Source organism: Acidobacteriota bacterium (genome assembly GCA_030697165.1).
Lineage (GTDB): Bacteria > Acidobacteriota > Vicinamibacteria > Vicinamibacterales > UBA2999 > 12-FULL-67-14b.
Window position 1 is genome coordinate 173,015 of sequence record JAUYQQ010000001.1, and the last position, 57,144, is coordinate 230,158.

The window sequence follows — 57,144 nt, forward strand, 5'->3', positions numbered from 1 at the left end:
ATGGCGCCGCCATCGATCGAAATCGGCTGGTGGCCACCGGCCACATCGATGATGCTGAGGCGCGCGGCGCCGAGCGCCGCCGGACCATCGGTGTACAGGCCGTGATCATCCGGCCCGCGATGGCGCAGCGTCCCCACCATCGCGGCCAGGCGGGCCTGCTCGGCCGGCTTACCGGTTAGCGAGACGAAACCAGCGATTCCACACATGGGGTTGCAGGCACCGGCAGTCCAGTGACTTCTCTGAGCGCCTCGGACACAAAATTGGCGACCCGCTCCGCGGCTCGGCCGTCCAGGAACTGGCATTGATCCAACACGACCTGCCGGCGGCCGTCGCGATCAAGCGACGGGTTGTCGAGATAGTCGCCGATGTGCGCCACCATGGCGGCGGGCGTGCGCGCATCGCGAACCGCTCCGCGCTTCAGGATGTTCACGAAGTGCGTGAACTCGGTATACCGACGGGCCGATTTCACGAACGGCGACGGCGTCTCGCCATCGAACGAAATATTGACGACGGGCGTGTCGAAGATCGACGCCTCGATTGCAATCGTCGATGCCACCTGCGCGACGACGTCGCTGTGCGCCATGGTGTTGGCGAGGTGACGCTGGCTGTCGGCCGTGACGTCCACGGCCATGCCGTCTCCCGCGCGCACGGTCTGCCGGAACGGCTTCTCGATGATCACGCCGGGCGCGGTCTCGAACGCGGCGTAGCGCGACCGATCGTCGCGTGGATGCACGCGGACCAGGATCTGCGTGGGCTGCTGCCACCGGTTGGCGGCTTGCGCGGCCATCAGCGTGCTGATCACATGATCGCAGTGCGGATAGAGCTCGAATGGGCTCGTGGTCAGCGTGACCAGTTTCTTCGCAGGGTCGGCGCCCACCTGCCTCATGAACGCCTCGCGCGGGATCACGACGCTGGGATTGAAATACAGGTCCCACTGGGGTGTGCCGGCCAGGCGAATCTCGTCCGGCTGGTATCCGTGCAGCGCCACGGCCTGCGCTTTCATCAGGTCGTTCCACACGATCAGGCGATTGACGCGCCGCACGGGAATCAGCTTGTTCGTGAAATTGTCCCAGCTCGGATCGACTGCCACCGAACGAATCTTGCGCTTGGCGGCCACGCGCAGCAGCGGCACTTCTGAGAGGATGAGGCCGGGGTTCGACACCACCAGCATCGATGGCTGGTAGCGGTCGAACAGGTCTGCGGCCCACGGATGCGACACCAGGCGGTCGCTCAGGTCATACCGCGTCGGCGGCCTCACCAGCGAGGGCGACACGACCGACGCAATCAGCTTCTTGGCCTTGACCCAGCGGACCGATCCCTTTTCCAGCGCCTCGGCGCGGCGAATCTTCACCGATTCGGTCACCCCCGAATCCAGGTAGGCGGCCTGCACCAGGGCCAGCAGCCTGGCCTCAAGACCCGTCGGCTGGTGAGCCGGCAGGTCCTCGAGGACGATGCGCGGGTGCGTGAACTCTTTTGCGAAGCCCGCATCCTTCACCAGCGGCGATACCAGCACGACGCGCACGGTGGGATACGACTGGAGCACGCGCGACACGACGCCGGTGCGCAGGATGTTGCCGGCGGCGCCGCCATGCGGCACCGACACGATCACGGTTGGCCCCGCGCCGCTCACGCCTTTGGGGCCTCCCCGTGCGAGAACGAGAACGGCAGCGACACCAGGCCGTCTTCTTCATCCGCCAGGTTCTCGACGCCGCCGCCCGAGCCGGTCACGGCGAAGCGCGGCCCGGCCGTGACCACGTCATACGAGCCCAATTGATGCTGGTCGCTAATCGAGAGCCGCAGCACATACTGCCGCGGCCGCAGGGGCAGGTGGTCGAACCGGCACTGAATCTGCCCGTCGCCCTCGACCGTGGGCGGCACGTCGCCGGCCTTCGAGGTCGCCGTGGTGATCACCAATCCGCTATCGACGTCGACGATCGCGACCTGGAACACGGGTCGCGCCACCCGCTGGTGCGCGCGGTAGGACGCGCGCACGATCAGGGTCTCGCCGGCCGACAGCAACCCCGTCTGCGCGCCGGTGTCGGTATGCAGGTCGACGGCGACATAACGCACCTCGCCGGTGCCGCTGCGATGGCTTTGCAGCGCGGTGGCCTGGTTGGCGAGGGCCTCGACGTTGACCTCGTTCATGTACTTCTCGGCGATCTCACCGGCCGGGCCGTACGCCCGCACGCCACCGTTTTCCATCCACAGGATGTCGCTGCACAGGCGGCGCACGTTCCACATGTCGTGCGAGATGAACAGCACGGTCTTGCCGTCGGTGATCAACTGCCGCAACGCCTCGAGCGCGCGCCGGCGGAACGCGGCATCACCGACCGACAGCACCTCATCGACGAGGACGATGTCGGGACGGCTGTGGATGGCGACGCTGAACCCAAGTCGCGCATACAGACCGGACGAGTAGCGCTTCATCGGGGTGTCGATCAGCCGTTCGACATCGGCGAAATGGACAATGGCGTCGAAGTGCCGGTCGATTTCTTTCCTGGTCAGCCCGAACAGGCCGCCGCCCAGGTAGACGTTTTCGCGTCCGGTCAGTTCGGGGTGAAACCCGGCCCCCAACTCGATCAGCGACACGGCATGACCCGCGACGCGCACCCGCCCGCTGGTCGGCCAAGTTACCCTCGAGATCAGCTTCAGCAGCGTCGTCTTGCCGGCGCCATTGCGTCCGATCACGCCCAGGCCAGCGCCCTTGGGCACCTCGAAGCTGACATCGCGCAGGGCCAGGATGGTGCCGTCGATTTTGCCGCGCGAGGTGCTGTGCACCTCGGTGGCCTTGCCCCGCAAGCCGTCCATGCCGGACGCGATCAGATCCACCAGCGTGCGCGAGCGCCCGGTCCGGTAGCGCTTGGTGACCCCGTCGAGACGAATGGCCAGGTTAGATGACATCCGCGAAGTACTTATCCATGCGCTTGAACATCACGCTGGCGACAACTAGCAGGGTGATGATCAGCGCACCTGAGGTGGCGACCAGCGTCCAGTCGGGTGCGCGCCCAAACAGAAGAATCGACCGCAGGCCTTCAACAATGGCGGTCAGCGGGTTCAACATGAAGAACGGGTGATACCGTTCATTGACCGCCGACAGCGGATAGGCCACCGGCGTCAGGTACAGCCACAACTGCAGGCCGATCTGCACCACCGGGTTGACGTCGCGGTAAAACACGTTGACCGACGAAGTGACCAGCGTGATGCCGACGGCGAACGCCACCAGCATGACGATGAACAAGGGCAACAGCAGCGCCCACGGCCCCGGGGCGACGCCGTAATAGACCATCAGCAACGCGAACAGGCCGGCCGAAGCGGTCAAGTCCACCAGCCGCGAGCCGACCTGCGCCAGCGGCACGATTTCCCTCGGGAAGTAGGTCTTGGTGACGATGTTCCGGTAGGTGATCAGGCTGAGGGTGCCGGAGTTCACCGAGTTGGAGAAGAAGAACCAGGGCACCAGCGCGGCGTAAGCAAAGAGCGGATAGGGCGCCCCGCCCGACGGGATGGCCGCCAATCGAGAAAACACCAACGTGAACACCGCCATCGTCGCCAGCGGCTGCGCGATGGCCCAGCCAATGCCGAAGAGCGACTGGGTGTAGCGGCCCTTGACCTCGCGACGCGTGAGGTTCATGAGCAGCTCCCAATACGCGGCCCACGAAATGCGTTCGGGCCGATCGGACAGCTCAGTCAAGCGCAAACTCTGATTTCCAGGATTCGTCTACGGGCATGGGGCCCTGCGCGGAACGCTCGATGATGAAGTTCTCCAACACGAGCACGTCCATGTGCGTGCGCTGGAAGCAGCGGTAGGCATCCTCCGGCGTGCACACGATGGGTTCGCCTCGCACGTTGAACGAGGTGTTGACGATCACCGGGCAGCCGGTCCGCCGGTTGAACGCCTCGACGATCTCGTAATACAAGCCGTTCACGCCCGGCCGCACGGTCTGGATGCGGGCGGAGAAATCGACGTGCGTGATCGAGGGCACGGTCGAGCGCAGCACGCTCAGCTTCTCGATGCCCCAGAGCGAGCCGGCCTCGGCAGGCACCGGCAGGCGGCGCGACTGCTGGACGTCGGCCACCATCAGCATGTAAGGGCTGTCGCCGTCGAGCTCGAACCAGTCGGCGACGCGATCGCGCAGCACCGTTGGCGCGAACGGCCGGAACGACTCGCGGAACTTGATCTTGAGGTTCAGGATCGACTGCATCTTCGTCGAGCGCGCGTCGGCGATGATCGACCGGCCACCAAGGGCGCGCGGACCAAACTCCATGCGACCCTGCAGCAGGCCGATGACGTTCTCGGAAGCGAGCAACGCCGCCACTTCGTCGGCGACCGCCGGGGGTTCGAATCGCCGGGCGACAATGCCCCGACTGTCGATGAACGCTTGAATTTCTGCCTCGCTGAATTGAGGTCCCAAGAACGATCCACTCATGCCGTCGGAATACTTAGGGGGGCTGGGAGAGCTGGGGGGCTGGGGCTTGCCCGCCGTAGCCTTGGCGAAGGCGGGGCGCACCCAAGTCCCGGCGGCCTCCGGACTTACCCTCGGCTGGTTCAGGTGGCGATGCCAGATGCTCATGGCCACGCCGAGTGCGCCGCCGGCGTCACCGGCGGCCGGCTGCACGAACACCTGGTCGAACGGGCCTTCCCGCAAGATGCGGCCGTTGCCGACGCAGTTCAACGCCACGCCACCCGCGAGACACAGATCGCGCATGCCGGTTTCGCGGTGCGCGAAGGCGGTCATCTTCAGCATGACCTCCTCGGTGATTTCCTGGATCGAGCGCGCCAGGTCCATCTCGCGTTGCGTGAGCGGACTCTCGGGCGCGCGCGCCGGGCCGCCCAGCACGTGCTCCATCTTTGTCCCGGTCATCGTCAGACCGGCCGCGTAGGTGAAGTACTCCTGGTTCAACCACAGGCTGCCATCGTCTCGAATCTCGATCAGCTGGTCCTTGATGGTCTTGACGAATGACGGCTCGCCGTATGGGGCGAGGCCCATGACCTTGTACTCGCCGGAGTTCACCTTGAAGCCGGCGAAGTAGGTAAACGCCGAGTAGAGCAGTCCGAGCGAGTGCGGGAAGCGTTGCTCGCGCAGGATCTCGAGGTCGTGACCCTTACCGACGCCGATGGAAGAGGTCGCCCACTCGCCCACGCCGTCAATCGTCACCACCGCCGCCTGCTCGAACGGCGACGGGTAGAAGGCGGAGGCGGCATGCGACTCGTGATGTTCGCCGAACAACACGTCGGCCTGGCAGCCCTCGAGATGGTCGCGGATGTCGTCGGCCATCCACAGCTTTTCGCTGAGCCACAGCGGCATGGCCATCAAGTAGGATTTGAGGCCCGCCGGCGCCGATGCCACGTAGGTTTCGAGCAGGCGCTCGAACTTGACCAGCGGCTTCTCGTAGAACCCGACGTGATCGAGCTGGCTGGCCGAGATGCCGGCTTCCGCCAGGCAATAGGCCACCGCGCGCGACGGGAACGCCGGGTCGTGCTTCTTGCGCGTGAAGCGCTCCTCCTGCGCCGCGGCCACGATGCGGCCGTCTTCCACGAGGCACGCGGCCGAGTCGTGGTAGTAGGCGGAGATGCCGAGAATGCGCGTGGGCACGAACTAGAACCGAACTAGAACAAGGTGTAGATGAACGGGGCAACGGCGCTCGTCTGCGAGAAGACGATCAGCATGCCGAACAGCACGAAGACGATCACGATCGGCAGCAGCCAGTATTTCTTCTCGGCCATCAGGAACTGCCAGAACTCTTTGAGTACGCGGCTTTTTGCCATGGTTAATACATCCTCAAGTAGTGATTCCGATCGCGGTAGCGAGGCGGGTACGCCTGCCACCCCTGCCAACTCGAACGGCGACGGCCGAGCGGGTCGCGGCCGATCAACCGCCACGTCAAACTGAGTGGCACGAAGACGAGGGTGAATGCGACGGTCAGAATGACCCGCGCGTTGATGTGGCCAAGCGCGATGGCCATGCGCCACCACGCCTTGCTCGGCCAGTACAGCAACGCCGGCCGCAGGTAGCCAAGTACCACCAGAACGGCGCCAACGGCGCTCAGAATCTGGGCGGCGAGCATGCGCTGGCGCCACAACGCGAACGCTGCGATCAGCATCAGGACCGTGCCGACCGAGAGCCCGAAAGCACGTTCTGGATTCGCCGGGCCTTTAGCCTTCATTGCCGGGCCTGCCCCGCCTCAGCCACGACCTCGGCCACTGTACCGGCCAGCGCCGCCGCCACCATGCGATTGCCGTCGACCGTCAAGTGCATCTCGTCAAACGAGTGATCGTTGTTGGCCAGGTCAACGGTCGTCCCCATCGCCACGTATTTCACGCGGCGCTCATCAGCGAACTTGCGTTGCAGCATTTTTTCGAGCTCGGCCTGCTGGTGCAGGTGACGCGCGCTGCGCTTGTTGTTGGGCGGAAAGAACGGTTGCCCGACTGCCACCACGTGCTTGCCCCGTGACAGCGCAAACTCGATCGCCACCAATTGCGAACGGCAGTAGGGCGCCCACGGATGCTCACAGCCGGTTTCGGCATCGTCGGGGACAGACCGCGGCGGCGAATCCGACAAGCCTTGCAGCTGCTGTTCGAGGGCCTGACCCGCGCCGGCAGCGGCGTTCAACAAGCCCGCCGCTCCCCTGGCGGTCACGCCGGGCCGGAACACCGTTTTCTTGTCGTAGGCGTAGGCCTCACTCGGCGCACCGTTGTTCAGGAGCGCCGCCGCCTTCTCTCGAAACACCATGGGAAAGATCGGCAGGTAGCCGGTCAGCCGGTAGATTGGCGATTCGTGCCGGAACACCTGCGTGTTGGCGTCGGGTGGATTAAAGGGCACGTCGTTGTATCCCTCGTAGAGGAGCACCACGTCGTAGTTGAGCCAGAGGTAGTCTTCGAGCGTGTAGCGGAACGAGTAAGCGCCCTCGTTGTTGTACGCAAGGTTGGCAACGGTCACCGGCGGCAGGCCGGGACGCTTGCGCAATTCGCTTTCGAGCACGGCAGGGATCGCCTGTTCCCAGGTGACACCGTAGCCAAACGCTGTGCTGCCGCCAAGCATCGCAAGCCGCACTTCGCCGGGGCGCTTCGCCGGTAAGCCAGGACCGCGATAGCCCCACAGGTTGTAGCCGGCCGATTTCTCGAACCGGCTGTGCATGACGACATCCACGGCCAGCAGGGCGCCGCCCGTCAGTAGCGACGCGATCGCGATCGCCACGACCGCAAACAGTACACGTTTGCGGCGGGTCACAGGGCTTCCGGCGTCCTTTGGCGCCGCCACGCGCGCCCCATCCATACCGCCGCGATCACCGCGGCGGCCGCGGCCGGTGGCGCCAGCGTGATCGACATGCGGCCGGGATAGTTGTGCGTGTGCACGAAGAGGCCGCTCGCCATGGTGCCGGCAATCAGCAGCACGATCACCACCGGCAGGCCCTTCAGCACCGGTGCCTGCAACACCGCCAGCACGGCGGCGGCGACGCCCGTGACGACAAAAGCGGCGCGAATGTCGGGTTGCGGTGGCTCGTTGACCCAGACCAGCGACGCCAGACTGTGCGCGATGCGCGCCCAGACGTCCTCCGACACCACGGTCTGCAGGCGCAAGCCGGTGTCGTTGTTCTTCAGGCTGGTGCCATAGAAGAGGCTGAAGACGCCGGTGTACCACCACGTCCGCAACATGAACAGCGCGACACCTGCGGCCACCAGGCTGCCGTAGGCCAGGGCCAGCCGCACACGGGCGCGCGCGAGCGCGGCCATCACGGCCGAGGGGATCGACGACACGCGCAGCGGCAGCAGCAGGACGACCAGCGACGCCGCGAAGATCAGGTGATTGAGCCGGGTGTAGAACATCAACACCGCCATGGCGGCCCCGGCCAATAACGACGACCAACGGCCGAGGCGCGCCCGCAGCAGGAAGAACGCTGCGAGGAACGAGAAGCCGGCCGCGACGATCTCCGAGAGCCCCCGTCCAGGGAAGTACCAGATGGTGCCGATGGTAAAAGTCGCCAGGGTCGCGACCGCGGCGGCAAGGCCTGCACGGTAGCCGGCGCGAGCCTTCGCGAGGTGGAACGCCAGGAGGCCGCCCGAGAGCAAACAGGCGGCGTCGAGGTAGGTCTCGCCCACGCTCGAGTCGCCGAAGATCAAGTGCAGGCTGCCGGTGACCCAGCGATAGAGCGGCTGGTAATCAAACGCCAGGCTGCCGCCCTCGAGCCAGTAGCCGTGCATGAAAATGCGATAGCCGGCCACCTGGTATGCCAGCCAGTCATCGCCAGAGTAGGCAGTGAAGCGGCCGATGTCGGCGAAGCTGTGCGCGGCGAAAAAGGCCAGCCACGGCACCCCGACCAGGAGGAAGGCGCCGCGCAGGTTCCTCCAGCGCAGGCTCACCGGCACCGCGAGGGCCGCCACCAGCGCCGCGCCGGCAAACCGCTCGATCCGCGGTTCGGTGCCGAGCCACGCGAACACCACGACGGATGCCATTACCCACAGGAGCAACAGTCGCTCGGACTGCAACCAGCGAAGCGCGAACGCGATCCACCCGATCACCAGGCCGATCACCAGCACGCTGGTCAGTGCGCCAATGAGACCGGCGGCACGATCGAGCGCTCCCGGCGTCCCGGTCGTGAACGTCGCCGACGACCACGCATCGGCGCCGTTCCAGAGCGGCATCAGCGACCACTGGTCGCCCGTCAGCGTTGCCTGCAGCGCCACGCCATGGACGCCGGCCGCCAGCGGCACCGAGAGCGTTTCGCCCGGAGCGGCCGTCACCGGCTGCTGGCCCACGGCGCCGGTGATCGTCATGCCATCTGCGGCGGCCAGGGAGAACGTTCCCGGCTCGTTGACGCGAACCTGGCCGCTCAGCTCGAGCGCGAGGTCAGGCCGCCCTGGATGGATGAAGTCCATCAAGTTAACCCACCACGCGGGAAACTCCGCCGCCGCGCGATACGAGCGATCGACGATGGCGGTGCAGGCCGGGGAGTCGTCGCGCCAGTCGGCGCGCACGTCCCAACTGCGCAGGATGCCCAGCGGTTCGTTGATGCCGATGGTGGCAATCTCGCCGGTGAACGGCGCCGCGGTCGAGAACCGCGCGCACAAGCCCTGGGGCGTCAGCATCAATCCGGAGACTTTCAACACCAGCAGCGCGACGATGGCCGCCCGCGCCGGCCAGGTCTCGAGAAACCGCCGGTCGAACCACCACAGCGCCGGCACCAGCAGGCCGATCACGATCGCTTCCGCGGCGCCCGACAACGGCGCGCCATCGAAGATTCCCAGCACGCGGCCGGGCCATAGCAAGGCGACTGCGGCCAGCAGTGACCAGGCGGCGGTCAGCACGCGGTCCACGCTCGCGCGGTGACGGGATGGTAGAGTGAACCACCGACCGCATGCGCATTCTTCGCGTGATCACACGCCTCAACATCGGCGGCCCGTCGATCCAGGCACTGGCCCTGACGTCGCGACTGGCCGCGCGTGGCGCCACCACCACCCTGCTCCACGGCCGGCTGGGCGAGGGCGAAGGCGACATGCGATACCTGGCGGCACCGGATGCCAACCTGCAATTCGTGGCCACGCTGCAGCGCGCCATCGCGCCCCTCGACGACTTGCGGACCCTGCGCACGCTCTATGCGACCATGCGCACGTTCAGGCCGACGCTGGTCCACACGCACATGGCCAAGGCCGGACTGCTCGGCCGCCTGGCGGCGTTCGCCTATAACCTGACGCGCGGCGAGGCGCCGAAGACCTGCGTCGTGCACACGTATCACGGGCATGTGCTCGAGGGCTATTTCAGCCGCGTGGTCACCGGCGTGTTCATTGGCCTGGAGCGGCTGATGGCCAGGTTCACCGACGCCATCGTTGCCATCTCGCCGGCGATTCGCGCCGACCTGCTGGACACGTATCGCATCGGACGACCCGGGCAATACCACGTCGTCCCGCTTGGCTTCGAACTGGCGGCCTTTGCGGCCGTGGACACCGCGGCGCGTCAGCGCGCACGCGCCGAACTGCAGATTGCCGTTGATGCGCCGGTGCTGGCCACGGTCGGCCGGCTGACCGCCATCAAGAACTACGGCCTGCTGCTCGATGCCGCTCACCTGGTCGCGAGTGGCCACCCCAACCTCGTGGTGTTGCTGGCCGGCGACGGCGAACTGCGCGCGGATCTGGAAGCGCAAGCGGCCAGGCTGGGCATCACCGCTAACGTGCGCTTCCTGGGCTGGCGCCGCGACCTGCCCACCATCTACGCAGCGACCGACGTCTTTGCGCTGACCTCGCGCAACGAAGGCACGCCGGTGGCGCTGATCGAAGCCATGGCGACCGGCGTCCCGGGGGTCTCGACGGATGTCGGCGGCGTCGGCGACGTGATCGCCAGTTCCTCGATGGGCATCAAGGTCCCCCTCGACGATCCGCACGCGCTCGCCGCAGCAGTTGAGCGCCTTTTTGCAGATCCCGAACAGCGACGCCGCATGGGCGATGCCGCCCGGGCCCATGTCCTGGCGCGCTACGACATCACGCGCCTCACCAACGACATCGATACGCTTTACCAACAACTCCACGCGGGCCGGGCCTGAGTGCCCTCGATTAGAATGTCGTCGAGCGTGAAACGCCCTGCCCTGCTCGCGATTTGCGCGATTGCCCTCATCCACGCGGCCCTGTACATCGTCTACCAGGCGCCCGATCGACAAGCGATGGTCAATTGGAGCGACCAGCGCGGTTACCAGCGGCTTGGCGAAGGCCTCGCCACCACCGGTCAGTTCACGCGCTACGCGGGGACCGAGACCTTCACGCCGGAGGTCATCCGGACGCCGGGCTACCCCGCTTTTGTCGCCGTGATCTACAAGGTGTTCGGCGTCGGCAACAACACCGCGGTAGCCGTGGCCCAGGCTTTTGTGTTCGCGGCGATTTGCCTGCTGGTGTTTGCGTTGGTGAAGCGCGTGTGGAATCCGGAGGCCGCGGTGCTGGCCGCGATGCTGACGGCGCTCTACTCGCCCATGCCTTATTTCGGCGCCCTCGTGGTCACCGAACTCTGGACCGCCTTGGTCGCCACGACGGCCATGATGATCCTCATCCGCGCGGCCCAAGGTGGCGCGCTCCGCGACTTCGCGCTCGCTGGCATGCTGCTCAGTGCGACCACGATCATCCGGCCGGCCTTCGTGTTGATGCCGTTCTTCTTCGCGCTGGCCGTTCCGGTTCTCGTTCGCACCCAACGGACGGCGCCGCGGCTCAAGGGATGGGCTGTGCTCACGCTGACCGCAGGCCTGACGCTGCTGCCCTGGTTCACGTACAACTATGTCAATCTCGGGCGGTTCACCCTGTCGCCGGCCGGCGGCGTTGGCCGGGGACTCTGGGAAGGCTCGTGGCAAGGCCATTGGCCCGGCCGCACCCAGGCGGAGCTGACCACGCTGGCCGAAACGACCGCCGACCGCCAGGAACTGAACCGCCTGGTCGAGGCGAAGGCCGCCGACACCGGCCTGCCGCCCGGCCCCATGCTGCAGTACGTCAACGAGTGGCGCGACGTTCGCCTGATCTGGGACACCCCGACGGACCCGATGGAGCGCGTCCGCGCGCGCGTCGCGGCCGACAGCGAGTACCTTCGCTACGCGCTGATCCACATGCGCGCCGACCCCATCGGCCACGTCCAGCGCCGCATCACTCGGGGCCTCTTCATTCTGTGGGCGGCCGAGATCCCCATTCGCCATGACGACATCAATGCCATGCCGTGGCTGGTGATTCGAGGGATCTGGCTGATTCAAGTGGTGCTGCTGCTGGTTGCGGCCTGGGGCGCCGTCGTACTGGCCCGAGGTGGGCGATGGCTCGAAGCGGTGATGCTGACGCTGCCGATCGTCTATGTGACGGGGGTTCATCTGCCGCTATTGTGCGAAGCCCGGCAATCGCTGCCGGTGAAACCCGTCGTGTTGGCGCTGGCGGCGATCGGGTTAACCACGAAGCACACGAAGACCACGAAGACTAGCCTTTGAAATACCTGCCTTCGTGACCTGCGGTTCTTCGTGGTTGCCTTTCACTTGCCCTGGAACCGGAGATTCATGAACGCCAGCATCTCCGTCTTCCAGGCGCGGCTGTCGGCGCCTTCGGGACGGTTGATGTGGTCGGCGATCTGCATGCCCAGCAGCACGTTGTCATCCATGCTGTTGTTGAGGAACAGTCCGTGGCGGCCGAGCGTCAACAGGTTCGACACCTCGTGCACGCCGTCGAGCACGGGGATCAGGTGGTCCTCGAAATTCAGCTCGTAGACCGGGTACGCCGTCGGGATGTCGGTGACGTGGTATTCGAGCACTTCTTCCGGCGTCACGCCGTAGCCCATCTTCATCAGGTCGCGCAGCGCGAGCTCGAAAATCTCGGCGTCGCTCGCCTGCCATAACGGCTCGTCTTTCCAGAGCGACAACTCGATGCAGAGCACCGTCGAGTCGGGCGGGACCATCTCGGCGCTGACGTTCTTCTGCTCCGAGAGCCGGTTGACCCGGAACTGCTCGTCCAGCAGGTAGACCCAGTGATAGTCGGTCATCCGCGCGCGCTTGAGGACGATGTAGATCAGCTTCAGGCTGCGGTACTTCAGCTTGGCGGCGTGCGACGCGACCGCGGGCGGCAGCGCCGGCGACATCATCGAGACCAGCGCCGGCAGCGGCAGCGTCGACAGCAGGATGTCGCAGTCGATGGTCTTGTCCTGGCCGCCCTCGGTGTAGGCAACGCGCGTCACACGATCCCCGGATCGCTCGAGGCGGACGGCCGGGGCCTGCAGCTTGATCACACTACCGGCGGCGCGCACTTCGGCGGCCATGCCGTCATACAACAGGCTGATGCCCTTGCGCGGGTACATGTACTTCGTGAAGTAGGTCGCCGGATCCGCCTTGATGCCGAGCGTCCGCAGGATGATGTTCTTGAGGTTCAGCTTGGCAACGCGCTGCGCCTGCTTCGACGAAATCTGCGAGGTCGGTAGGCCCCACACGCGCGCGGAGTAGATGCCGAAGCACAAGTCATAGAGCGTCCGGCCGAGGTTGCGGACGCCCCACTCCTCGAACGAGTCTTCCTTCTTGGCCGGCGCGAACGCCGACTTCAGCGTCGCCACCAGGTAGTCGAAGATGATCCGCGCCGACAGGAACGGCGACACGCCGGTCAACACCTGCAGCATTTCGAGCGGGTAGACGTATTCCTTGCCCCGCAACAGCACGCGGGTGCCGCGCGTGAGGATTAGCGGGTCGTCGCCGAAGAAGTGCTTGATTGCGGCCAGCACCTGGCGGCTTTCGTCGGTCTCGCGAATATGGAAGGTGTGCGGCCCGAAATCGACGGCGTACTTGCCGACGTTGATGGTTCGCGCCATGCCGCCGACGGCATCGTCACGCTCGAGCACCGTCACCGGGTAGCCCAGTTGCGCCAGGCGCCAGGCCGCCGTAATGCCGGCCGGGCCCGCTCCCAAGATCACCACTCGCTGCTTTCCGCTCATCCTCGCCTCACGTCTACTGCCGGGCCACCCGCAAGAAAGGCTTGGAGGCGCTGCAATCCGCTTTCAAATGACACCCGAGGCACAAAGCCGAAGGTGTCGCGCATGGTGGTGTCCGCCGACCGAAACACGATGTATTCCGCGACCGCGCCTTCGTGCCGGATCGACACCTCGACGCCCGCGACCCGGGCCATCATGCGAACGACCTCGTTGACGCTGACGGGAGTGCCGGACGCGAAGTCGACAGTGGCTCGCGTGCCGGCGGCCTTGACCAGCGACAGGAAGCCCTCAACCGCATCGTCGACATACATGAAGTCGATCAGGTTCTGGCCGTTACCGCGCACCACGCATTCGCGCTGGCCGTCGCGAATCGCCGACAGCCACTTGGTCGTGATCTTCCGGGGCGCCTCGTAGGGGCCATACGCGCCGAAGAACCGCACGTTGACGTAGCTCGAGACCGACTGGCGGCGCTCGGCGAAGAACCGCAGGTACTGCTCGGACGCCAGCTTCGAGATGGCGTAGGGCAGCATGGGCGACACCGGCGTCGCCGGGGTCACGGCGCCGCTCAGCCCGTCGTAGACCGCACCCGACGAAACGTAGACGACGTGACCTGACGGGCAGTGTTCGAGTGTGGTCACAAACGCCGCAGTGTTGGAGTCCAGGTCCCAGCGCGGCCGCTCGGCCGATGCCGCCGGGTCGCCGTTGGCCGCCAGATACAACATCGCGTCGGGCCGGCCGATGCGACTCGCCAGCGCCTTGACGTCGTCGGCATCCAGCAGATCACAGCGCTCAACCTGCACATTGGCCAGGCCTTTCGCCGCCACGAACTGCTCCAAGCCGGACGTGCGGTGATAGACCGCCACGATTTCCCACTCGCGCGGCGCGCGCAGGAGCACGTTATGGCCAATGAAGCCCGACGCGCCGGTGAGAAGGAGTTTCAATTATTTCTTGCCGCTGACCGCGTCGTAGTTCTCGCGGTACCAGGCAATGGCCTGGGCCACGCCGGCTTCGAGCGAGACCGTCGGCTTGAAGCCGAGCAGCGACATGGCTTTCTCGATCGACGGCACGCGGAGGTCGACTTCGGGACCCGGATGCGGCTTGAACACGATCTCCGACTTCGAGTTGGTCAGACGAATGATCAGGTTAGCGAGCTCGAAGTTGGTCGCGGTGCCTTGCGGGTTGCCAATGTTGAAGGCTTGACCGATCGCGGCGGGGTTCTCGGTGCAACGCAGGACGCCATCGACAAAGTCGGACACGAAGCACCACGAGCGAATCTGGGTGCCGTCGTTGAAGAGCGTGATCGGCAGGTTGCGCAGCGCCTGCAGCGTGATGCCGCGGATCGCGCCGTCACCAACCTGGCGCGGACCGTAGACGTTGAACGGGCGGATGATCGACAGCGGCAGGCCGTCTTCGCGATAGTGCGCGTACGACAGGTGCTCGGACGCCAGCTTGCTGGCGGCATACACCCAGCGGCTCTCGCCAATCGGCCCGATCGGCGTGAAGTCGTCTTCCTTGCCCTTGTGGATGAACGCGCCGTAGACCTCGCTGGTCGAGAACTCGACGAAGCGCTCCACGCCGGTGGCGAGCGCCGCCTTCACCACCTGGTGGGTGCCGAGCAGGTTGACCTCCATCGTCCGCACGGCGCTGCGATCCACGGTGTAGACGCCGGCGATGGCCGCGCAGTGAATGACGATCTGGCAGCCATCAATAGCCTGGCGCGTGGCCTCGTAGTCGAGCACGTCACCCTGGATGAAGTGCAGGTGCTTGTGTTCGGAGAGGTGCGCGAACTGCAGCGCGTTGCGGTGCAGGTTGTCGTAGACAACGATCTCGTTGTCGTCCACCAGCAACGACACCAGGTGGGAGCCGATGAAGCCGGCGCCGCCGGTGATGCAGATTCGCTTGTTCTTCAATGCCATGACAGAGGTCCTCTGAGCTAGTGCTTGCCGTTGGTGGCACGCGCACGGACGGAGACGGGCCTGCGCTTCGCCGGTGGGGGCACCGGCTCCTGGCGCAGCGGAAACAGCTTTTCGCGAGCCACCCCAACGTCGAGCAACCCCTGGAGCTGGCGGCCAGAGCGATCGAGCGTCGCAACGATGATCAAGTCGAACTCGACCGTGCCGTGTTCGGTAATGGGCAGCACCGGCATGCCCAGGAACTCGTGCTGGCCCTCGTGGTCGAACACGGCGACCGGCTCGAGCCCGGATTCCTTCAACGACAGGTAGGCCAGTTCGGCGGCCTCGCCACTGCCGCAGATCGCCACGCGCTTGCCGGCTTCAGCGCAGTCCTGCAGCGCAGTGCGCAGGTGCTGGCGCACCTCGCCGTAGAGGTGCAGCGAGTAGTCCATGAACTCGTAGGTCAGCCGCGCCTTCTCGGCAATGCCGCGCGGCGTTACCAGGTAGGTGATCCGGTTGGGCTGCACGTTCACGACCTTGATGAAGCCCTTGTGAACCATGCGCTTGAGATACACGTTGGCCAGGCCGAGGGCGATGCCCAGCTTGCTGGCCAGCCCGCGCTGCGTGACGCGCCCGTCCTCATGGACTGCTTCGAGCAGCCGTAGGTCGCGGTGGGTTTCGACGTCCATTGTTCAGGGATCAGGGATCAGGGATCAGGGATCAGGGATCAGGGATCAGGGATCAGCGCGCGTTCGGCGGCGGCCCAGTCGTCCATGTCATCAATGCTGATCGACCGCTCGGCCGGCATGCGGTAAGCGACGACGCGGTCGCCGTACAGGCTGGGGTCGGCGCCGAGCAACACGCCGGTGCGGACGAGGTAGATCGCGCCGTTCATGACCCAGGCTTCCGGCAGATCCTGGCGGCGATTGATGCGCTTTCGCACCGGTTCGCCGGTCGCAAACAGCACCGCCTCACCGTTGGCCGCGAGCCGCAACGTTCGCGAGGGATGGCTGTGTCCAGGGACCTCGCTAACGCTCAGCACCGAATCGGCGCCAGACGACGCAAGTAGCGCGATCGCCGCCGCGATGTCGGCGCTGGTCCGCAGGGGCGAGGTCGGCTGCAGCACCATCACCGCGTCAGGCGTGTAGCCCGCATGATCACGCATCCAGGTCGCCGCATGCTGAACCACGGGCAAATGCGGGGTATCGTCGCGCGACAGCTCCGCCGGACGGATGAACGGCACTTCGCAACCGAGCGACCTGGCCATGTCCGCGATGGCGGCGTCCTCGGTGGACAGGATCACCCGGTCGAGCGCGGCGCACGCCCGCCCCGCCTCGACGGTGTAAGCAAGCAGCGGTTTGCCGGCCAACAATTTCAGGTTCTTCCCGGGAACGCCCTTGGACCCGCCGCGCGCCGTGATGATGCCGAGAACCTTCACGCGCCGTCGAAGAAACGTTTCTGGGTGTAGAGCTTGGCCGAGGCGAGGATATCAACCACGGTGTCGCTGGTGTTGGAACGGTAGTACAGGTTGGAGGACGGATACGGGCCGTGCGCGAGCTGCGCCGCCACGGCAGCGGCGATCTCGGTGGCGTCGTAGGCGACGTGCGTCACGTGTTCGCCCGCCAGGCGCCCGTGCTGACGGCCGCCAATGTTGACCACCGGCGTGCCGAGGTACGAACACTCCTTAATGCCCGCCGAGGAGTTGCCGACCAGGCAGGCGGCGTTGGCGAGCAGGGCCACGAACCGATCGGCCGGCACGTTGGTGATGAAGTGCATCCTGGCGGTGAGCTCGGCGTGGCGCTCGCGCATGTGGCGCAGGCTGTCGGCCATCTCGCCGGTGCCCGCGTCCGCATTGGGCCAGAACCAGATGGCGGGAAGGTCCAGCGCCGCCACCGCCCGCAACGTTGTTTCCAGGTGCAGCCGGTTGTCGGCCTCGGTGGTGACCGGGTGCTGCACCACCATCAGGAACGGTTGCTCGACATCAATCGGGTAGCCGACGCCGAAGCGGTTGACCTCGTCACTGGTAATCGCGGTGTCCACCGCCGCCGCCAGTTCGACGTCGAGCGAACCGGTATTGAAGACGTACTGGGGATCCTCGCCCATCGCCAGCACCCGGCGCTCGGCGTCGGCGTTGGTGACGAAGTGCAGGTGGGCCAGTTTGGTGATGGCGTGACGAACGCTCTCGTCGATGCTGCCGGTGACGTCGCCGCCCTCGATGTGCGCGATGGTGATGTTCAGGTACGCCGCGGCCATGGCTATGGCCAGCTGCTCGAAACGATCGCCGCAAATGACGACCAGATCAGGGTTCGCGGTGTACAGCTCGTTGGTGAACTCCAGCGCGGTCAGGCAGGCGGTCTTGGCCATGGCCACGTGGTTGCCGCCCTCGATCACGTTGAACAAAGACGAGGCAATGTCAAAGCCACCCGCGGCGATGTCGTCGGCAATGTGCCGGCTGTACTTGTCGAGCAGGATCGATCCGCCCAGCATCAGCTTGAGGTCGATGCCGGGGTGTGCCTGCAGCTTGCGCAGCAGCATCTGGCTGCGGCCGTAGTAGGCGCGGTTGGTGATCGGAAAGCAGACCTTGCGCTTCATCACCACCGCTCCCCGGCCATCTGCCGGACAAACACAGCCACAGATTCGACACCGATTAGACGCCGATTGAGAACCAGGCGCGCTCCGCCTTCGACAACGGGCCCGCGAGGCGGCCAAAGGCCGCCGCCACGAGGCAGCGGAGCCGGATTCGAGAGCAGGCCGCGGGATATCAGTGCCGCTCTCGAATCCGGTTCCGCTGCCTCGTGGCCGGACGCCCTGGTTTGAGCGGCGTCCGCGGGCCCTCGGCTAATCTGCGTGAATCGGTGCAAATCGGTGGCTGTACGTTTGATGCGCGCGCGAGGTGACCGCATGGGGGGCTTTGCGAGATTCACAATCGTCCCGGGTCGTGATTGATCACGACGGTCTTCAACTCCGTGTAGACGTCGAGGGATTCAGTGCCGGGCTCGCGGAAGCCGTTGCCGGAATTCTTGACGCCGCCAAACGGCATGTGCGGCCCGGCGCCGAACGTGGCGCCATTGACCGACACCAGGCCGCCTCGATAGCGGGCAACGAACGCCTGCGCACGATGGTGGCTCGCGGTGTGAATCGTGCCGGTCAGGCCGTAGCTCGTGCCATTCGCCAGTTGCACGGCTTCGTCGAAGTCGCGGCAGCGATACAGGCACGTGACCGGCCCAAACAGCTCGTGCTGCGAGACTTCATCGTTCATCGCCGCACCTTCCAGGACCGTGGGCGCCATGTAGTAGCCGGGCGCCAGGGCGGTGACGGCACTGCCACCGGCCAGCAGCGTGGCCCCGCGCGACACCGCGCCCGCGACCTGCCCCACCAGCCGATCCAGGCTGGCGCGCGAAATCACCGGCCCGCACTCATCATCGGGACCCGAGCCCACGCGCACGCGCGCCACCCGCTCCAGCAGAGCCTTGCGGAAGGCGTCGTAGACGCGGTCGAACACGATCAGGCGGCTGCCCGATGCGCACCGCTGCCCCGCATCCACAAACGCCGATGCTACCGCCAACTCCGCCGCCGCTTCCAGGTCCGCATCGTCACAAACGACAAACGGGTTCTTGCCACCAAGCTCGAGGCAGACCTTGGCGAGCACGGCGCGCTCGCTGACCATCTTCTGGATCAGCTTGCCGGTCGCAGACGAGCCGGTGAAGCTGACCACGCCAACGCGATCGTCCTGCACCAGCGGCGCGCCCGCGTCTGGCCCGTATCCCTGCACCGCCGCGTAGAGGCCAACCGGGAGGCCGGCATCCTTGAGCAGGCGGCCAAACGCCACCGCCGTGTAGGGCGTGAGCTCGTGCGACTTGGCGACGACGGCGTTACCACAGAGCAGGGCCGGGAACGCCTTCCAGGCAATGCCGGCCAGCGGGCTGTTGAACGGCATGATCCCGGCGCAAATGCCGATCGGCGATCGCACGGTCTGCACCGTGCGATTCAGGATCGGGCTCGGCATGGTCTTGCCGTAGAACCGGCTACCCTCGCCCTCCATGAACAACGCCAGGTCTGCGGACGAAGCCACTTCGGCAATGGCGTTCTTCCACGGCTTGCCGGTCTCGGCCTGGATAATCTCGCCGAACTTGCGCTCACGCTCACGCAGCAACTGCGCCGCGCGACCGAGAATGGCGCCCCGGCGAGGCGCCGGCACCTGCGCCCACGCGTCGGCGGCGCCAGCCGCCGCTGACAGCGCGTGCGCGACTTCAGCCGCACCGCCACGCGCCACCTGGGCGACCAGGCGATCGTCTATCGGACAGCGCTTGTCGAATGTGGCGCCGCCCATCGACGGCACTTCGGCGTCGGCAATCCAGTGAGGGACGAAGGAGGGGTAAGACACTGTCAGTTGAAAGTTGAAGAGTTGAAAGTTGGTAGTTTCAGTTCAAAGTTTCAGTTACAAGTTCGCAGCCAGGACGGTGCGGGCGATCGAGGCGGCGTCGAGGCCGTGGTACGCCAGCACTTCGGCGTTGGTGCCGCAGGCGGGGATCTCGGTCAGGCCAATCGGGGTGACCGTAGCCCTCACGCCGGTGCGCGCGAGCGCCGCGGCTACCATCACACCCTGGCCGAACTCGAGGTAATGGTTGTCGAGCGTCACGACGTGCTTGAAGCCACCCAGCGTCTCGCGGACCCACTGGTCGTCGATGCGGTTGAGCCACGGCAGGTCGATGACCGCTGCCGAAATGCCCTGGCCGGCCAGTTCCTCGGCAGCGCGCCATGCGTTACTCAGCAGCATGGTGCCGTAGCCGACGAGCGCCACGTCGGTGCCGGGCTTCAGCGTGACGCCGCGACCGACGTGCAACGTGTAGTCGGCCGGCATCGTGTACGGCAGGTCGAGCGGCACGTTGACGAAGCGCAGGTAGGTGCTTTCGGGGTTCTGCTCGACTGCCCAGCGAATGGCCAGCCGCGCTTCCCGCTCGCTACACGGCTCGAATGCGATCAGGCCGGGCACCGCGCCAATCGCCGAAATGTCGCGCACCGACTGGTGCGAGTGGCCGGGGCCGCCGGGGACGAGGCCGGCCAACGTCGCGACGTAGATGATCTTCGTCTTCTCGGTGGCGTTGTTGTAGATATGCTCGTTGGCGCGGGTGCCCAGGAAGCACGCAAACGAGTGCACCACCGGCAGCATGCCGCGCAGGGCCATGCCACCGGCCGCCGACACCATGTGCATTTCAGCAATGCCACACTCGATGAACCGCTCCGGCAGCTCCGCCTTGAACGCCTCGATGCCGCAATCCGACAGCAGGTCGGCATCCATCACCACGATCTCGGGACGGTGACGCGCCATCGCGAGCAGTTCGTCTCCGTACGCGAGCACGATCTTCTCCGGCTTCGACGGCGAAATGCGCACCGGCAACGGCGCCGAGGTCAGCACCGCCGGCGGCACGCCAATCGTGTCGAGCGTGCCGTTGACGCGCGCGATCATCTCGCGGGTCGCGGCGACGTAGTCCTTAAGCGACGGCGCGCCGGCGTGGAAGTGATAGGTCTGGTCACCGCAGGCCAGGCCCTCCATGAACGACACGCCCTTGCCCTTGATGGTGTCGGCAATGAACACCTTCGGCTTGTCGGTCACGGTGGCGAAGTGCGCAAGCGTATCGCGAAGCACGGCGAAGTCGTGGCCGTCGCCGCGGCGCACCTCCCAGCCGAACGCGCGGAACTTGTCCTCGATCGGACCGAGGTCGCTGACCGCGGCCACCGCTGAATCCGACTGCAGCTTGTTGTGATCGACGATCACGGTGATCTCGGCCAGGCCCTCGTTGGCCACCGGCTGCAGCGACTCCCAGATTTGCCCTTCCTGCAACTCGCCATCACCGGTCATCACGACGATCCGTCCGGCGCGGCCGGTGTAGCGGTTGGCCCGGGCCATGCCGTAAGCCTTGGCAATGCCCATGCCGAGCGAACCGGTGTTGGTGGCAATAAACGGCGTCGCCACATCGGGATGACCCGGCAGGCCGTTAATGCGGCGCAACTGCGGCAGCAGGTCGAAGCCGAGCTTCTCCATCGCGATCAGCAGCGAATACAGCGCCGGCGCGTCGTGGCCCTTCGACGAGAAATAAATGTCGGCGTCATCGCTGTCGCCATTGGGGTCGCGCAGGTACTCGGTCCACAGCCAGGTGATGATGTCGGTGGAGCTGAAGCTCGAACCGATATGGCCCGACCCGGCCTGCATGATCATGAACAGCGTGTTGATGCGGCACAGGTCTGCGATCACGCCGGCCCGAACAATCGGATCCGTCACCCCGTCGCGCACCGCGCGAAACACGTCCCGCGACACGTACGACAGCGAGTCGTCGCCTACTAGCGCACGATCCGAGAAGTCTTTTTCGCCCATAGATTCAAACCTATAAACAGGAGTTAAGGAGATCAGGAGTAATTTCTTCTCCTGAAAGACTTGAACTCTTGATCTCTTGATCTCCTGTTGAAACTGACTAGCGGGCGGTCCAGCCGCCGTCGACGACCACGGTGGCCCCGGTCATGTACGAGGAAGCCGGTGACGCCAGGAACAGCACGGCGCCGTTGTAGTCGCCCTCGGCGGCCATGCGGCCGAGCGGGGTACGGCGTTCGTACTCGCGCACGAACGCGGGATCGTGCCCGGCTTCGCGGACGCCCCCGGGCACCAGCGTGTTGGCGCGAATGCCGAGGGGCGCGCCGTACTCGGCCAGCCACCGCGTGAAGTTCAACACCCCCGACTTGGCGACGGAATACCCCACCGGCTTGAAGTAGGTCGCGCCGGCGGCGCGCTTGTACTCGTACACCGCCTGCTCGGGCGACACCACGCCGTAGGTCGATGAAACGTTGACGATGCTGCCGGCCGAGTGGCCGGCGGCGCGGAAGTGCCGGACGAACGCCTGCGACGCGAACAGCGTGCCCTTGAGGTGCGAGTCGATCATCGTGTCCCATGCCTCTTCGGGATAGTCCTCGAAGGCGCCGTTCTCGAGACCGGCCGACGCCGGCGACGAGCCCATCCCGGCGTTGTTGACCAGGATGGTGGCGCTGCCCAGCGCGCCACTAAGGCGCGCGAACGCCGCATCGACATCGGCCTTCCGGGTGAGGTCAACCAACTCGGTGTGGACGGGCAAGCCGCCACCGGACAGGCCGTCAAAAAGGCCGGCCGGGCCGGCGAGATCGAGCGCGGCGACCCGCGCGCCGGCCGCCGCGAGGGTACGGACGTACTCGCGACCGAGGCGGCCGAGGCCGCCGGTCACTACGGCGACCTGCCCGGACAGGCCATACAGCCGGGTTAGTAAACTGGCTTGGATGTCGTTATTCGACAATGGTTTAGAGTGAAACAGTGTGCAGGGAAGCAGTGTCCGGCAGACAGGCCGCTGGCTTTCCCAGTCACAGGCATGGCCTGACCGGGACCGCCACGTTCATGAAGTGAACGACCAATTATACACATCTCGTTCACGAAGTGAACGAAAAGCCACGGCCCCACCAGGGGCCGTGTTCATATTGTGAACGAAGTGCCAGTCGGGTCCGACTGTCGGTGTCTTATCGGTGGCCTACAGGATGGTACGGTTGGCGCCGGCGTAGGTGCGCTTCTCGGCAACGACCCGCGCGATGATCTCATCGAGCTGAACCTTGGGCTCGTAGCCGATCGCCTTGTGAATCTTGGTCAGATCCGGCACGCGGCGCGGCATGTCCTCGAACCCTTCTTCGTAGGCCTGGTCGTACGGAATCGTGACGATCTCCGACGTGCTTCCGGTCGCCGCCTTGATCCGCTCGGCCAGCCCGCGAATGCTAATCTCCTCGGAGTTGCCGACGTTGAAGACCTGGCCGATCGCCGAGGGGGTGACCATCAGCTTGAGCAGGGCGCCGACCACATCACCGACATAGGTGAAACTGCGCTGCTGGTTGCCATCGCCAAACACCGTGATTGGCTCGTTCGCCAGCGCCTGGCGCACGAAGGTCGGCACCACCATCCCGTACTGCCCGGTCTGGCGCGGCCCGACGGTATTGAAGAAGCGCATCACGATCACCGGCTGCCTGGTCTCTTTCCAGTAGGCCAACGCCAGGAACTCATCAAGCGCCTTGCTGCAGGCATAGGCCCAGCGGTGCTTGGTCGTCGCGCCCATCACCAAATCGGCGTCTTCGCGGAACGGCACGTGCACGCTCTTGCCGTAGACCTCGGAGGTCGAGGCAATGAAAACCAGCTTCTTCTTCTTCGCGGCGTGCTTGAGGACGACCTCGGTGCCGTGGACGTTGGTCTCGATGGTATGCACCGGCCGTTCGACAATCAGCTTGACGCCGACCGCCGCCGCCAGGTGGAACACCACATCGGCGCGATCGACCATCTCGGCCACCAGCTGATCGTTGAAGACCGTGTCGATGGTGTAGTGGAAACCGGGCCGGCCCTTGAGGTGGGCGATGTTGTCGATCGACCCCGTGGACAGATCGTCGAGCACGAAGACCTCGTGGTGACCTTCGAGCAGGGCCTCCGCCAAATGCGAGCCGATAAAGCCCGCGCCACCGGTAATCAAAACGCGCATGTCTGTCGCACTATCCTTCCTGAGTGCCGGACGCCCGGCCGTGCCTTGATCGTATCCGCATTGTGCCGACTTCTCGCAAGCATTGTCCGGTCCTGGCCTACCGACCCGAGTCGTCGGGCAGCGCCGCCAAGTATCGGCCGTACTCGCTGGCTTTGCCAAATGCCGCCGCCAGTTGCAAGAGCTGCGCAGCGTCGATCCACCCCTGGCGATAGGCAATCTCTTCGGGACACGCGATCTTCAGGCCTTGCCGGCGCTCGATCGTCTCGATGAACTGGCTGGCTTCGAGCAACGAGGCGTGGGTGCCGGTATCGAGCCACGCGTAGCCCCGCCCCATGACCTCTACGGACAGATTGCCCTGGTCAAGGTAAACGCGGTTCAGGTCCGTGATCTCCAACTCGCCACGAGGCGACGGCGTCAGGCCGGCCGCAAACTCCGACGCCTGGCCGTCATAGAAATACAGGCCCGTGACGGCGAAGTTCGACTTGGGGTGCGCCGGCTTTTCCTCGATCGAGGTGGCCCGACCCTCGGCGTCGAACGCCACCACGCCGTACCGCTCAGGATCGCCGACGTGGTAGGCAAACACAGTCGCGCCATCGCGGCGGTTGGCGGCGGCCAGGCGCTCAGGGAGATCGTGGCCGTAAAACAAGTTGTCGCCGAGAATCAGCACCGAGGGTGCGCCGGCGAGAAACTCGCGGCCGATAGTCAGGGCCTGCGCCAGGCCGCCGGGACTAGGCTGCACGGCGTACTGCAGGCGCAGCCCCCACAGGCTGCCGTCGCCCAGCAGTTGCTCGAACATGGGCGTGTCACGCGGGGTGGAGATGACCAGGATCTCGCGCACGCCGGCCAGCATCAGCGTGCTCAGCGGGTAATAAACCATCGGCTTGTCGTAGATCGGCAACAGCTGCTTCGAGACCGCCCTGGTGGCGGGATACAACCGCGTGCCCGACCCTCCCGCCAGGATGATGCCTCGCCTCGCCACGCCCTTTGCCGGCACACTCATCGCACTACTCCCTGTCCCTGCATGACCGGATGGTCTGGTCCCAGTTCCTGCGCGGATTCAAGTCCCGCAATGGCCGCGCGGCCCATGGCCAGCTGCGCCTCGGCGGTGCTGCCGCCAATGTGCGGCGTGCCGAGAAAGGTCGGCAGCGCCAGCAACTCCGGATTCGCGTCAGGCTCCATCTGGAAGACGTCGAACGCCGCGCCGGCCAGGTGGCCGTTCGACAGCACGTCGATGAGCGCCGGCTCGTCCACCAAGCCGCCACGGGCCGCATTGATCAGGCAGGCGCCCTTACGCATCCGCGCCAGTTCCGGCACGCCGATCATGCCACGGGTGGAATCGTCCAGCGGCACATGCAGCGTGACGATGTCGGCCTCGGCGAGCAGGCGATCGCGGCTGACCGGCTCGACACCGTGGGCGGCGTAAAAATCGGGGTAATCACGAATGTCCTGCGCCAGCACGCGGCAACCAAACGGCGCCAGTAGCGACACCAGGTCCTTGCCGACGAAGCCGCAGCCGATGATGCCGACCACGCGACCTGTGAGCTGCCGCCCAACCAGCGGCTTGAACTCGCCGTCGCGCAAGCCGGCGCTGGTTTCCGGCACCCGGTGCAACAGGGCAATGGCAAACGCCAGCGTCAGTTCCGCCACCGAGCGCCGGTTCACGCCGCCGGTCCACGCCAGCTTGACGCCGTGACGCGCCAGCGCGTCCAGGTCCAGGCGGTCGAGGCCGACGCCGTACTTGCTGATGACCTTCAGCTCGGGCAGCTCCGCCAGCACGCGTTCGTCCACGCGCTCCAGGCCGACGATGGCGCGATCGTGGCCACGCAGCAGCTTCACCAACGCCGCGCCCTGGAGCACGTGCGCGGATTCGCTGAAGGTGACGTCGCGATACTTCTCCGCCAATTCGATCCGCAGCACCGGGTTGCGCGAGAACGATCGGGAGGCGACGGCTATGCGCGTCATGGCCGCGTCCCCTGCTCGAGGTGCCGGCGAATCGCGTCCTGCCAGGTCGGCATGGCATACCCGGCGGCGGCCAGCTTCTGGTTGCTGAGCGCGGCATAGCGCGGTCGGCGCGCCTTCCACGTCACCGAATCGACCGACACTGGCGTGAGGGCAGCGGACGGCTGGGCGAGGACCCGGGCAATCTCCTGGCCCAGCTCGAGCCAGGTGGCGTGGCCGGAGTTCACGCAGTGATACAACCCGAACGCGGCGCCCCCCGCCAGCAGGTGCGCGGCCGCGTCTGCGACGTCCTCGATGTAACTGGGCGAAGTGACGCGATCGAAGAACACCGGCGCGGCAGCGCCCTGGCGAACGGCGGCAATGATGCGGTCGACGCTGCTGCGCCCCTCGGTGCCGCCAAACAGGCTTTCAACGCGCACCACGAAGTGGCGCCGCCAGTCGGCGACCATCCACTCGCCCACCAGTTTCGATTGCGCGTACACGCTCTGCGGCTCCGGCCCATCGTCCTCGGTGTAGGGCAGCGAGGCGGTGCCGGCGAAGACGAAGTCGGTGCTGTAGTGCACCAGAACGGCGTCGACGGCCTCAGCCGCGTGGGCCAGCGTTCGCGGCGCGAACGCGTTGACGGCAAAGGCCAGCTGCTGGTGCTGTTCGGCGCCATCCACGTCGTTGTACGACGCGCAGTTGACGATGGCGTTCGGCGCGGCGCGCTCGACAAACTCCATCACGGCGGCGTGGTTGGTGAGGTCGACATCGGCGCGCGTGCACGACGTGACGGCGTGCTCGCGGGCGAGGCGAACGACCATGGCCTGCCCGAGCTGGCCGGCGGCACCCACCACTAATACCTTCATCGGCGGACGCGTTCCTTCACGGCGGCGCGCGTCTCGCGGTCGAGCTCGCGATTGCGCAGGGTCTCGCGCTTGTCGTGGTCCTGCTTGCCGCGGGCCAGTCCGATGGCGACCTTGACCTTGCCGTTCTTGAAATAGAGCTTGGTCGGGATCAGCGTCAGGCCCTTCTCGACCGTCTTGCCAATCAGCTTGCGGATCTCGTAGCGGTGCAACAGCAGGCGGCGCTTGCGACGCGGATCGTGATCGACGTAGCCGCGGTGGCTGTAGGGGTTGATGTGCACGTTGTGGAGCCACACTTCGCCCCGGTCCACGCGCGCGAACGCGTCGCGCAGGTTGGCCTGCCCCTCGCGAATACCCTTCACCTCGGTGCCCAGCAGGGCGATGCCCGCCTCGAAGGTTTCGAGGATGTGGTAATCGTGATACGCCTTGCGGTTGTCGGCAATCAGCGTGTCTTTCTCGCTGGCAGCCTCTTTCGCGGCCTTCCGCTCGATCTTGGCTTTCATTTCAATTGCGCGTCCGGCTCTGATGTGGCGTCCGGCGTTAATGTGGCGTCCGGCTTTAGCCGGACTTTACCCGTTGCCATCATGGCTGCCAACTTGACAGCTTCAATCATGCTACCGGCATCAGCTACGCCGCGGCCGGCAATATCGAACGCGGTGCCGTGATCCACGGAGGTCCTGATGATTGGCAGGCCGATGGTGACGTTCACCGCCTGGCCAAAGGCCAGCAGCTTCACGGGAATCAATCCCTGATCGTGATAGCAGGCGAGCACGCAGTCAAACTCGCCCCGCGAGGCGCGGACGAACACGGTGTCGGCCGGGATGGGTCCCTCGATGTCGAGACCGGCGGCGCGCGCGGCGGCCACGGCGGGCGCCAGCACCAGGTCGTCTTCGGTGCCGAGCAGGCCGGATTCGCCGGCGTGCGGGTTGAGCCCGGCCAGCGCGAGGCGCGGCGCGGCGATGCCGAACTGTGGCAGCGACGCGGCGGTGAGCCGAATGGTGTGGGCCACCAGGTCGGGCGTCAGCCGCGCGGCGACCTCCCGCAGCGGCACGTGCACGGTGATCAGCACCACCTTGAGCTGTGGAGCGTGAAACAGCATGGCCACGCGCTCGACGCCGCACAAGTGCGCCAGCAGATCGGTGTGGCCCTTCCACGGCAACCCCGCCTGCGCGAACGCCAGCTTGTTGATCGGCGCCGTCGCAATCGCGTCCACGTCGCCACGGCGGGCGGCGGCCACGGCCGAGACGATGGTGTCGTAGGCGGCCTGGCCGGCCACAGCCGAGACTTCACCGATCCGAAAAGGCGTGGTGGGTGTCGTGGCGAAGATCACCGGATCGCACACGGCGCGCACGGCAGGATCCGCGGCGGCCTTCGCGACAATCTCGGGACCAATGCCGGCCGGGTCGCCCGCGGTGAGCGCGATGCGCGGTTTGGGGCCTGGCACGGTTACAGCCAAAACGCGGCAACTCCTGCCGTACGAGGGGTTAACACCATGGCAATCGTTGCACAGTACGAAAGAACTGCCGCGTTTTCGACGTAACCGTGCCAGGCCCGGTTACAGCTGAACCGCGAGCCATTCGGCCACGACTTTGGTGCCGGCGTTGCGCTCGAGCGCCGTCAAGGCGCGGTCAACCGCGCCGAACGCCGTGCGGGCGCGGTCGCCGGCAAAGGCGCGCGCCAGCGTCGACAGATCGTCGGTCAGCAGGGGGTTGGCCAGCACGCGCTGGTCGGCGCCCGAGTTGAGCGCCTCGATGTCGCGCAGCATCGACGCCGCGAGCCTCAGCACAGCGGTGAAGTCGGCGCGTTCTTCTTTCTTCGACAGTCCGGCGACGACGGAGGTGGCGGCCTGGAGGCGAGCCTGGGTGTCGGCGCGGCCGGCCGTCTGCTGCAGCAGGCGCATGGCGAGGTCGCGCATGCCGCCGATGTCGAGGTCTGACAGCGCCAACGCCTGTCCGATGCTGCCGTCGGCGAGCGGCGCCGCCTCTTTCGCGTCGCGGGCGCTTTGGCCATGGTCGCGCACCAAGGCGAGCTCCACTTCAGCCGCGGTGAGGCGGCCGAACCGTAACCGCATGCATCGCGAGCGGACCGTGGACAGCAGGACGCCCGGCACGGCCGTGGTCAGGATGAACACGGTGCCCGGCGGCGGCTCTTCGAGATTCTTGAGCAGCGCGTTCTGTGCCTCTTCGCCCAGGGTGTCGGCTTCGCGGATCAGCACCACGCGGCGCTTGCCTTCGAACGGCCGGTAGCCGGTGCGGCCGAGCATGTCGCGGACCACGTCCACCTTGATCGAGGCGCGCTCGTCCGGCTCGAGCATGATGACGTCCACGTGCACGCCGCGGGCAATGCGGTCGCAGGCGCGGCACCGGCCGCAGGCATCGAACGGCAGGCCGTCGGCGTCGCGCGCCGGTTCGAGGCAGTTCAGCGCCTGGGCCGCGGCCAACGCGACCCGCCACTTTCCCACGCCCGAAGGCCCGGCGAACAGCAGCGTTGGCGGCAGCGATTCGCGATCAATTGCCCGGGAAATCAGGGCGGTTAATCGCCGATGGCCGATGACGTCACGGAGGGACATGAGGCAGATAGATGATAGCGCCCATTGACCAACTGCCGCCTGGCTGGCTACAATCGGATGTTTGCCGGGTGTCGGGCCTGCCCCGCCGTAGCTTGTGAGGCAAGTCTGCAAGCGAAGGAGGGCGGTTAGCTCAGTTGGTAGAGCACCGGCTTTACACGCCGGCTGTCAGGGGTTCGAGTCCCTTACCGCCCACCAAATCACTTCTTGCACTTGGTGATTTCGTGACTTGGTGATGTAGTGATCGAGCTAGTGACGTAAGTTTTCCCCTTAGGGGTGGTAGTTCAGTTGGTTAGAACGCCGGCCTGTCACGCCGGAGGCCGCGGGTTCGAGTCCCGTCCACCCCGCCATTCGACTCACCTATGCTCCGCCTACGGCGAACCATAGGTTCGCTCATGGCAAGCCATCTGTCAGGGAGAATGTCCTGAGTGAGTGAGCGGCCAGCCGCAGGCTGGACGATCGCGAATCGAAGGGCATTCTCACTTCACTCCGCTCGTTCGAATTGGTGGGGTGTCCGGTCCTCGGGTTCAATCAGCGACTCGCTTCGCTCATCGCTAGATAGTGCGAGTCCCGTCGTTACTTTTCCCTTGGACTCTCCAGACCCTCGTTCGGCGGACGATACGTGCCGGTGCGTAGCTGCGTCACCATGTTGCTCAGGCTGAGCGCGGCCTGTTCGACCTGCACGAACAGCGCCTGGTCCTTGTCCAGCTCGTCGTGGCTCGTCGCATAGGGCTGATACCAGCCGATCCACGTGTCGAGCGCGGCCAGCGGTCCGGCCTGCACCATGCCGAGATCGGTCATCCAGTCCACGAGCATGCGCCGCAAACTCTCGGGACCCGCCGCGTCGCCGTGCGTGATCACCGCAAAGGCACGGCCGGCAAGGTGCTTGGGGTAATCCCATCCCTTCAGTTCCACTTCCTTGGCCAGTTGCGGGTCCTTGCCGTGCGTGGTGGTCGGATCGGGATTGCCGCCATCAGCACACACCAGGCGATCGATCATCAGTTTCAAGCTGGCCGGCACGTGATACCAGTTCACCGGCGTCACCAGGAACACGCCGTGCGCGGCGGCCCACCTCGGATAGAGCTCGTTCATCCAATCGCCGGCCTGCCCGAGCGCGTGATTCGGATAACACGAGCACGGCCAGTGACACAGCGGCTGCGCGGTCGAGACACAGGCCTTGCAGGGATAGATCACCTTGAGCGGTTCGTCGGCGAGCGCCGACACGTCGAGCAGATCGACCTCGTGATTCGGCAACGCCTCGATTGTCTTGCGCGCATGCTCGATCAGCCGGCGCGTCTTGGAGACCTCACCCGGGCAGGTGTGCTCGCTTCTGGTCGATCCGCTCACCAGCAGGATCCGCGACGGCGCCGATGGGTCGCGCTGACGGCGCTGCGCCAGTTCCACGGCCGCCTTGGTCTCGAGCCATTCGACCGCAAGCGGCTGCGCTGGATCGGCGAATCCATCACCGGCCGGCCGCGTCCGCGGCGACTTGCGATACACGTGGTAACCGTCCCACGCCTTTTCGAACACCAGCTCGAGCGCATCAGACACGTCATCAAAGGCCGGGTCGGCAAAGCGCGCGAAGAAACGAGCGCGGAACTGCTCCTTCGTCAACGGTACGTACTCGGTCAAATGGCGAACAGTGGGTGGCGGCATGGGCCACAATGATGACAGACGCGCACGCCGAAACAGTCGGGCTGGAGGAGACGGTGAACAACACCGCAACGACGACGAGAGCCACACTCGATCGAGACAGCCTGCTCGACTGGTATCGGCGGAACCGCCGGCGCTCGACGGCGATCTTCGATCTGCTGGCCGACGACTGTTACTACAGCCGGCCCATCGACCTGCGACATCCGATCGTGTTCTACGACGGCCACTTGCCCGCGTTCAGCTTCAACACCCTCGTCAAGCGCGGCCTGGGCCGGCCCAGCATCGACCCGGCGCTCGAGATGTTGTTCGCGCGCGGCATCGATCCTCACGAGTCGCACAAGACCCCGGACCAGAGAGCACTGTGGCCGAGTCGTGAGACGGTGCGCCAGTTCGCGGGCGAAGCCGACCGCCAGGTGATCGACGCACTCGCCCACGGCGAGATCGTCCAGCCCGGCCACCCGCTGCTGGACGCCGCCGAGGCCGCCCTCTGCATCCTGGAGCACGAGGCCATGCACCAGGAGACGCTGCTCTACATGTGGCATCGGCTCCCGCTCGAACAGAAGCGCCGGCCCGATGGCTACCAGCCACTCATCGATGGTCCAGCGGTCGATCACGCGTGGGTCGATGTGCCGGCAGGCACTGCCACGCTGGGCGTCGATCGCGGCATGGTGCCGTTCTCGTGGGACAACGAACGGCCAGCGTGCCACGCGCACGTCCCCGCCTTCCGCGTGCAGCAACACAACGTGACCAACGCCGACTTCTTTGGGTTCCTCGACGCCGGCGGCTATCGCGACCAGCGGTGGTGGCGCGCCGACGATTGGGAATGGGTGACGAAGGAGGGCATCAGCCATCCGCCGTTCTGGGAGCGAGACGACTGCGATGCCTGGTGTTGGCGCGGCATGTTCGATCGCATCCCGCTGCCCATGGCGTGGCCGGTCTACGTCAGCCAGGCAGAAGCGGTCGCCTACGCCGCGTGGCGCGGCGACCGCCTGATGACCGAAGCCGAGTTTCAACGTGCCGCCTACGGCGAGCCCGGCGGCAGCGAACGCACCTACCCGTGGGGCGGGGCGCCGCCGCAGCCAGTCCATGGCGCCTTCGACTTCGACGGCTGGGATCCGCAGCCGGCCGGCAGCCACCCGCAGGGCGCCAGCGCGTGGGGCGTCCACGACCTGGTCGGCAACGGCTGGGAGTGGACCAGCACCCCGTTCGCGCCGTTCCCGGGTTTCGCGGCGCTGCCATCCTATCCGGAGTACTCGGCGGATTTCTTTGACGGCCAGCACTTCGTGATGAAGGGTGCGTCACCGGTGACCGCCCGCGAGCTGATCAGGCCGTCGTTTCGCAACTGGTTCCGCGCGCGCTACCCATTTGTCTACGCCTCGTTCCGCTGCGCGAGGAACGCATGAACGCGCCAGCCAACGCGGCTCAGCCCGCGCCGGAGCGCTCGCCGGCCGACGCCTTCGCGGCAGCAGTGCGTGACTTCCTGACCCGCCAGCCGCGCCAGTTGCCGTCGCGGTTCCTGTACGACCCGCTTGGCTCAGCGCTGTTCGACGCCATCTGCCGGCTGCCGTGGTACGGCCTCACGGCCGCGGAGTTGCGGCTGCTGCGCGAACACGGCGCCGCCATCATCGCCCGCGTCGGCCCGCTCGCTCGCATCGTCGAACTGGGCTCGGGCAATGGCGAGAAAGCCGCGGCGCTGATCGGCGGCCGGCTGTCAGCCACGCCGCTGGACCTGCACCTGATCGACATTTCACCGGCGGCATTGACGACCGCGACACAAGCGGTGACTGGGGTCGATCGGCTGCGCGTCTTCACGCACGAGGGCAATTACGACGTGGACCTCGCGCGGCTCGCCACGCAGTTCCAGGGCCCGGGACGCACCCTGATGCTGTTTCTGGGATCGAACATCGGCAACTACGATCCGCCGGCGGCCGGCGCGCTGCTCCGCTCAATCCGCCAGTCGCTGCGATCCGGCGACGGCTTCCTGCTGGGCGCCGACCTGGTGAGGAGCGAACGCGAACTGCAACTCGCCTACGACGACCCGCTGGGCGTCACCGCGGCCTTCAATCGCAACCTGCTGGTGCACATCAACCGCGAGCTCGACGGCGACTTCGACCTGGCGGGCTTCCGCCATCGCGCGGTGTGGAACACGGAACAGTCGCGGGTGGAAATGCACCTGGTCAGCCTGCGGCCGCAACGCGTACGCGTGGCGCGGGCCGGGGTGGAGATCGCGTTCGTCGAAGGCGAGCACATCTGGACCGAAAGCTCGTACAAGTACCGGGCCGACGAAGTGGCGGCGCGGTTGGCGTCGGCCGGATTCGAGGTTCGCGAGCAGTGGATCGAACCCGCCGCGCAGTTTTCGCTCACGCTCGCAACCGTGCGGTGACGCGCTGGCGTCAGGCGCCGCGCTCGGGATCGACGGAGAGGGCCTCGATCGACGAAGCCCTCTCCCGTCTAAACGCCTACTGCGCGAAGCAGTAAAAGAGGCCGTTACCGCCGGTCTTGACCAGCGCCGGCTGGCTGCAGCCGGCCGAGGCGTGCACCGCGTTCCACGACGCGTTGGCGCCGCCGAGGCGATCGTGGTGGCCGACGATGGTGCGGTCGGAGTCGAGGTTGCTCGTCCAGTTGTTGCAGGTGAGTGTGTTAGCCGCGCCAATCGGAATGCGGCCGTGCGAGTCGGATCCGGTCAGGATGTCGTGCTGGTTCGGCTGGTCGCCGACGCCCTTGACCTCGGCACCCTTCTCGTCCAACGCTGTCGGCTTGCGGATGTTATTGCGATCGCGCTCGAAATCGCCATGCAAGTCGGCGACGTTGGCGGCAATCAGCACGCCCTTGGCGTTGTACCAGGGACCGCTGCCGATGCGGTCGCGCGCGTTGACCGCCAACTGGCCGCCTCCGGCCGCCGTGCTCAGATATGCCCGCCACGTCCGGCTGCCGGCGCCCGCGGCCGCCGCCAGATCCTGGCAATGCTTGTCGGCGCCCGCCAGGCCGCCCAGGTTGCCGCCCTGGCCCGAGCCGACGCTGGTAATAAAGAATCCCATCGGCTGAGGTGGCGGCGCCTGCGCCTGCGCCTGTCCACTCACCGTCGTCGGCGACCAAAGTCCCGACACCAGCAAGGTCATCGCGACCGTCGTGACACCTGCAACACTCCACTTTTTCATGCTGTTCTCCTCCGCGCGAGGCGACGGCACTGGCCGCCGACCGCTGTGCGCGCGACTATAGTCGAGGCGCGCGACAGCGACAAGCACAACAGACTTGCGTCTACTGCATCCACATCTTCATCGCCAGCAGGGCCAGGCCGGTCGCCAGCCCGAGCATGGAGTGGTGCTCGCGGTTGCCGATCGCGCGTGCCCAACTGAACGGCCGATCCATGGGCGCTGCGCGCTTCTCCGAATACGCGTCGTAGGCATCGCCGAACTTCTCGCGCAGGTGGGCCTCCTCACTGCGCATCGCCGCGGTCAGCGTCAGCGCCATGTAGGCCACGACGAGGCCCGAGACGATGAGACTGTGCGATGCGACGGCAATGCCAATGCCGATGATGGACGAGCCGAGATACAGCGGGTGACGCGTGTAGCGGTACGGTCCCGAGCGCGTCACTTCCTTGCTCTTCTCGAGATGACCCGCCGCCCACAGGCGAAGGCACTCTCCCGTGACGGCAATGGCCGCGCCCAGCAGCAACGAAGTCGGCGTCGGCGATGCCAGCCACAGCACCAGCGCGGCGAACACGAACCCGAGGAACACGCGCCAGCGCGCCAATAGCCGCGTCATGATCCCCCTCCGCCAAGGCTACGGGGGACAAGCTTCGCACTGAGCAGCCGCCGCTCAGCGGCCGCCAGCACGTCGGCGACCTCGATCTCGTTGATGCACGGCGCGCCGCGCAGGCATTGACGTTTGTGATGGCACACGCAGCCGCCGGCGCGAGAGATCACTTGATCGTCCGGATCCCAGGGCCCATTGCGCTCCGGCCAGGTCGGTCCATACAACCCGACCAGCGGCGTGCCCATGGCCGCGGCAATGTGCAACGGTCCGGTGTCGCCAGAGACGACGAGTGCGGCATCGCGCATGATCACCGCCAGGTCGGCAATCTCGGTCGGGGGCGCGGCCGCGGCGGCGCCGTCTGACGCGGCGATCACCCGTTCAGCCAGTTCGCGTTCGCTCGGTCCCCAGGTCACCAGGGATGGCAGGCCGGTGCGCGCTCGCAACTGCGCGGCCAGCACGCCAAACCGCTCGGCCGGCCATCGCTTGTTCGGCCAGGCGGCGCCAGGGTTGAGCACCGCGTACTTGCGCGGGCCACCCGCCGCCGTCACCGCGGCGGTCGTGGCCGGCGCCGCCGCGGGGTGCAGCGGCAACTCGACGGCCGAGGGCGGCACGCCAAGCGCTTTCATAATCGACAGGTTCTTCTGGATGACATGCGGCGCATCGAGCGGCACCACGGTCTCGCTGTAAAACGACGCGGCGAACGGTTCGCGCAGGTGGGCGCGATCGAAACCAATCACGCGCGCGGCGCCGGACAGCCGCGCCCACACCGCCGACTTCAGCAGCCCTTGCAAGTCGAGCGCGGCCTCGTATTTCTGCGCTCGCAAGTGGCGCACGGCATCGAGATAGTCCATGACGCCGCCATTCTTCCTGCGAACGATCACGCGCTGGTGCAACCCCTCGGCAAGCGTCAGGATCGGCGCATATGCCTCGTCCACAATCCAATCCACCTTCGCCGCTGGCCAGGCACGGCGCAGCGCCGCCAGCACCGGCAGGGCGTGCACGATGTCACCGAGGGCGCTCATCCGAACGATCAGAATCCGCGTCATCATTTCAGGCGAGTCAGCAAGTCCGTCGTCGAATGATCTTTCGGGTCGCCGACGATCGCGATGCGGCCGCCATAGGCGCGAACGGTGTCGCGTTCGGGAACGGTTTCGACGGTGTAGTCGGTGCCCTTGCAGTGGACGTCAGGTTTGAGCAGCTTCAACAACGTCGTCACGGTGGCCTCCGGGAAGATCACCACGTAGTCGACGGCGCGCAGGGCCGCGACCAGCTCCGCGCGGTCGGCCTCGGGCAGCACCGGCCGCGATGGCCCCTTCAGGCCCTGGATGGAGCGATCGTCGTTGACGGCGACGATCAGTCGATCCGCTTCGCGCCGCGCGGCTTCGAGATAGCGCACGTGGCCGACGTGCAGCAGGTCGAACCCGCCGTTGGCGAACGCAGTCGTGAGTCCCCGCGCGCGATCGTCGGCGACGCGCGCCGCCAGTGCCTGTCGGCTGAGGATTTCGCCCATATGGTGGTGGGCGGGTCTAAAGACCCGCCCCTACGGCCCGGCGCAGTTCGGCGGCCGACACGGTGGCGGTGCCGCGCTTCATCACCACGAGTCCGCCGGCAAAGTTGGCGAGCCGGGCAGCCTCTTCGAACGTCGCCCCCGAGGCCAGCGCCAGGGTCATGGTCGCCATGACGGTATCGCCGGCGCCGGTCACGTCGGCAATCTGGTCGGAGCCGAAGATCGGAATGTGCACGGTCTTCTTGCCGGCTTCGAACAGCGCCATGCCGCGGCTGCCACGCGTGACGAGCACGGCCTGCATCCGGGTGCGCTTCAGCAGGGCGCGGCCGGCCCGTTCGAGGACCTGGGCCTGGTCATCAATCGTGATGCCAAGCACCTGCTCCACTTCCGACTCGTTGGGCGTGCAGGCGGTCAGGCCGCGATACTTGGTCAGCGCATAGCGCGAGTCGATGAGTATCGGAATGCGGTGTCCGCCCTGGATGTGGCGTCCGGCTCGAATGTAGCGTCCGCCTTTAGGCGGACCATTCCCCGTCAGTCCCGCCAACTCGTGAACGAACTTCGGCGTCACCAGTCCGGAGCCATAGTCGGAGACCAGCACCGCATCCGCGCCCTTCACGGCCTTGCGCGCGATACGCTCCGCGGCTTCACGATGCGCGTCGGCCACCGGTTCGCCGGTAAAGCGATCGATGCGCACGACCTGCTGCTTCGCGGAATGAATGCCACCGGCCAGGATGCGGGTCTTCACGGGGGTGCGATAGCCACCGGGCCTGGCCAACCCGGCCCGCTCGACGCCGCGTGGCAGCACCTTGAACAGGCGCCGGCCGGGCTCGTCGCGGCCGACGAGCGAGACCAGCGTGACGGTCGCGCCGAGGCTGGCGACGTTGTTGGCGGCGTTGCCGGCGCCACCCGGCACAATCTCCGTCGCGTCGTACTCGAGGATCAGGACCGGGGCCTCGCGCGAGACGCGGGCGATGCGGCCGGAGACGTATTCATCGGCGATCAGGTCGCCAAAGACGACGAGCCGCTTGCCGCGGAACGAGGCGATGAGTTGGGTCAGGCGATCGCGAGTAGGCATCAGCAGGTTTCTATTGCCAGAAGGGCCGAAACGTCAGTTTTCTTGTTGCCAGAAGGCCGGCACTTTAGTGCCGGCCCCGGCCAGGGCTTGCCAGAATCACCGACACGGCGTGCATGAGATTGTCGCACACGGCATCGACCTCCTGGTCGGCCGGCCGCTTCTCTTCCTGTTCGGCGCCCCAGCCGGTGCGCACGAGAATCGACCGCGCGCCGACATTGCGCCCCAGGTTCACGTCGAGCCACTTGTCGCCGATCACCCACGAGCCCGCGGGATCGATGCCGCGATCGCGAACCGCGTCCTCGATCATGCCGGGCGACGGCTTACGGCAGCGGCACTCGACCGCCAGGCTCTCCACCGACCCGCGCGGATGATGCGGGCAGTAGTAGAGGGCATCGAGGTCCGCGCCGCCCGCCTGCAGCCGGCGCCGCATCTCGTCGTGGCACTGCTCGACAAAGCCCGGCGCGATCAAACCCTGGGCGAGGCCGGACTGGTTGGTCACGATGATCAGTTCGTAGCCGGCGCGCTTGAGCAGGCGCAGCGCATCAACCGCATACGGGAACAGTTCGAGGTCCTTCAGCTGGTGCAGGTAGCCGACATCCACATTCAGGGTGCCGTCGCGGTCGAGGAAAATGGCTTTTTTCATGGCAGTGATTCGAACGCTCGTTCCGCGGTGATGCCGCGCATGCAGCGATGGTCAATGGGGCATTCGCGCAGCATGCAGGGCCGGCAGAATACCGCGTGGGTCAGGATGGTGGGCACCGGGGCCTCGGCGCCGGCCGTCAGCGGCGACGTGCGCGTCTCGTTGGTCGCACCAAACAGCGCCACCACGTGGGTGCCGACCGCGCCAGCCAGGTGCATGGCGCCAGAGTCGTTCGCCACCACCGCTCGGGCGACGGCGAGAATCCCCGCCAGCGTAGCCAGGTCGCTCTTGCCAGAGAAATCGATCAAGCGATTCAGCCGGGAGTCGGGAGTCGGGAGTCGGGAGTCGATCTCTTTACAGACCGCGCGATCGGCCTCGGCACCAACCATGACCACGCTCCAGCCGCGCTTCACGATCAGCATGTGCGCAAGCTCGGCAAACCGCTCTGGCAGCCATTGCTTCGCGCGGCCATATGCGGCGCCGGGGGCGAACACCGCGAACGGCTCGTCCAGGTCGAGGCCAATTTCGCGCAGGACGGTCCGGGCCCAGTCGGTGTTGGGCCACACCCGCGCATGCAACGGTCCCGGCGGCACCCCGAGCGCCGTCGTCAACGCCTGGTAATAGGCGCCTTGATGGAGCGGCGCCGCCGGTTTCGGCACGGCACGGGTCAAGTAGCGGGCACGCCAGTCGGTGGCAAAGCCCCACCGCTCGGCAATGCCAGACCGCGACGCGATCAGGCCGGTCGCAAACGAGTTCGGTAGCAGCAACGCGGCATCGAACCGCCCGCTCGCCAGCACGGCGGCATCCTGCTGCCACGTCGTCAGCGCGCGCATGCCGCCACGGCCCGGCAGCGTGATCACTTCATCCACGCCCTGGACCATGCCGAACAGCGGCGCCACCGAGCCGCGCGCGGCCACGGCGAGATGAGCCGACGGGTAGTGACGGCGAACATCAGCGATCGCCGGTAGCGCCATCACGGCATCGCCAAGCCAATTCGGCGACACCACAACCAGGCGATCAGCGGCCATCATCACCTGCGTGGTTGGTGATTCGTTCTTCGTGTTTCGCCTTGGGAAACATTCCCGGCGTCTCGGGAATGGGCGCGTCGCGCCAGCGGCGGTGCATCCACAGCCACAACTCCGGATGCTTGCGGACATGCATCTCGAGCACGTCGGTGCAGCGCTGCGTGAACTCGCGGATGGCGTCGGGACCATCACCCGCCGGCGGCTCGACGGGCGATTCGTAGATGAAACGATAGCGCCCGCCGGGCAGCGGCAGGGCGAACACCGGGATCACCGCGGCGCCGGTGCGGAGCGCCAAGGCGGCCAGCGTCGAGGTGGTCGCTGCCGGGCGGCGGAAGAAGTTGACCCAAATCGCGTCGGGGCTGTGCATGTGCTGATCGATCAGCATCGCCACACCTTCGCCTGCCGCCAGCAACCGCAGCACGCGGCGCACCGCACCCTGGCGGTAGATTACGGAGTTGCCAGTGCCGGTTCGCATGCGCTCCAGCAGGTCGTTCAGCGGCCCATTGTCGAGGGCGCGCGCCAGCACGCCAATCGGCCGCAGCTTCGCGCCGTGCGCCATCGCCTGGAGTTCCCAGAAGCCGAAGTGACCGGTGAAGAACAACACGCCCTTGCCCTGCGCATAGGCCAGGCGCACGCGTTCGTCGCCCTCGTATTCCGCGCGCGCGAGCATCTGGTCTGGCGTGAGGGCGCTGAACGTCAACAGCTTCAGCAGCACCTGGCCGAAGTGCGCGAACGTCGCCCGCGCAATGGCGCGTCGCTCGGCTGCGGGCCGCTTGGGAAAACACTGCTCGAGGTTGGCCAGCGCCACACGTCGGTGCGGCGCGTCGAGCGCGTAGAACATCAACCCCAGCGCGCTGCCACCCATGCGCACCATGCCGTCGGGCAGGCGGCACGCAATGCCGCGCACGGCAACGACGGCCCAGTGCTCAAGGGTCTCGCGCATCAGAGGATCGCCCGCACGGATTCGAAGAGCGCCTCTGCGGGCTCGAAGGTCACGACCAGAGGGACGCGATACACCGCGAAGGGCAAGGCGCCCAGCGCTTCGAATCGCACCGCGTCCTTGTCGGTCGTCAACACAGCATCGGCGCCACTGGTTTGCAGCGTGCTGGCGATCCGGTCGACGTCCGCGCGCGTAAAGCGATGATGATCGGGAAAGAAGACCGAGTCGGCGACGGTCCATCCCGCGTCGCGAAGACTCTCCACGAACCGAGACGGATGAGCAATGCCGGCGACGACGAGAATCTTCGAGTCCAACGCCCTGATCCCCGATCCCTGATCCCCGAGCCCTGTCCACACAGGAGCCCCCAGGGTCCGCCGGGCTCCACACGATTGCGAGATGCCAAGGGACCATGCTTCGGTGGACGCGGCGCCGGCGGTCGCATCCGACACGACCAGTACGTGCGCGCGGGCCGCGGCATCCACCGGCTCGCGGAGGCGTCCCATCGGGATCACCCGGCCCTGCGAAATCTCGCCCATGGTCGTGACCAGCACATCGAGATCGCGCGCGAGCTGCACGTACTGAAACCCGTCATCGAGAATATGGACCGTGCAGTGCAACTGCCGCTCGGCCAGCGTGCCGGCGAGGTAGCGATCGGGCGACACGCACACCACGGCGCCGGGCACCTGGCGCGCCAGCATCAGCGGCTCGTCGCCGGATCGGTCCACGCCTTCGCGGACCTGCGCGCCATCGGACACCACGACCACGCCGTCCGGCGCGTCGGCCCGGCCGTAGCCGCGGCTCAAGATCGCGGGCCGCTCGCCCTGGTCAACCAGCCACTGCGCGATGGCGGCGACGACCGGCGACTTGCCGGTGCCGCCCATCGACAGGTTGCCCACGCTCACGACCGGTCGCGCCAAATGCTGCCGGCGCTCGGGGTGCTGCTCGAGCCACCGCCGGCGAACGCGCATCACCTGGCCGTAAAGGGTATCAAGCAAGGGGTCTGAAAGGCCGGACGTTGGCCGGATAGGTACGCACTTCCTGTGGGAGCAGGGCGGCCAGCACCGCCGCGCTCTTATCCTTGGCGCCGCGGTTGGCCTCGACCAGCGCGCGCGCGGCGGCGCCGAGGCGGGCACGGCGGACCGGATCGCCCATCAACGAGATGAAGGCTTCGTCCAGCTCGCGTTCGTCGTGCACTTGCACGCCCGCGCCGTTGGTGACGAAGGCGTCGGCGATCTCGAAGAAGTTCTCCATGTGCGGCCCGAACACGATCGGCTTGCCGAACACCGCGGGCTCGAGCACGTTGTGGCCGCCGGTCGGGACCAGGCTGCCGCCGACAAACACCACGGTGGCGATCTGGTACACGGTGGCCAGCTCACCGATGGTGTCGAGCACCACGACGTCGACGCGCGGCTCAGCATCAATCGCCAGGTCACTGCGCCGCGCCACTTTCCAGCCTTCGCCGCGGGCCAGTTGCTCGGCTTCGCCGAAGCGTTCGGGATTGCGGGGTGCCAGCACCAGCAGCGTCGCCGGTGCGTTCGCGCGCACGCGGCGGAAGGCACGCAGCACCGCGGCCTCCTCGCCCTTCATGGTGCTGCCGGCGACCAGGATCGGGCGCGAGGACGGCAGCCGGAAGTAGCGCAGCACGCGATCGCGGGCGCGCGCTTGCGGGGCGGTCGATGGCAGATCGAGCGAGTCGAACTTCAGGCTGCCGGTGACGACCACCCGCGCCGGGTCGGCGCCAAGGTCGATGAAGCGCCGGGCCGATTCCTCGCTCTGCACGCAGAAGCGGTCGATGTCCTCGAGCACCCGCCGCATCATCGGCCGCACCATCTTGTAGCGCGGAAACGATCGCGGCGACAGCCGCCCATTGACGACAGCGGTCTTCACGCCGCGCTTGCGGCACTCGCGCAGCAGGTTCGGCCAGATCTCGGTCTCCATCATGATGAAGAGCTTGGGCCGCACCAGGTCGAGCGTCCGCTTGACGAAGATGCCGAGGTCGAACGGAAAGTAGAACACCGCGTCCACGTCCTGCACGCTGCGGCGGGCCAGCTGCTGGCCGGCGAGCGTGGTCGTGGACAGGAACATGCGCAAGCCCGGGTGGCGGCGCTTGAGGTCGCTGATCAGCGGCCGCGCGGTCAGCACCTCGCCGACCGACACCGCGTGAATCCAGATCGACGGGTCGGCGTCCATGTTGAACGACACGGGCAGGTAGCCCATGCGTTGTCCCAGGCTGCCGACATATTTCTTGTAGCGCAGCGCCTGGTAAACGAACCACGGGGAGGCGACGACGACGATCGCCAGCACGAGGACGCTGTAAAGGCTATACATTAAAGGAGTTACCCATCATTCTACCGGCATCCTTCAGGTTTGTCGAACAGGGTTGTACAATCCCTTGCTCATGGCTATCAAAGTTGGCATCAACGGGTTCGGACGCATTGGGCGAAACATCATGCGGGCGGCGCTCGCCCACCACGATGTCGACATCGTCGCCGTCAACGACATTACCGATGCGGCCACGCTGGCGCACCTGCTCAAGTACGACTCGGTGCTGGGCAACTTGAGTGTGCCGGTCACCGCCACGGGTGACACCATTCAGGTGGGCAGCGACCAGTTCAAGGTGCTGGCCAGCAAGGACCCCGGGGCGCTGCCGTGGAAGGCCCTGGGCGTCGACATCGTGTTCGAGTGCACCGGCAAGTTCACCAAGCGCGACGATGCGGCCAAGCACCTGGCGGCGGGCGCGCGCAAGGTCATCATCACGGCGCCAGCGACCAATCCTGACGTCACGGTGGTCCTGGGCGTCAACGAACAGGATTACGACGGCGCCAAGCACCACATCGTGTCGAACGCGTCGTGCACCACGAACTGCGTGGCGCCACTGGCCAAGGTCCTGCACGAGACCTTCGGCATTCGCAAGGGCTGGATGACCACCGTTCACGCCTACACCAACGATCAGAACCTGCTGGACCTGCCCCACAAGGACCTGCGCCGGGCCCGGGCGGCGGCGTTGTCGATCATTCCGACCACGACCGGCGCGGCCAAGGCGGTGGGCGAGGTCCTGCCGGCGCTCAAGGGCAAGCTCGACGGCATCTCGATGCGCGTCCCGACACCGAACGTCTCGGTGGTCGACCTGGTGGCCATCCTCGACAAGAAGGCCTCGGCCGAGGAGATCAACGCGGCGTTCAAGGCGGCCGCCGACGGCCCCATGGCCGGCATCATGCAGTATGTGACCGAGCCGCTGGTGTCGATCGACTTCCGCGGCAATCCGCACTCGTCGATCATCGACGCGGCGTACACCAAGGTGCTCGACGGCGACTTCATCAAGGTGATGGCCTGGTACGACAACGAGTGGGGCTACTCGAACCGCTGCGTGGACCTTCTCAAGAAATTGTAGGGCCGGAACGGAGGGCGAGGGCTTTAGCCCTCGCCTGAGGCCGAGGCTGAAGCCTCGGCCCTCCCAACACCATGACCAAACATTCGCTCAAGGATTTCTCCGTCGCCGGGAAGCGCGTCTTCATCCGCGTGGACTTCAACGTGCCGCTCAAGAACGGCGCGATTACCGACGACACCCGGATCACGTCGACGTTGCCGACCATCCAGCACGTGCTGGACCAGGGCGGAACGGCCATCCTCGCGTCACACCTGGGGCGGCCCAAGGGCAAGCCGGCGCCCGAGTTTAGCCTCAAGCCGGTGGCGGCGCGGCTCGGCGAACTGCTCAAGCGGCAAGTCACGTTTGCCGACGACTGTATCGGTCGCGCTGCCATTCGCGCGGTCGAAGCGGCGCACGCCGCGGGCGGATCGAAGCTCGTGCTGCTCGAGAACCTGCGCTTCCACGCCCAGGAAGAGAAGAACGACCCTGCCTTCGCCGAAGAGCTGGCCACGCTCGGCGACATCTACATCAACGACGCCTTTGGCGCGGCGCACCGGGCGCACGCGTCGGTGGCGGCCATAGTCCCGCACTTTGCTGAAGCGGGCGCGGGACTGTTGATGGAGAAGGAGCTCACCTATCTCGGCCTCGCGTTGGGCGAGCCGGATCGTCCGTTCGTGGCGGTGATGGGCGGCGCCAAGGTGTCGGACAAGATCGATGTGATCGACGGCATGCTCGGCCGGGTGGATCGGCTGCTCGTCGGCGGCGCCATGGCCTACACGTTCTTCAAGGCGCTCGGCATGCCGGTCGGCAAGTCGCTCGTCGAAGACGACAAGCAGGACGAGGCGCGCACGATCATCGCGCACGCCCAGGCTCGCGGAGTGGTGCTGCAACTGCCGGTCGATCACGTGGTAGCGGCGGCGCTCGACGCGGCCGCGGCCACCGAGGTATTGAAGGTGGGCGACGCGGCGATTGGCGATCGCATGGGCCTGGACATCGGCCCCGAAACATCGCGGCTCTATGCTGGCCTGCTGGCCGATGCCAAGACGGTGGTCTGGAACGGCCCGATGGGCGTGTTCGAACTGGCGCCGTTTGCCAAGGGCACCTTGGCGGTGGCCCAGGCCGTGGCCCAGGTGCAGGGCACGACCATCATCGGCGGCGGCGATTCGGTGGCCGCGATCAACGCCGCTCACGTCGCCGACAAGATCACGCACATCTCGACGGGCGGCGGCGCCTCGCTGGAATTCCTCGGCGGCGCCGAGTTGCCTGGAGTAGCGGCGTTACCCGACAAGAAATGAAAGGCGACCACGACGGACACGAAGACGGAATCACGAGGGACGCGATGCCTTACTTAAGAAAACCAATATTCGCGTGCTTCGTGGACCCTTCGCGTGCTTCGTGGTTGCGTTGAGACTATGCGCACACCGCTGATCGCCGGCAACTTCAAGATGTTCAAGACCGCGGCCGAGACCGCGGCCTACGTCGCCGAGTTGCGCGGGTTGATCAAGGACGTGGGCAGCGTCGAGATCGTGATCGCGCCGCCGTTTACGTCGCTGGCGGCAGCGGCGCAGGCGGCGGCCGGCAGCAGTGTTGGCGTCGGCGCACAAAACGTGCACTGGGAGCGCGAAGGCGCGTTCACGGGCGAAATCAGCGCGGGCATGGTGCGCGAGACCGGTGCGCGGTTCGTCATCGTCGGCCACTCCGAACGCCGGACGCTCTTTGGCGAGACCAACGCCACCGTCAACAAGAAGATGAATGCGGCGCTCGGCGCGGGCCTGACACCGATCGTGTGCATTGGCGAAACGCTCGAGCAGCGCGACCGGAACGAGACGCTGGCGGTGCTCGATCGGCAAATCAAGGAAGGCCTGGACGGCGCCACCGGCGAACAGCTGGCGGCCATGGTCCTGGCCTACGAGCCGGTATGGGCGATTGGGACCGGGCGCAACGCCACGCCGGCCCAGGCCGGCGAGGCCCATTTCCACATCCGGCAGCGGCTCAAACAGTGGTTTGGGCTCGAGTCCTCGGATCGGTGCCGCATTCTGTATGGCGGAAGTGTGAAGCCCGACAACATCGCCAAGCTCATCGCCCAGCCCGACGTGGACGGGGCTCTGGTTGGAGGGGCCAGCCTCGACCCGAAGAGCTTCCTTGCCATCATCCGCGGCGCGGCGATATAATCGGAAGTTCTTGCCATGATTTATTACGCCATCATCACCGGTTACGTCGTTATCTGCGTGCTGCTGATCATCACGATCCTGCTGCAGCAGGGTAAAGGCGGCGATATTGCGAGCGCGTTTGGGGGCGGCAGCAGCCAGGCGGTGTTCGGCGCGCGTTCGGGCGCCACGTTGCTGACCCGGGCGACCGCGGTGCTTGCGGCCCTGTTCGTGATTGGCGCGATTACGCTCACGATCTGGGGCCAGCGGGGTCCAGGATCGGTGGTCGGCGGCATCGACGCTCCGCCCCTTGCCCCGGCCCCGGCCGCGCCGCCGGCGACTCCGGCACCGGGTAACAGCACGCCGTAGCCGGGCGCACTGAAGTGCGGCCCTGCCAGAAACTGGTCTATACTTTCTATCTGCCTGCGGGAGTGGCGGAATTGGCAGACGCACTAGCTTGAGGTGCTAGCGGGAGCAATCCCGTGGAGGTTCGAGTCCTCTCTTCCGCACCATTCGACTCACCTACGGTTCGCCTCCGGCGAACCGCAGGTTCGCTCATGGCGGGCCATCCACGGGTCGAATGTCCTGAGTAAGCAATAGGTTCGCCGAAGGCGAGCCTATTGCGCATCGAAGGGCAAACTCCAAACCCCTTTGCTAACCAACACCAGACGATGGCATCGTCGTCGGCGTCATGCCATTCGTGTATCTCCTTCGCTGTGTGGATAGCACCTTGTACGTGGGCCACACCCACGACCTCGCCGCTCGCGCGAAAGCCCACAACGACGGCCACGGCTCAGCCTACACGGCATCCCGACGGCCTGTGACCATGGTCTACGCAGAGGAGCACTCTACGCTGCCGGGCGCGGTCACGCGTGAGCATCAGCTCAAGCGATGGACACAGGCAAAGAAGCAGGCCCTCATCGATCGCCGTCTGGCCCCGATGAACGCGCCGGCCCCGCGCGGCCGACGGTGCCGAACGCGTCAACACCCTTGAAGCTCCACGGCCAGGCGCCCAGATAGCCGCCATCGCGGGCGAGCGCCTGGTAATCCTCGGGCCAGTACGCCGGCGGCAGGTGATCGGGCGGATGCTGTCGCGGACTCGCGGCATGCTCACCGATCAACAGCGGCTTGCTCAATCCGAAACTCGCCGCGCTGCGGCCAAACACGGAGAGGTCTCGATCCTGGTAGCGCACGTCAGGGTACGAATGCACCTGGATGAAGTCGAGGCCGTACGCGGGATGGTCCCATTCGGTCGCGAAGCGGACGCGACCCCCGCCCAGCGTGACCAGGGCCGAGGAGCGCGCGTGAATGCTGGCTGACACGTCGCCCACGAACGCCCGCAGTTCGTCGAGGGTCAAGGTCTCGCGGCCAAAGGGCGGCTCGAGGCCGGCCGTCACCCAATCCGGCTCGTTGATGATGTCGAACGAGTGGATGGCCTGCCCGAGGTCGGCGCGCGCGCCGGCCGTGCCGTAGGCATCAAGCAGCGGCTCGACCAACGCGCCAATCATCCCGGCCCGATCGCGAGCGGACGCCGCCATGGCCCGCCTCATCGGATCGTGCATCCAGGCGTAATCGAACAGCACCAGGCACAGGCGCACGCCGGCATCGCGCGCGCACGTCAGGGCCGCGTCCATGTCGGTGAAGAACAGGGTGTCCAGGCCATCGCAGCGGCGATCGGCGCCCCACCGTATTCCGCCGCGACCATCGGTGAACACAAACCACCGCACGACCTCGATGCCCAGGCCGGCCATCGCATGGAGATCGGCTTGCACGTCATCGACATGAGTCGAGACGCCGGTGTGGCTGTTCCAGATATTGCGGCCGAAGTCGCAGCCGTAGTTGGGCCGGCCGTTGACGATGGTCCAGGGATAGTTGATGCCGGCGATCACGTTTCGCGCACGTTCGATCCCATCCTAGCCTAGCCGTGAGAAAATCCCGACATGACACGCTTCGCCTGCCGGCTCCTCATCGCGACCCTGGTGGTCGGCGCCGGCGCGTGCGGCCGCGCTGACTCACCACCGGCGAATGCGACGCCAACGGTCGCCCCGGCGCCTGCCTCACCCGCGCCGGCCGCACGCCGGCCGATCGAGGAAGCGGCGCCTGAACCACCGCCATCAGCGGGCGCCCTTGCCCTGATCAAGGCGCCGGCCCTGGGCGACCTTGACGCCATGGCCAAGCGCGGCCGCATCCGCATTCTCGTGGCGCGGAGCCGCACCTACTACTTCGTGGACAACGACCGTCAGCGCGGCGCGACCTACGACGCGGGCGTGACGTTTGCGCGCTTTGTGACCAGCCGCCTGGGGCCCGGACAGGCGCCGATCTCGGTGGTCTTCATCCCCACCCCTGAGAATGCCCTGGTGGCCGACCTGCTGGCCGGGCGCGGCGACATTGCCGCCAACCTCCGGCAGACGTTCGAGCGCGACGACCAGGTGGCCTTTGCCACGCCGACGCTGACCGGCATTCGCGAGTTGATCGTCACCGGGAGAGGCGAGCGGCCACTCGTGAGCCTGGAAGACGTCGCCGGCCGCAGCATTCACGTGCGCAAGAGCAGCGATCACCACGCGAGCCTGGTGCGCCTGAACGAGCAGCTGAAGAAGATCGATCGCCAACCCGCCCGCATTGCCATGGCCGACGAAGCGCTGACGGACGAGGACCTGCTGGACCGCGTGAACGAAGGCACCTTCCCCGCAACGCTGGCCGACGACTACATCTTCGACGCGCGGCAGCGCGAGCTGACGAGCGTGGCGGCGAACCGGGACGTGGCGGTGAGCCAGGACGGCGTGATCGCGTGGGTCACGCGCAAGGACGCCACGCAGATGCTCGAGGCAATCAACGCCTTCTTCGCCACGCACCGGCCGAAGCCCTGAGCCGCAGATGGGTCACAGCCACAGACTTGACGCAGATTACGAGCCGCAGATTAACGCAGACTACCAGCCGCAGATTATCAAGACAGGCTATTAGCTACGTTATGCGCATCCTGGTTGCTGAAGACGACTCCGTGATCGCCGACTTCGTGGCCCAGGGGCTACGCGAGGCGGGGTTCGTCGTCGACGTGGCCGCCACCGGACCCGACGGCCTCCGCAAGGCGTTGAACGGGACGTACGATGCCGCCGTCATCGACGTGATGCTGCCGGGACTGGACGGCCTCGCATTGATCGAGCAACTGCGGGCGAAGAAAGTGCAGACGCCGGTGCTGATCCTGAGTGCGCGCCACACCGTTGACGACCGCGTGAAGGGCTTGCAGGCCGGCGGCGACGACTACCTGACCAAGCCGTTTGCCTTCGCCGAGTTGCTGGCGCGGGTCCAGGCGCTGCTGCGCCGAGGCGGCGGCACACCGGAAGTGACGCGGCTAGTCGTGGGCGACCTGTCCCTCGACCTGCTGTCGAGAAAGGTCGAGCGCGCCGGCCAGGCCCTGGACCTGCGGCCGCGCGAGTTCGCCCTGCTCGAGTACCTGATGCGGCACCCCGGCCGCGTGCTGTCGAAGACCATGATCCTGTCGCAGGTCTGGGGCTACTCGTTCGACCCGGGCACCAACGTGGTCGACGTACTGGTCTCGCGGCTGCGCGACAAGGTCGACGAAGGGTTCGCGACCAGGCTGATTCATACCGTGCGCGGAGCGGGCTATGTCCTCAAGCTGGATTGAGCGCGCCAGCCAGGCCCTCGGCCTCCGGCTCGCGGCGTGGTACCTCGGCACCTTCCTCGCCAGCACGTTCATCATCGCCGGGCTGACCTACGGGCTGCTCGCGGCGTCGCTCGAGACCCGCGACCACGACATCATCCAGTCCACGCTTCGCGAGTACGCGACGCGCTACCAGGCCGGCGGCCTGCCGGCGCTGGCCCGCGCGATCGAGATCGAACAACGGTCGGGACTGCGCGAGCCGCTGTTCGTGCGGCTGGTCGGGCCGTTCCAGGATGTGCTGCTCTACTCGCTGCCCGAAACCTGGGGCGCGTTCGACCTGTCGGCGCTGCCCGGCGGCCCCAACGACATCTGGGGACAGGTACCCGCACGCGATCGCAACGCGGTGCTCGAGGTGGCCACGTTGACGCTCGGCGGCGGCACCGTGCTGCAGGTCGGCAAGACCAGCGAATCGCGCGACCAGTTGTTGGCGAACTTCCGTCGCGTGCTCCTGCTCGGCGCCGCCGCGGCCGTCGCCATTGGCATCATCGGCGGCTTCTTCCTGACGCGCTCGACGCTCAAGCCGCTGCGCGACCTGCGCGATGCGGTGCAGCGCATTCTCCGCACCGGGCAGACCGACGACCGCGTGCCGGTCTACGGCAGCGGCGATGCGGTCGACGAGTTGAGCGGGTTGTTCAACGCGATGCTGGCGCGGATCACCACGTTGATCCACGGCATGCACAACGCCCTCGACCACGTCGCGCACGACCTGCGCACGCCCATGACGCGCCTGCGCGTCACGGCCGAATCGGCGTTGGCCACCGCCGACCCGGCCCGTCACCGGGAGGCGCTGTCAGACTGCCTGGAAGAATCAGAGCGCGTGCTGTCGATGCTGACGACGCTGATGGACATCTCCGAGGCTGAGACCGGCACCATGAAGCTGAACCGGCAGCCCGTTGATGTGGCGAAGCTCGTGGGCGAAGTGACAGCGGTCTACGAAGACACCGCCGAAGACGCCGGCGTGACGCTGCACGCGCGGGTGTCCGAACATCTAATCGTGACCGCCGACCGCGATCGCCTGCGCCAGGCGCTGGCCAATCTCGTCGATAACGCGATCAAGTACACGCCGCCGGGCGGGCGCGTGGAGCTTGAGGCCGGCAGGCCTGACGGCGGCGGCGTCACCATCAGCGTGCGCGACACCGGCGCCGGGATCCCCGAGCATGAGATCCCGCGCATCTGGGATCGCCTGTACCGAGGCGACCAGAGCCGCACGACCCGCGGCCTGGGCCTGGGCCTGAGCCTCGTTCGGGCTTCAGTGGAGGCCCAGGGCGGCAGGGTCGCGGTGGAGAGCGCCCCCGGCCACGGCTCGACATTCACAATCACCCTGCCGAAGTAGTCGGCCGACTCCCGACTCCCGACTCCCGGCATTACACGGTTGTAATGCTGCGGTAAGGCTCCTGCAAGACCCTCCCACGTCTTACTAAGCATGAAGACGAAAGAGGAGGGTGTAATGACCCGTTCACAAATGAGAGCCGGAGCCGTCGCACTCGCCCTGGGCGCCGCCAGCCTGGGCGCTTGGATCGGCGTGCCGGCCAGTCCCGTCGCCCAGGCCGCTATTACCGCGCCCGTCGCGGCAGACGCCGGTCAGGGCCGTGTGGTCACCCAGGGGTTCGCCGACGTGGTGGCCAAGGTCACCCCGGCAGTCGTCACCATTCGAACCGAGCGTAGCGCGTCGCCACGGATGACGCAGCTGCCGCAACTGCCGGAAGGCTTCGGCGACCTGTTCGGGCAGCGCGCGCCGCGCGGCGGCAGGCCGATGCCGCCGCCACTGCAGCGCGGCCTCGGCTCGGGAGTCATCGTCTCCACCGACGGCTACATCCTGACGAATAACCACGTGGTCGAGGGGTCGGCCCGCATCCAGGTCGAGTTGTCGGATCGCCGCGTGCTCGACGCGAAGCTGATTGGCGCCGACGAGCCGAGTGACCTGGCGGTGATCAAGATCGACGCGGCCGACCTGCCGGTGGTGCCGATCGGCGACTCCACGGCCATGCGCGTGGGCGACCTGGTGCTCGCGGTGGGCAACCCGCTCGGCGTGGGACAGACCGTGACCATGGGCATTGTCAGCGCGAAGGGCCGTGCGACCGGTTTTGGCGACGGCAGCTACGAGGATTTCCTGCAGACCGACGCGCCCATCAACCAGGGCAACTCGGGCGGCGCGCTGGTGAACACGGCCGGCGAACTGGTGGGGATCAACTCGCAGATCCTGTCGCCGTCGGGCGGCAGCATCGGCATTGGCTTCGCGGTGCCCTCGAACATGGCGAAGCACGTGATGGATCAGCTCGTGAGCAACGGCCGGGTGCGTCGCGGCCGGCTCGGCGTCACGGTGCAGGGCGTCACGAGCGACCTGGCGGCGGGCCTGGGCCTCGACAAGACCGAGGGCGCGCTGGTCAGTGATGTGACTCCCGGCGGCGCAGCGGCTCGCGCGGGGCTCAAGCGGGGCGACGTGATCCTGGGCTACCAGGGTCGTCCGGTGGTCGACACGAACGCGTTCCGCAACGAGATTGCCGCGACCACGCCTGGCAGCACGGTGACGCTGCAGGTGTTGCGTGAAGGCAAGTCGAACGAGGTCAAGGCGACCCTCGAAGAGATGGCGGCCGGCACGGCGGCCAATCGCAGCGAGGGCGCGGGCCCCAGCGGTGCTGGCAAGTTCGGCTTGACGATCGAGCCGCTGACGCCGCAGATCGCGAATCGGCTGGAGTTGCCCCGCGACGTGGAAGGCGTGGCGATCACCGCCATCGATCCGTCGGGCGCGGCGGCTTCCGCCGGCCTGCGGGAAGGCGACGTGATCCAGCAGATCAACGGGCGGAGCGTCCGCTCGACCGAGCAGGTGCGGGCAGGACTGGACGCGGCGTCGGATAAGCCGGTCGTCCTGCTCGTGGCCCGCGGCAGCAGCTCGTTCTTCGTGCCGCTGCGCGCTCCGCGCGGCTAGTTGTTAAGGGGCCTGGCACGGTTACACGCGAATTCATTTCAGTTTCTGCAACGTTGCAAAAACTGCCATGATTCAGACGTAACCGTGCCAGGCCCCGATACGATCCGACTCGACAAGCGCCTGAAAGAGGCGCATCCCGATCTATCGTGGCGCCAGATCCGCGAAGCCATTGCCAAGGGGCAGGTCACCGTCGACGGCCAGATCCAGCGAGACGAGGCCGTCGAGAGCGGGCCGACCGCGCGCATCGAGCTCAATCGCAACCGCCCCGCCCAATCGCGAGCCCGCGCCAACTTCCCGATTCTCCACGAGGACGAGCACATCATCGTGCTCAACAAGCCGGCTGGCCTGCTCTCCATTCCCTCGAGTCCAGACGCGGGCAGTTCCGAAGACACCGTGCTGAAGCGCGTGCGCGAGTACATGGCCTTCAAGCTGGGCCACAAGTCGTACGTTGGTATGCTGCACCGCCTCGATCGCGACACGTCTGGATCCCTCGCGGTCGCGCTCTCGAAGGACGCGCATGCGGCGGGACGCGAGATGTTCAAGCGCCACGCCTTCGAACGCCACTACCTGGCGATTGTGCAGGGCATTCCCAACCCGCCACAAGGCACGATTGAGGCGAAGATCTCGACCGGCTATCGCAGCGGACGCCGGAAGCTGGTTGATGACGATGACGAGGGGCTCGAGGCGGCGACCGACTACCGGGTGAAGGAACGGCTGAAAGACGCAGCGCTGCTGGAGTTGCGCCTGCACACGGGCCGGCAGCATCAAATTCGCCTGCACCTCGAGCAGCTTGGTCATCCGCTGCTGGGCGAGCGAGTGTATGTCGAGGGCGACGCGCGCCAGTCGAGGACCGGCAGCGCCAAGGCCGTGGCGAAGCGCAACATGCTGCACGCGTGGACGCTGGCGTTTCAGCATCCGCTGACGGGCGCCCCAATCGCGGTGGCAGCGCCGCCGCCAGAAGATTTCGAAGCGGTCTTGAAGAAACTCCGGTCGCGCAGCTAAGCGCTTGCGGGCCCTGCTCGCTTCGGCGCATGATGCCCGCATGAAACCGTCCGCATTTACGCTGATCCTCGCCGCCGCCCTGGTCGGTGCCTGCGCCCCCACACCGCCTCCGCCACCAGCCCCGTTCTCGGTCGTCGAGGCCACGATTCCCGACATGCAGCAGGCGATGCAGGAGGGGCGCATCACGTCCCGTCAAATCGTCGAGCAGTACCTGGTGCGCATCGCGCTCTACAACGACAAGCTCAACGCCATCGTCACCGTGAACCCGAAAGCGTTGCAGGAGGCCGACCGACTCGATCAGGAGCGCCAGGCGGGCAAGGTCCGCGGTCCGCTTCATGGCATCCCGATCGCGCTCAAGGACAACATTCACACCACCGACCTCCGCACCACCGGCGGTGCGATCGCGTTCGAGAACCTGGTGCCGTCGTACGACGCCACGCTGACCACGAACCTGCGGGACGCCGGCGCGGTGATCATCGCGAAGACGACGCTCACCGAGTTGGCCAATTTCGTGACCAACGGCATGCCCGGCAACTACAACGCGGTGGTCGGCTACGCGATGAATCCGTACGACCCTCGCCGCGACCCGCGGCAGGGGCTGAACGACGGCCGGCCGGTCTTGAACACGGGCGGATCCAGCTCGGGCGTTGGGACGGCCGCCAATTTCTGGGCCGCGAACGTCGGTACAGAGACGTCGGGATCGATCTTGAGTCCGGCGAACCAGAACATGCTTGCTGCCATCAAACCAACCGTGGGCCGCGTCAGCCGTCACGGCATTATTCCGATCACCGCCGATCAGGATACGGCTGGGCCGATGGCCAGGTCGGTGACCGATGCCGCGATCCTGTTCGGCGCGCTCGAAAGCGCCGCGCCCGATCCCAACGATGCGGCGACCACCGCGTGCCAGGCACCGCCCAATCGCGACTACACGCCGTTTCTCAAGCGCGAGGGACTGAAGGGCGCCCGCATCGGCATTCCGCGCGCGAACTACTACGATCGCATCACGCCACCGGGCGAGAAGAACCCCCGCGGCGGCCTGAACGAGGCGCAAGCCAAGTCGATGGCCGACGCGATCGAGATCCTCAAGCAGGAAGGCGCGACGATCGTTGACGCCGACATTCCCAGCGTGGTCGACCAGGACCCGAACAACAACTTCCTGCTCTGGGGCGGCGGATGCAGCAACGGCCCGCGCGATCCGAATTGTTCGTCGGTGCTGTGGTACGGAATGAAGCGCGACTTCAATGCGTGGCTCGCCACGCTCGGCCCGGGGGCGCCGGTGAAGACGCTCGCAGAACTGCGCGCCTTCAATACCGCGCACGCCAATCGCAACGCGATCAAGTACGCGCAGGTCAACCTTGATAGTTCGGACCTGCTCGATCTCGAAAAGGATCGCGCGAAGTGGCAGGTCGATCGCGACAGGGACATCCAGCTGGCCGCGACCCACGGCATCGACGAGGTCATGAAGGCGCAGAAGCTCGACGCGCTGCTGTTCCCGGGCGCGAGCGGCGCCGGGATCGCGGCCAAGCCGGGCTACCCGACCGTGATCGTGCCTTTCGGGCTGTTCGTGCCCCAGCCGCCGGCGACGAGCGCTGGTTCAGCGCCGGCAGGTTATCCCGAGGGCTTCTCGCTCGCGCCCGCGCCGTTCGGCGTCAGCTTTACCGGCATGGCCTGCAGCGAGCCGCGGTTGATCGAGTTGGCGTATGCGTTCGAGCAGGCATCGAAGCGGCGCGTCCCGCCGCCGAGCGCCCCGTAACCACGAAGGACACGAAGGACACCACGAAGGACGCGAAGCAGCGTTTGTCAGCCCACGAATTGATTCGTGTGCTTCGTGATGCCCTTCGTGGCCTTCGTGGTTGTATTTAAGGCAGGTCATTAATGGAATACGAACCGGACGAACAGCCGATTGAGCGCGCGCCGACACCGGAATTCGGCGACCGGGCGCCTGACGGCCCACCGCTGCTGCCGATCGCGATCGGTGCCGTGGCGATCCTGGCGTTGCTCGGCGGCGGTGCGTGGTGGATGTGGCGCAGACCGGCGCCGGTCAACGCGACGCCGGCCGCCGTGGCCGCCACCGAGGTGCCGCTCACGGCGGCAGCGCCACCGCCGGTCGCGTTGCCGCCGCTTGATGAGATGGACGGCTTCCTGCGGCCGTTGCTGCAGGCGCTCTCGACCCGGCCGGAACTGGTGCGCTGGCTGGCCACCGACGACCTGGTGCGGCAACTGGCGGCGGCGATCGCCAAGGCTTCCCAAGGCGACAACCCCGCGGGCGGATTCATGGAACTGGCGCCGACCTCGCGGCTGTCGGTCGCGCGGAGCGGTAACCGCCGCACGATCGATCCCTCCGGCTACCGGCGCTACAACGGCCTCGTCACCACGGTCACGACCATCGATGCCTCGGCGGTCGCCCGGATCTACAAGACCATCCGCCCGCGGCTGAACGAGGCGTACCAGAACATGGGCCACCCGGGGGGCAACGTCGATACCGCGATGCGGCAGGCGCTCGACCTCCTGCTCGACACACCGGTGGTGAAAGATCCGATCGTGCTGGTGGAAGGGGCCGGCGCGCGGTGGGCCTACGCCGATCCCAAGCTGGAGTCGCTCACGTCCACGCAGAAGCAGCTGATTCGCATGGGCCCGGCCCACACCGACGCAATGCTGGTGTGGTTGCGGGCCCTGCAGAGCGGGATTGACCAGTAAACAGGAGCTGATGAGATCAGGAGAAAACATCTCTCGTGATCTCTTGAACTCCTGTAAGCCGTCTAGGGCGCCTCGACCGAGGCGAACCGACGCAGTCAGTAGCGGTGTCTGGCCGGCCGGTCATTTGGCCACTCGTCGCGAGAGTTCGGCAATGAGCGCGGTCCATCCCGTCTGGTGGCTGGCACCAAGGCCGGCGCCGTTGTCGCCGTGGAAGTACTCGTAGAACGGCACATGGTCGCGCCATAGCGGATCACGCTGGAACGTCTCGCAGCCGCCGAACACGGGGCGCCGTCCCTCGTCATCGCGAAGGAAGATGCGCTGCAGACGGCTGGTGAGCTCCCTCGCCACCTCGGCGAGCGTCATCATCACGCCAGAACCGGTTGGGCACTCGATCCGAAAATCATCGCCGTAATAGGCATGAAACTGTGACAGCGCGCGAATCAGCAGCGCATTCATCGGGATCCACACCGGGCCGCGCCAGTTGGAATTGCCGCCGAACATGCCGCTGTCGGACTCGGCCGGCAGATAAGCCACGGTGTGATCCTGGCCGCCGGCATGCACGGTATACGGATGTTGTTCGTGAAAGCGGGACAGCGAGCGGATGCCATAGGGGCTCAGGAATTCCTCTTCATCCAACATCCGGGCCAGGATGCGCCGCAGCCGCTCAGGAGAAACGACGGCCGCGAGCGTCCGCCCCTCGGCGTTCATGTGTTGCGCACCGGTTGGGTGGATGCTGGCGGCCAGTTCCGGCATGTGCGTGAACCGCCGGTTCACGGCGCGCGCGATGGCCGGCACGCGATCGCGCTGCGCCGGCTCGATCACCGTCGTGGCACAGAGCGGCAACAGGCCCACCAGCGACCGGACCTTCAGCCGCTGCGCCCGGCCATCCGGCAGCCGCAGGACGTCGTAGTAAAACCCATCCGCCTCATCCCACATGCCATCGTCGCCAGGCTTGTTCAGGGCGGCGCCAATCCACAGGAAGTGCTCGGCGAACTTGTACGCGAGCTCGTCATAGGTCGGGTCGTGAGCGGCCAGCTCGATGGCGATCTCGAGCATGTTCTGGCAGAACATCGCCATCCACGCGGTGCCGTCGGCCTGCTCGAGGTGGCCGCCGGTCGGCAATTCGGCGCTGCGATCGAACACGCCGATGTTGTCGAGGCCGAGAAAGCCACCGTCAAACACGCTCTTGCCCAGACGGTCCTTGCGATTCACCCACCAGGTGAAGTTGATCAGCAGCTTGCCGAACGCGCGCTTGAGGAAGTCGAGGTCGCCGTGGCCGCGTTGCGCCTCCTCCACGCGGTACTGAAACAGGGTCGCCCACGCATGCACCGGCGGGTTGACGTCGCTGAAATTCCATTCGTAGGCGGGCAGTTCACCGTCGGCGTGCTGGTAGCGCGCCTTCAGCATCAGCACGAGTTGGTGCTTGGCAAAGTCCGGATCCGCCGCGGACATGGCGACGGCGTGGAAGGCCAGGTCCCAGGCGGCGTACCACGGGTACTCCCACTTGTCGGGCATCGAGATG

The 57,144-nt window shown here is 66.5% G+C and carries 54 protein-coding genes and 3 tRNA genes (2 of these 57 only partly in view); 19 read left to right on the plus strand and 38 right to left on the minus strand.

Going from position 1 to position 57,144, the window contains the following annotated elements; translation table 11 throughout:
* The 9 genes in view from asnB to Q8T13_00710 are tightly spaced (at most 29 nt apart) and all read right to left on the minus strand, a layout consistent with a single transcriptional unit that may run on beyond the window.
* Window positions 1-206, minus strand: the 5' portion of a protein-coding gene (gene asnB / locus Q8T13_00670; protein MDP3716264.1) for an asparagine synthase (glutamine-hydrolyzing). It extends 1,678 nt beyond the left edge of the window; the window shows 206 of its 1,884 coding nt (coding positions 1-206); its start codon is at window positions 204-206; its stop codon lies beyond the left edge, outside the window.
* Window positions 176-1,630 carry a hypothetical protein gene (locus Q8T13_00675; GenBank protein ID MDP3716265.1) on the minus strand — a complete coding sequence of 485 codons (1,455 nt, stop codon included), beginning with the start codon at window positions 1,628-1,630 and terminating at the stop codon, window positions 176-178. Before Q8T13_00675 ends, asnB begins: the two co-directional genes overlap by 31 nt.
* The gene (locus Q8T13_00680) at window positions 1,627-2,901 is read right to left on the minus strand and encodes an ABC transporter ATP-binding protein (GenBank protein ID MDP3716266.1); all 1,275 of its coding nucleotides are present in this window, start codon (window positions 2,899-2,901) and stop codon (window positions 1,627-1,629) included. The genes Q8T13_00675 and Q8T13_00680 overlap by 4 nt, the downstream gene beginning before the upstream one ends.
* Complete coding sequence (locus Q8T13_00685; protein ID MDP3716267.1) at window positions 2,891-3,688, minus strand: ABC transporter permease; 798 nt, start codon at window positions 3,686-3,688, stop codon at window positions 2,891-2,893. The genes Q8T13_00680 and Q8T13_00685 overlap by 11 nt, the downstream gene beginning before the upstream one ends.
* Window positions 3,681-5,591, minus strand: a complete 1,911-nt coding sequence (locus tag Q8T13_00690) for a carbamoyltransferase (protein ID MDP3716268.1) — start codon at window positions 5,589-5,591, stop codon at window positions 3,681-3,683. Before Q8T13_00690 ends, Q8T13_00685 begins: the two co-directional genes overlap by 8 nt.
* Before the next feature lie 14 nt (window positions 5,592-5,605).
* Window positions 5,606-5,764 (minus strand): DUF5989 family protein, encoded by a 159-nt coding sequence (locus tag Q8T13_00695; GenBank protein MDP3716269.1) that lies wholly within the window; start codon window positions 5,762-5,764, stop codon window positions 5,606-5,608.
* A gap of 2 nt (window positions 5,765-5,766) precedes the next feature.
* A complete protein-coding gene (locus Q8T13_00700; GenBank protein ID MDP3716270.1) occupies window positions 5,767-6,162 on the minus strand; it encodes an SxtJ family membrane protein in 396 nt (131 codons plus the stop codon).
* On the minus strand, window positions 6,159-7,193 hold the full coding sequence (locus Q8T13_00705) for a hypothetical protein (protein ID MDP3716271.1): 1,035 nt from the start codon (window positions 7,191-7,193) through the stop codon (window positions 6,159-6,161). The genes Q8T13_00700 and Q8T13_00705 overlap by 4 nt, the downstream gene beginning before the upstream one ends.
* A gap of 29 nt (window positions 7,194-7,222) precedes the next feature.
* Window positions 7,223-9,301, minus strand: a complete 2,079-nt coding sequence (locus Q8T13_00710) for a hypothetical protein (protein ID MDP3716272.1) — start codon at window positions 9,299-9,301, stop codon at window positions 7,223-7,225.
* A gap of 50 nt (window positions 9,302-9,351) precedes the next feature.
* Between Q8T13_00710 and Q8T13_00715 the strand changes: the two genes are divergently transcribed.
* Both Q8T13_00715 and Q8T13_00720 read left to right on the plus strand, forming a co-directional pair.
* The gene (locus Q8T13_00715) at window positions 9,352-10,530 is read left to right on the plus strand and encodes a glycosyltransferase (GenBank protein MDP3716273.1); all 1,179 of its coding nucleotides are present in this window, start codon (window positions 9,352-9,354) and stop codon (window positions 10,528-10,530) included.
* A 27-nt stretch (window positions 10,531-10,557) separates the two neighbouring features.
* Window positions 10,558-11,937, plus strand: a complete 1,380-nt coding sequence (locus tag Q8T13_00720) for a glycosyltransferase family 39 protein (GenBank protein ID MDP3716274.1) — start codon at window positions 10,558-10,560, stop codon at window positions 11,935-11,937.
* 41 nt (window positions 11,938-11,978) lie between these two features.
* Here the strand turns inward: Q8T13_00720 and Q8T13_00725 are convergent, their stop codons facing one another.
* The 16 genes from Q8T13_00725 to Q8T13_00800 all read right to left on the minus strand — a co-directional run bounded on the left by Q8T13_00725 (window position 11,979) and on the right by Q8T13_00800 (window position 29,211).
* Window positions 11,979-13,418: an FAD-dependent oxidoreductase gene (locus tag Q8T13_00725; GenBank protein MDP3716275.1), complete on the minus strand. Its 1,440-nt coding sequence runs from the start codon at window positions 13,416-13,418 to the stop codon at window positions 11,979-11,981.
* Window positions 13,415-14,356: an NAD-dependent epimerase/dehydratase gene (locus tag Q8T13_00730; protein ID MDP3716276.1), complete on the minus strand. Its 942-nt coding sequence runs from the start codon at window positions 14,354-14,356 to the stop codon at window positions 13,415-13,417. The genes Q8T13_00725 and Q8T13_00730 overlap by 4 nt, the downstream gene beginning before the upstream one ends.
* Window positions 14,357-15,331: an SDR family NAD(P)-dependent oxidoreductase gene (locus Q8T13_00735; protein ID MDP3716277.1), complete on the minus strand. Its 975-nt coding sequence runs from the start codon at window positions 15,329-15,331 to the stop codon at window positions 14,357-14,359.
* A 17-nt stretch (window positions 15,332-15,348) separates the two neighbouring features.
* Window positions 15,349-15,996 (minus strand): winged helix-turn-helix transcriptional regulator, encoded by a 648-nt coding sequence (locus Q8T13_00740; GenBank protein MDP3716278.1) that lies wholly within the window; start codon window positions 15,994-15,996, stop codon window positions 15,349-15,351.
* Between the two features lie 38 nt (window positions 15,997-16,034).
* Window positions 16,035-16,745 (minus strand): acylneuraminate cytidylyltransferase family protein, encoded by a 711-nt coding sequence (locus Q8T13_00745; GenBank protein MDP3716279.1) that lies wholly within the window; start codon window positions 16,743-16,745, stop codon window positions 16,035-16,037.
* Complete coding sequence (neuC, locus tag Q8T13_00750) at window positions 16,742-17,899, minus strand: UDP-N-acetylglucosamine 2-epimerase (GenBank protein ID MDP3716280.1); 1,158 nt, start codon at window positions 17,897-17,899, stop codon at window positions 16,742-16,744. Before neuC ends, Q8T13_00745 begins: the two co-directional genes overlap by 4 nt.
* A gap of 328 nt (window positions 17,900-18,227) precedes the next feature.
* Complete coding sequence (locus tag Q8T13_00755; protein ID MDP3716281.1) at window positions 18,228-19,691, minus strand: aldehyde dehydrogenase family protein; 1,464 nt, start codon at window positions 19,689-19,691, stop codon at window positions 18,228-18,230.
* A 54-nt stretch (window positions 19,692-19,745) separates the two neighbouring features.
* Window positions 19,746-21,680 (minus strand): transketolase C-terminal domain-containing protein, encoded by a 1,935-nt coding sequence (locus Q8T13_00760; GenBank protein MDP3716282.1) that lies wholly within the window; start codon window positions 21,678-21,680, stop codon window positions 19,746-19,748.
* A gap of 97 nt (window positions 21,681-21,777) precedes the next feature.
* Window positions 21,778-22,623, minus strand: a complete 846-nt coding sequence (locus tag Q8T13_00765; protein MDP3716283.1) for an SDR family oxidoreductase — start codon at window positions 22,621-22,623, stop codon at window positions 21,778-21,780.
* 228 nt (window positions 22,624-22,851) lie between these two features.
* Window positions 22,852-23,838: a GDP-mannose 4,6-dehydratase gene (locus Q8T13_00770; GenBank protein MDP3716284.1), complete on the minus strand. Its 987-nt coding sequence runs from the start codon at window positions 23,836-23,838 to the stop codon at window positions 22,852-22,854.
* A 97-nt stretch (window positions 23,839-23,935) separates the two neighbouring features.
* Window positions 23,936-24,838, minus strand: a complete 903-nt coding sequence (gene rfbA, locus Q8T13_00775) for a glucose-1-phosphate thymidylyltransferase RfbA (protein ID MDP3716285.1) — start codon at window positions 24,836-24,838, stop codon at window positions 23,936-23,938.
* Window positions 24,835-25,800 (minus strand): phosphoglycerate dehydrogenase, encoded by a 966-nt coding sequence (locus Q8T13_00780; GenBank protein ID MDP3716286.1) that lies wholly within the window; start codon window positions 25,798-25,800, stop codon window positions 24,835-24,837. Before Q8T13_00780 ends, rfbA begins: the two co-directional genes overlap by 4 nt.
* The gene (gene rfbD, locus Q8T13_00785; protein ID MDP3716287.1) at window positions 25,797-26,645 is read right to left on the minus strand and encodes a dTDP-4-dehydrorhamnose reductase; all 849 of its coding nucleotides are present in this window, start codon (window positions 26,643-26,645) and stop codon (window positions 25,797-25,799) included. Before rfbD ends, Q8T13_00780 begins: the two co-directional genes overlap by 4 nt.
* Complete coding sequence (gene smpB, locus Q8T13_00790; protein MDP3716288.1) at window positions 26,642-27,145, minus strand: SsrA-binding protein SmpB; 504 nt, start codon at window positions 27,143-27,145, stop codon at window positions 26,642-26,644. The genes rfbD and smpB overlap by 4 nt, the downstream gene beginning before the upstream one ends.
* A complete protein-coding gene (gene pdxA, locus Q8T13_00795; protein ID MDP3716289.1) occupies window positions 27,142-28,086 on the minus strand; it encodes a 4-hydroxythreonine-4-phosphate dehydrogenase PdxA in 945 nt (314 codons plus the stop codon). The genes smpB and pdxA overlap by 4 nt, the downstream gene beginning before the upstream one ends.
* 111 nt (window positions 28,087-28,197) lie before the next feature.
* Entirely contained in the window at window positions 28,198-29,211 is a 1,014-nt protein-coding gene (locus Q8T13_00800) for a DNA polymerase III subunit (protein MDP3716290.1), read from the minus strand.
* A 119-nt stretch (window positions 29,212-29,330) separates the two neighbouring features.
* On the opposite strand from Q8T13_00800, the gene Q8T13_00805 reads away from it, so the two are divergent.
* Window positions 29,331-29,406 (plus strand) — tRNA-Val (locus tag Q8T13_00805).
* Between the two features lie 75 nt (window positions 29,407-29,481).
* Window positions 29,482-29,558, plus strand: a tRNA-Asp gene (locus tag Q8T13_00810).
* Window positions 29,559-29,784: 226 nt separating this feature from the next.
* On the opposite strand, the gene Q8T13_00815 is transcribed toward Q8T13_00810, so the two are convergent.
* Window positions 29,785-30,864: an NAD(P)H-dependent oxidoreductase gene (locus Q8T13_00815; GenBank protein MDP3716291.1), complete on the minus strand. Its 1,080-nt coding sequence runs from the start codon at window positions 30,862-30,864 to the stop codon at window positions 29,785-29,787.
* 8 nt (window positions 30,865-30,872) lie between these two features.
* On the opposite strand from Q8T13_00815, the gene Q8T13_00820 reads away from it, so the two are divergent.
* Window positions 30,873-32,264 carry an SUMF1/EgtB/PvdO family nonheme iron enzyme gene (locus tag Q8T13_00820; GenBank protein ID MDP3716292.1) on the plus strand — a complete coding sequence of 464 codons (1,392 nt, stop codon included), beginning with the start codon at window positions 30,873-30,875 and terminating at the stop codon, window positions 32,262-32,264.
* Window positions 32,261-33,244: an L-histidine N(alpha)-methyltransferase gene (locus Q8T13_00825; protein ID MDP3716293.1), complete on the plus strand. Its 984-nt coding sequence runs from the start codon at window positions 32,261-32,263 to the stop codon at window positions 33,242-33,244. The genes Q8T13_00820 and Q8T13_00825 overlap by 4 nt, the downstream gene beginning before the upstream one ends.
* Window positions 33,245-33,320: 76 nt before the next feature.
* Here Q8T13_00825 and Q8T13_00830 read toward each other — a convergent pair whose 3' ends face one another.
* The 10 genes from Q8T13_00830 to Q8T13_00875 form a co-directional block, all read right to left on the minus strand.
* Window positions 33,321-33,899, minus strand: a complete 579-nt coding sequence (locus Q8T13_00830) for a hypothetical protein (protein MDP3716294.1) — start codon at window positions 33,897-33,899, stop codon at window positions 33,321-33,323.
* Between the two features lie 220 nt (window positions 33,900-34,119).
* Complete coding sequence (locus Q8T13_00835; protein MDP3716295.1) at window positions 34,120-34,626, minus strand: isoprenylcysteine carboxylmethyltransferase family protein; 507 nt, start codon at window positions 34,624-34,626, stop codon at window positions 34,120-34,122.
* Window positions 34,623-35,663, minus strand: coding sequence for a lipopolysaccharide heptosyltransferase I (waaC, locus tag Q8T13_00840; protein MDP3716296.1), 1,041 nt, complete (start codon window positions 35,661-35,663; stop codon window positions 34,623-34,625). The genes Q8T13_00835 and waaC overlap by 4 nt, the downstream gene beginning before the upstream one ends.
* A complete protein-coding gene (locus Q8T13_00845; protein ID MDP3716297.1) occupies window positions 35,663-36,127 on the minus strand; it encodes an adenylyltransferase/cytidyltransferase family protein in 465 nt (154 codons plus the stop codon). Before Q8T13_00845 ends, waaC begins: the two co-directional genes overlap by 1 nt.
* A 16-nt stretch (window positions 36,128-36,143) precedes the next feature.
* The gene (locus tag Q8T13_00850; protein ID MDP3716298.1) at window positions 36,144-37,199 is read right to left on the minus strand and encodes a PfkB family carbohydrate kinase; all 1,056 of its coding nucleotides are present in this window, start codon (window positions 37,197-37,199) and stop codon (window positions 36,144-36,146) included.
* A gap of 64 nt (window positions 37,200-37,263) precedes the next feature.
* Entirely contained in the window at window positions 37,264-37,842 is a 579-nt protein-coding gene (locus Q8T13_00855; protein MDP3716299.1) for an HAD family hydrolase, read from the minus strand.
* Window positions 37,839-38,870 carry a lipopolysaccharide heptosyltransferase II gene (gene waaF / locus Q8T13_00860; protein MDP3716300.1) on the minus strand — a complete coding sequence of 344 codons (1,032 nt, stop codon included), beginning with the start codon at window positions 38,868-38,870 and terminating at the stop codon, window positions 37,839-37,841. Before waaF ends, Q8T13_00855 begins: the two co-directional genes overlap by 4 nt.
* Window positions 38,857-39,807 (minus strand): lysophospholipid acyltransferase family protein, encoded by a 951-nt coding sequence (locus Q8T13_00865; protein MDP3716301.1) that lies wholly within the window; start codon window positions 39,805-39,807, stop codon window positions 38,857-38,859. Before Q8T13_00865 ends, waaF begins: the two co-directional genes overlap by 14 nt.
* On the minus strand, window positions 39,807-40,799 hold the full coding sequence (gene lpxK, locus Q8T13_00870) for a tetraacyldisaccharide 4'-kinase (protein MDP3716302.1): 993 nt from the start codon (window positions 40,797-40,799) through the stop codon (window positions 39,807-39,809). Before lpxK ends, Q8T13_00865 begins: the two co-directional genes overlap by 1 nt.
* Entirely contained in the window at window positions 40,792-42,132 is a 1,341-nt protein-coding gene (locus tag Q8T13_00875) for a 3-deoxy-D-manno-octulosonic acid transferase (protein ID MDP3716303.1), read from the minus strand. Before Q8T13_00875 ends, lpxK begins: the two co-directional genes overlap by 8 nt.
* 70 nt (window positions 42,133-42,202) lie before the next feature.
* Between Q8T13_00875 and gap the strand changes: the two genes are divergently transcribed.
* The 6 genes from gap (at window position 42,203) to Q8T13_00905 (ending at window position 46,312) form a co-directional block, all read left to right on the plus strand.
* On the plus strand, window positions 42,203-43,195 hold the full coding sequence (gene gap, locus Q8T13_00880) for a type I glyceraldehyde-3-phosphate dehydrogenase (protein MDP3716304.1): 993 nt from the start codon (window positions 42,203-42,205) through the stop codon (window positions 43,193-43,195).
* Window positions 43,196-43,266: 71 nt separating this feature from the next.
* Entirely contained in the window at window positions 43,267-44,466 is a 1,200-nt protein-coding gene (locus Q8T13_00885; protein ID MDP3716305.1) for a phosphoglycerate kinase, read from the plus strand.
* A 117-nt stretch (window positions 44,467-44,583) separates the two neighbouring features.
* The gene (gene tpiA, locus Q8T13_00890) at window positions 44,584-45,342 is read left to right on the plus strand and encodes a triose-phosphate isomerase (protein ID MDP3716306.1); all 759 of its coding nucleotides are present in this window, start codon (window positions 44,584-44,586) and stop codon (window positions 45,340-45,342) included.
* Window positions 45,343-45,357: 15 nt separating this feature from the next.
* Window positions 45,358-45,687, plus strand: a complete 330-nt coding sequence (gene secG, locus Q8T13_00895; protein MDP3716307.1) for a preprotein translocase subunit SecG — start codon at window positions 45,358-45,360, stop codon at window positions 45,685-45,687.
* Window positions 45,688-45,743: 56 nt separating this feature from the next.
* Window positions 45,744-45,830: transfer RNA gene (locus tag Q8T13_00900), tRNA-Leu, on the plus strand.
* Window positions 45,831-46,009: 179 nt separating this feature from the next.
* Entirely contained in the window at window positions 46,010-46,312 is a 303-nt protein-coding gene (locus tag Q8T13_00905) for a GIY-YIG nuclease family protein (GenBank protein MDP3716308.1), read from the plus strand.
* Here Q8T13_00905 and Q8T13_00910 read toward each other — a convergent pair.
* Window positions 46,236-47,207, minus strand: coding sequence for a hypothetical protein (locus tag Q8T13_00910; GenBank protein MDP3716309.1), 972 nt, complete (start codon window positions 47,205-47,207; stop codon window positions 46,236-46,238). The two genes, Q8T13_00905 and Q8T13_00910, sit on opposite strands and share 77 nt — an antisense overlap.
* 51 nt (window positions 47,208-47,258) lie before the next feature.
* On the opposite strand from Q8T13_00910, the gene Q8T13_00915 reads away from it, so the two are divergent.
* The 7 genes from Q8T13_00915 (at window position 47,259) to Q8T13_00945 (ending at window position 55,622) form a co-directional block, all read left to right on the plus strand.
* The gene (locus Q8T13_00915) at window positions 47,259-48,185 is read left to right on the plus strand and encodes a transporter substrate-binding domain-containing protein (GenBank protein MDP3716310.1); all 927 of its coding nucleotides are present in this window, start codon (window positions 47,259-47,261) and stop codon (window positions 48,183-48,185) included.
* A 101-nt stretch (window positions 48,186-48,286) separates the two neighbouring features.
* Entirely contained in the window at window positions 48,287-48,961 is a 675-nt protein-coding gene (locus tag Q8T13_00920) for a response regulator transcription factor (GenBank protein ID MDP3716311.1), read from the plus strand.
* Complete coding sequence (locus Q8T13_00925) at window positions 48,942-50,330, plus strand: HAMP domain-containing sensor histidine kinase (GenBank protein ID MDP3716312.1); 1,389 nt, start codon at window positions 48,942-48,944, stop codon at window positions 50,328-50,330. Before Q8T13_00920 ends, Q8T13_00925 begins: the two co-directional genes overlap by 20 nt.
* A 114-nt stretch (window positions 50,331-50,444) precedes the next feature.
* Window positions 50,445-51,923 carry a DegQ family serine endoprotease gene (locus Q8T13_00930; GenBank protein MDP3716313.1) on the plus strand — a complete coding sequence of 493 codons (1,479 nt, stop codon included), beginning with the start codon at window positions 50,445-50,447 and terminating at the stop codon, window positions 51,921-51,923.
* 84 nt (window positions 51,924-52,007) lie between these two features.
* Window positions 52,008-52,925, plus strand: coding sequence for an RluA family pseudouridine synthase (locus Q8T13_00935; protein MDP3716314.1), 918 nt, complete (start codon window positions 52,008-52,010; stop codon window positions 52,923-52,925).
* Between the two features lie 40 nt (window positions 52,926-52,965).
* A complete protein-coding gene (locus Q8T13_00940) occupies window positions 52,966-54,678 on the plus strand; it encodes an amidase family protein (GenBank protein MDP3716315.1) in 1,713 nt (570 codons plus the stop codon).
* Between the two features lie 122 nt (window positions 54,679-54,800).
* On the plus strand, window positions 54,801-55,622 hold the full coding sequence (locus tag Q8T13_00945; GenBank protein MDP3716316.1) for a DUF3014 domain-containing protein: 822 nt from the start codon (window positions 54,801-54,803) through the stop codon (window positions 55,620-55,622).
* 120 nt (window positions 55,623-55,742) lie between these two features.
* On the opposite strand, the gene Q8T13_00950 is transcribed toward Q8T13_00945, so the two are convergent.
* Window positions 55,743-57,144: the 3' portion of a glucosidase gene (locus Q8T13_00950; GenBank protein MDP3716317.1), read on the minus strand. 1,229 nt of this gene lie beyond the right edge of the window; 1,402 of the gene's 2,631 nt are visible here — the last part of the coding sequence; its start codon lies off the right edge, out of view — the gene reads right to left on this strand; it ends in the stop codon at window positions 55,743-55,745.

What these genes read in the sequence shown, in the direction of transcription:
- Q8T13_00875 (MDP3716303.1), bottom strand. Translation starts at nt 42,132, where the DNA reads ATGTATAGCCTTTACAGCGTCCTCGTGCTGGCGATCGTCGTCGTCGCC.
- Q8T13_00800 (MDP3716290.1), bottom strand. Translation starts at nt 29,211, where the DNA reads ATGTCCCTCCGTGACGTCATCGGCCATCGGCGATTAACCGCCCTGATT.
- tpiA (MDP3716306.1), top strand. Translation starts at nt 44,584, where the DNA reads ATGCGCACACCGCTGATCGCCGGCAACTTCAAGATGTTCAAGACCGCG.
- Q8T13_00850 (MDP3716298.1), bottom strand. Translation starts at nt 37,199, where the DNA reads ATGCCTACTCGCGATCGCCTGACCCAACTCATCGCCTCGTTCCGCGGC.
- secG (MDP3716307.1), top strand. Translation starts at nt 45,358, where the DNA reads ATGATTTATTACGCCATCATCACCGGTTACGTCGTTATCTGCGTGCTG.
- Q8T13_00855 (MDP3716299.1), bottom strand. Translation starts at nt 37,842, where the DNA reads ATGAAAAAAGCCATTTTCCTCGACCGCGACGGCACCCTGAATGTGGAT.
- Q8T13_00915 (MDP3716310.1), top strand. Translation starts at nt 47,259, where the DNA reads ATGACACGCTTCGCCTGCCGGCTCCTCATCGCGACCCTGGTGGTCGGC.
- Q8T13_00925 (MDP3716312.1), top strand. Translation starts at nt 48,942, where the DNA reads ATGTCCTCAAGCTGGATTGAGCGCGCCAGCCAGGCCCTCGGCCTCCGG.
- neuC (MDP3716280.1), bottom strand. Translation starts at nt 17,899, where the DNA reads ATGAAGCGCAAGGTCTGCTTTCCGATCACCAACCGCGCCTACTACGGC.
- Q8T13_00920 (MDP3716311.1), top strand. Translation starts at nt 48,287, where the DNA reads ATGCGCATCCTGGTTGCTGAAGACGACTCCGTGATCGCCGACTTCGTG.
- smpB (MDP3716288.1), bottom strand. Translation starts at nt 27,145, where the DNA reads ATGAAAGCCAAGATCGAGCGGAAGGCCGCGAAAGAGGCTGCCAGCGAG.
- Q8T13_00780 (MDP3716286.1), bottom strand. Translation starts at nt 25,800, where the DNA reads ATGACGCGCATAGCCGTCGCCTCCCGATCGTTCTCGCGCAACCCGGTG.
- Q8T13_00740 (MDP3716278.1), bottom strand. Translation starts at nt 15,996, where the DNA reads ATGGACGTCGAAACCCACCGCGACCTACGGCTGCTCGAAGCAGTCCAT.
- Q8T13_00700 (MDP3716270.1), bottom strand. Translation starts at nt 6,162, where the DNA reads ATGAAGGCTAAAGGCCCGGCGAATCCAGAACGTGCTTTCGGGCTCTCG.
- Q8T13_00905 (MDP3716308.1), top strand. Translation starts at nt 46,010, where the DNA reads ATGCCATTCGTGTATCTCCTTCGCTGTGTGGATAGCACCTTGTACGTG.
- Q8T13_00760 (MDP3716282.1), bottom strand. Translation starts at nt 21,680, where the DNA reads ATGGGCGAAAAAGACTTCTCGGATCGTGCGCTAGTAGGCGACGACTCG.
- Q8T13_00680 (MDP3716266.1), bottom strand. Translation starts at nt 2,901, where the DNA reads ATGTCATCTAACCTGGCCATTCGTCTCGACGGGGTCACCAAGCGCTAC.
- Q8T13_00695 (MDP3716269.1), bottom strand. Translation starts at nt 5,764, where the DNA reads ATGGCAAAAAGCCGCGTACTCAAAGAGTTCTGGCAGTTCCTGATGGCC.
- Q8T13_00770 (MDP3716284.1), bottom strand. Translation starts at nt 23,838, where the DNA reads ATGCGCGTTTTGATTACCGGTGGCGCGGGCTTTATCGGCTCGCATTTG.
- Q8T13_00715 (MDP3716273.1), top strand. Translation starts at nt 9,352, where the DNA reads ATGCGCATTCTTCGCGTGATCACACGCCTCAACATCGGCGGCCCGTCG.
- Q8T13_00825 (MDP3716293.1), top strand. Translation starts at nt 32,261, where the DNA reads ATGAACGCGCCAGCCAACGCGGCTCAGCCCGCGCCGGAGCGCTCGCCG.
- Q8T13_00830 (MDP3716294.1), bottom strand. Translation starts at nt 33,899, where the DNA reads ATGGGATTCTTTATTACCAGCGTCGGCTCGGGCCAGGGCGGCAACCTG.
- Q8T13_00725 (MDP3716275.1), bottom strand. Translation starts at nt 13,418, where the DNA reads ATGAGCGGAAAGCAGCGAGTGGTGATCTTGGGAGCGGGCCCGGCCGGC.
- Q8T13_00865 (MDP3716301.1), bottom strand. Translation starts at nt 39,807, where the DNA reads ATGCGCGAGACCCTTGAGCACTGGGCCGTCGTTGCCGTGCGCGGCATT.
- rfbD (MDP3716287.1), bottom strand. Translation starts at nt 26,645, where the DNA reads ATGAAGGTATTAGTGGTGGGTGCCGCCGGCCAGCTCGGGCAGGCCATG.
- Q8T13_00845 (MDP3716297.1), bottom strand. Translation starts at nt 36,127, where the DNA reads ATGGGCGAAATCCTCAGCCGACAGGCACTGGCGGCGCGCGTCGCCGAC.
- Q8T13_00885 (MDP3716305.1), top strand. Translation starts at nt 43,267, where the DNA reads ATGACCAAACATTCGCTCAAGGATTTCTCCGTCGCCGGGAAGCGCGTC.
- waaF (MDP3716300.1), bottom strand. Translation starts at nt 38,870, where the DNA reads ATGATGGCCGCTGATCGCCTGGTTGTGGTGTCGCCGAATTGGCTTGGC.
- waaC (MDP3716296.1), bottom strand. Translation starts at nt 35,663, where the DNA reads ATGACGCGGATTCTGATCGTTCGGATGAGCGCCCTCGGTGACATCGTG.
- Q8T13_00815 (MDP3716291.1), bottom strand. Translation starts at nt 30,864, where the DNA reads ATGCCGCCACCCACTGTTCGCCATTTGACCGAGTACGTACCGTTGACG.
- Q8T13_00940 (MDP3716315.1), top strand. Translation starts at nt 52,966, where the DNA reads ATGAAACCGTCCGCATTTACGCTGATCCTCGCCGCCGCCCTGGTCGGT.
- Q8T13_00930 (MDP3716313.1), top strand. Translation starts at nt 50,445, where the DNA reads ATGACCCGTTCACAAATGAGAGCCGGAGCCGTCGCACTCGCCCTGGGC.
- Q8T13_00820 (MDP3716292.1), top strand. Translation starts at nt 30,873, where the DNA reads ATGATGACAGACGCGCACGCCGAAACAGTCGGGCTGGAGGAGACGGTG.
- Q8T13_00945 (MDP3716316.1), top strand. Translation starts at nt 54,801, where the DNA reads ATGGAATACGAACCGGACGAACAGCCGATTGAGCGCGCGCCGACACCG.
- Q8T13_00735 (MDP3716277.1), bottom strand. Translation starts at nt 15,331, where the DNA reads ATGGCATTGAAGAACAAGCGAATCTGCATCACCGGCGGCGCCGGCTTC.
- Q8T13_00835 (MDP3716295.1), bottom strand. Translation starts at nt 34,626, where the DNA reads ATGACGCGGCTATTGGCGCGCTGGCGCGTGTTCCTCGGGTTCGTGTTC.
- gap (MDP3716304.1), top strand. Translation starts at nt 42,203, where the DNA reads ATGGCTATCAAAGTTGGCATCAACGGGTTCGGACGCATTGGGCGAAAC.
- rfbA (MDP3716285.1), bottom strand. Translation starts at nt 24,838, where the DNA reads ATGAGTGTGCCGGCAAAGGGCGTGGCGAGGCGAGGCATCATCCTGGCG.